This window comes from Micromonospora sp. DT229 (assembly GCF_049844505.1).
In the GTDB taxonomy this organism is placed as follows: Bacteria; Actinomycetota; Actinomycetes; order Mycobacteriales; family Micromonosporaceae; genus Micromonospora.
Genome location: NZ_JBNCLD010000003.1, coordinates 256,645 through 313,474 on the forward strand (window position 1 = coordinate 256,645; position 56,830 = coordinate 313,474).

General features: G+C 71.7%; 51 protein-coding genes and 1 riboswitch (2 of these 52 running past the window's edge). Of the genes, 36 read left to right on the forward strand and 15 right to left on the reverse strand.

Going from position 1 to position 56,830, the window contains the following annotated elements; translation table 11 throughout:
- The 3 genes from ACLQ2T_RS06695 to ACLQ2T_RS06705 all read left to right on the forward strand — a co-directional run.
- On the forward strand, positions 1-83 hold the 3' end of the coding sequence (locus ACLQ2T_RS06695; protein ID WP_425765093.1) for an aldehyde dehydrogenase family protein. It extends 1,273 nt beyond the left edge of the window; only the last 83 of its 1,356 coding nucleotides appear in the window; its start codon lies off the left edge, out of view; the stop codon is at positions 81-83.
- Between the two features lie 2 nt (positions 84-85).
- On the forward strand, positions 86-853 hold the full coding sequence (locus ACLQ2T_RS06700) for a 3-oxoacyl-ACP reductase (RefSeq protein ID WP_425765094.1): 768 nt from the start codon (positions 86-88) through the stop codon (positions 851-853).
- Between the two features lie 159 nt (positions 854-1,012).
- A complete protein-coding gene (locus ACLQ2T_RS06705; RefSeq protein WP_425765095.1) occupies positions 1,013-4,660 on the forward strand; it encodes a SpoIIE family protein phosphatase in 3,648 nt (1,215 codons plus the stop codon).
- 10 nt (positions 4,661-4,670) lie between these two features.
- Here ACLQ2T_RS06705 and ACLQ2T_RS06710 read toward each other — a convergent pair whose 3' ends face one another.
- Complete coding sequence (locus tag ACLQ2T_RS06710; protein ID WP_425765096.1) at positions 4,671-4,985, reverse strand: STAS domain-containing protein; 315 nt, start codon at positions 4,983-4,985, stop codon at positions 4,671-4,673.
- A gap of 95 nt (positions 4,986-5,080) precedes the next feature.
- On the opposite strand from ACLQ2T_RS06710, the gene map reads away from it, so the two are divergent.
- Both map and ACLQ2T_RS06720 read left to right on the forward strand, forming a co-directional pair.
- On the forward strand, positions 5,081-5,938 hold the full coding sequence (map, locus tag ACLQ2T_RS06715; protein ID WP_425765097.1) for a type I methionyl aminopeptidase: 858 nt from the start codon (positions 5,081-5,083) through the stop codon (positions 5,936-5,938).
- On the forward strand, positions 5,935-6,651 hold the full coding sequence (locus tag ACLQ2T_RS06720) for a VIT1/CCC1 transporter family protein (RefSeq protein WP_425765098.1): 717 nt from the start codon (positions 5,935-5,937) through the stop codon (positions 6,649-6,651). Before map ends, ACLQ2T_RS06720 begins: the two co-directional genes overlap by 4 nt.
- Before the next feature lie 221 nt (positions 6,652-6,872).
- Here the strand turns inward: ACLQ2T_RS06720 and ACLQ2T_RS06725 are convergent, their stop codons facing one another.
- The 6 genes from ACLQ2T_RS06725 to ACLQ2T_RS06750 form a co-directional block, all read right to left on the reverse strand.
- Positions 6,873-7,346: a nitroreductase family deazaflavin-dependent oxidoreductase gene (locus ACLQ2T_RS06725; RefSeq protein WP_425765099.1), complete on the reverse strand. Its 474-nt coding sequence runs from the start codon at positions 7,344-7,346 to the stop codon at positions 6,873-6,875.
- Positions 7,347-7,365: 19 nt separating this feature from the next.
- Entirely contained in the window at positions 7,366-10,104 is a 2,739-nt protein-coding gene (locus ACLQ2T_RS06730) for an FtsX-like permease family protein (RefSeq protein ID WP_425765100.1), read from the reverse strand.
- On the reverse strand, positions 10,101-10,853 hold the full coding sequence (locus tag ACLQ2T_RS06735) for an ABC transporter ATP-binding protein (protein WP_425765234.1): 753 nt from the start codon (positions 10,851-10,853) through the stop codon (positions 10,101-10,103). The genes ACLQ2T_RS06730 and ACLQ2T_RS06735 overlap by 4 nt, the downstream gene beginning before the upstream one ends.
- Before the next feature lie 50 nt (positions 10,854-10,903).
- A complete protein-coding gene (locus ACLQ2T_RS06740; RefSeq protein WP_425765101.1) occupies positions 10,904-11,485 on the reverse strand; it encodes a PadR family transcriptional regulator in 582 nt (193 codons plus the stop codon).
- A gap of 96 nt (positions 11,486-11,581) precedes the next feature.
- Complete coding sequence (locus tag ACLQ2T_RS06745; protein WP_425765102.1) at positions 11,582-12,022, reverse strand: ferritin-like domain-containing protein; 441 nt, start codon at positions 12,020-12,022, stop codon at positions 11,582-11,584.
- Complete coding sequence (locus tag ACLQ2T_RS06750) at positions 12,019-12,477, reverse strand: hypothetical protein (protein WP_425765235.1); 459 nt, start codon at positions 12,475-12,477, stop codon at positions 12,019-12,021. The genes ACLQ2T_RS06745 and ACLQ2T_RS06750 overlap by 4 nt, the downstream gene beginning before the upstream one ends.
- Before the next feature lie 221 nt (positions 12,478-12,698).
- Here ACLQ2T_RS06750 and rimP point away from each other — a divergent pair, with 221 nt between their 5' ends.
- From rimP to ACLQ2T_RS06800, 10 genes are all read left to right on the forward strand, one after another.
- On the forward strand, positions 12,699-13,334 hold the full coding sequence (gene rimP / locus ACLQ2T_RS06755) for a ribosome maturation factor RimP (protein ID WP_425765103.1): 636 nt from the start codon (positions 12,699-12,701) through the stop codon (positions 13,332-13,334).
- A complete protein-coding gene (nusA, locus tag ACLQ2T_RS06760) occupies positions 13,331-14,374 on the forward strand; it encodes a transcription termination factor NusA (protein ID WP_425765104.1) in 1,044 nt (347 codons plus the stop codon). The genes rimP and nusA overlap by 4 nt, the downstream gene beginning before the upstream one ends.
- 49 nt (positions 14,375-14,423) lie before the next feature.
- On the forward strand, positions 14,424-14,699 hold the full coding sequence (locus ACLQ2T_RS06765; RefSeq protein WP_425765236.1) for a YlxR family protein: 276 nt from the start codon (positions 14,424-14,426) through the stop codon (positions 14,697-14,699).
- 115 nt (positions 14,700-14,814) lie between these two features.
- Positions 14,815-17,811 carry a translation initiation factor IF-2 gene (gene infB / locus ACLQ2T_RS06770; RefSeq protein ID WP_425765105.1) on the forward strand — a complete coding sequence of 999 codons (2,997 nt, stop codon included), beginning with the start codon at positions 14,815-14,817 and terminating at the stop codon, positions 17,809-17,811.
- Between the two features lie 91 nt (positions 17,812-17,902).
- A complete protein-coding gene (locus tag ACLQ2T_RS06775; RefSeq protein ID WP_425765106.1) occupies positions 17,903-18,196 on the forward strand; it encodes a DUF503 domain-containing protein in 294 nt (97 codons plus the stop codon).
- A gap of 144 nt (positions 18,197-18,340) precedes the next feature.
- Complete coding sequence (rbfA, locus tag ACLQ2T_RS06780) at positions 18,341-18,847, forward strand: 30S ribosome-binding factor RbfA (RefSeq protein ID WP_425765107.1); 507 nt, start codon at positions 18,341-18,343, stop codon at positions 18,845-18,847.
- A 101-nt stretch (positions 18,848-18,948) separates the two neighbouring features.
- Positions 18,949-20,007 (forward strand): DHH family phosphoesterase, encoded by a 1,059-nt coding sequence (locus ACLQ2T_RS06785; RefSeq protein WP_425765237.1) that lies wholly within the window; start codon positions 18,949-18,951, stop codon positions 20,005-20,007.
- 65 nt (positions 20,008-20,072) lie between these two features.
- On the forward strand, positions 20,073-20,480 hold the full coding sequence (locus ACLQ2T_RS06790) for a hypothetical protein (protein ID WP_425765238.1): 408 nt from the start codon (positions 20,073-20,075) through the stop codon (positions 20,478-20,480).
- Positions 20,480-20,689 (forward strand): DUF6186 family protein, encoded by a 210-nt coding sequence (locus ACLQ2T_RS06795; RefSeq protein ID WP_181445169.1) that lies wholly within the window; start codon positions 20,480-20,482, stop codon positions 20,687-20,689. Before ACLQ2T_RS06790 ends, ACLQ2T_RS06795 begins: the two co-directional genes overlap by 1 nt.
- 522 nt (positions 20,690-21,211) lie before the next feature.
- Positions 21,212-22,561: an MATE family efflux transporter gene (locus ACLQ2T_RS06800; RefSeq protein WP_425765108.1), complete on the forward strand. Its 1,350-nt coding sequence runs from the start codon at positions 21,212-21,214 to the stop codon at positions 22,559-22,561.
- A gap of 66 nt (positions 22,562-22,627) precedes the next feature.
- Here ACLQ2T_RS06800 and ACLQ2T_RS06805 read toward each other — a convergent pair whose 3' ends face one another.
- On the reverse strand, positions 22,628-22,942 hold the full coding sequence (locus tag ACLQ2T_RS06805) for a hypothetical protein (protein WP_425765109.1): 315 nt from the start codon (positions 22,940-22,942) through the stop codon (positions 22,628-22,630).
- Positions 22,943-23,089: 147 nt separating this feature from the next.
- On the opposite strand from ACLQ2T_RS06805, the gene truB reads away from it, so the two are divergent.
- The 6 genes from truB (at position 23,090) to dapB (ending at position 30,472) form a co-directional block, all read left to right on the forward strand.
- The gene (truB, locus tag ACLQ2T_RS06810) at positions 23,090-23,974 is read left to right on the forward strand and encodes a tRNA pseudouridine(55) synthase TruB (RefSeq protein ID WP_425765110.1); all 885 of its coding nucleotides are present in this window, start codon (positions 23,090-23,092) and stop codon (positions 23,972-23,974) included.
- A 56-nt stretch (positions 23,975-24,030) separates the two neighbouring features.
- The gene (locus ACLQ2T_RS06815; RefSeq protein WP_425765111.1) at positions 24,031-24,960 is read left to right on the forward strand and encodes a bifunctional riboflavin kinase/FAD synthetase; all 930 of its coding nucleotides are present in this window, start codon (positions 24,031-24,033) and stop codon (positions 24,958-24,960) included.
- 187 nt (positions 24,961-25,147) lie between these two features.
- Complete coding sequence (gene rpsO, locus ACLQ2T_RS06820) at positions 25,148-25,417, forward strand: 30S ribosomal protein S15 (protein ID WP_117226670.1); 270 nt, start codon at positions 25,148-25,150, stop codon at positions 25,415-25,417.
- A gap of 225 nt (positions 25,418-25,642) precedes the next feature.
- Positions 25,643-28,030, forward strand: coding sequence for a polyribonucleotide nucleotidyltransferase (locus ACLQ2T_RS06825; protein WP_425765112.1), 2,388 nt, complete (start codon positions 25,643-25,645; stop codon positions 28,028-28,030).
- A 99-nt stretch (positions 28,031-28,129) separates the two neighbouring features.
- Entirely contained in the window at positions 28,130-29,542 is a 1,413-nt protein-coding gene (locus ACLQ2T_RS06830; protein WP_425765113.1) for a M16 family metallopeptidase, read from the forward strand.
- 162 nt (positions 29,543-29,704) lie between these two features.
- Positions 29,705-30,472, forward strand: coding sequence for a 4-hydroxy-tetrahydrodipicolinate reductase (dapB, locus tag ACLQ2T_RS06835; protein WP_425765114.1), 768 nt, complete (start codon positions 29,705-29,707; stop codon positions 30,470-30,472).
- A gap of 180 nt (positions 30,473-30,652) precedes the next feature.
- On the opposite strand, the gene ACLQ2T_RS06840 is transcribed toward dapB, so the two are convergent.
- Complete coding sequence (locus tag ACLQ2T_RS06840) at positions 30,653-31,243, reverse strand: GNAT family N-acetyltransferase (RefSeq protein WP_425765115.1); 591 nt, start codon at positions 31,241-31,243, stop codon at positions 30,653-30,655.
- A 35-nt stretch (positions 31,244-31,278) separates the two neighbouring features.
- Here ACLQ2T_RS06840 and ACLQ2T_RS06845 point away from each other — a divergent pair, with 35 nt between their 5' ends.
- Positions 31,279-32,565 carry a glycosyltransferase family 87 protein gene (locus tag ACLQ2T_RS06845; protein WP_425765239.1) on the forward strand — a complete coding sequence of 429 codons (1,287 nt, stop codon included), beginning with the start codon at positions 31,279-31,281 and terminating at the stop codon, positions 32,563-32,565.
- On the opposite strand, the gene ACLQ2T_RS06850 is transcribed toward ACLQ2T_RS06845, so the two are convergent.
- Positions 32,464-33,015, reverse strand: coding sequence for a GNAT family N-acetyltransferase (locus tag ACLQ2T_RS06850; RefSeq protein ID WP_425765116.1), 552 nt, complete (start codon positions 33,013-33,015; stop codon positions 32,464-32,466). The genes ACLQ2T_RS06845 and ACLQ2T_RS06850 overlap by 102 nt on opposite strands.
- A 79-nt stretch (positions 33,016-33,094) precedes the next feature.
- Here ACLQ2T_RS06850 and ACLQ2T_RS06855 point away from each other — a divergent pair, with 79 nt between their 5' ends.
- The 6 genes from ACLQ2T_RS06855 (at position 33,095) to ACLQ2T_RS06880 (ending at position 39,994) form a co-directional block, all read left to right on the forward strand.
- Positions 33,095-34,324: a winged helix-turn-helix domain-containing protein gene (locus ACLQ2T_RS06855; RefSeq protein WP_425765117.1), complete on the forward strand. Its 1,230-nt coding sequence runs from the start codon at positions 33,095-33,097 to the stop codon at positions 34,322-34,324.
- A gap of 161 nt (positions 34,325-34,485) precedes the next feature.
- On the forward strand, positions 34,486-35,001 hold the full coding sequence (locus ACLQ2T_RS06860) for a DUF2752 domain-containing protein (RefSeq protein WP_425765240.1): 516 nt from the start codon (positions 34,486-34,488) through the stop codon (positions 34,999-35,001).
- A 244-nt stretch (positions 35,002-35,245) separates the two neighbouring features.
- Positions 35,246-35,989 (forward strand): FAD-dependent thymidylate synthase, encoded by a 744-nt coding sequence (gene thyX, locus ACLQ2T_RS06865; RefSeq protein ID WP_425765241.1) that lies wholly within the window; start codon positions 35,246-35,248, stop codon positions 35,987-35,989.
- Positions 35,990-36,068: 79 nt separating this feature from the next.
- On the forward strand, positions 36,069-36,995 hold the full coding sequence (gene dapA, locus ACLQ2T_RS06870; RefSeq protein WP_425765118.1) for a 4-hydroxy-tetrahydrodipicolinate synthase: 927 nt from the start codon (positions 36,069-36,071) through the stop codon (positions 36,993-36,995).
- Positions 36,996-37,047: 52 nt separating this feature from the next.
- Complete coding sequence (locus tag ACLQ2T_RS06875) at positions 37,048-38,739, forward strand: ribonuclease J (protein WP_013732195.1); 1,692 nt, start codon at positions 37,048-37,050, stop codon at positions 38,737-38,739.
- Positions 38,740-38,809: 70 nt separating this feature from the next.
- Entirely contained in the window at positions 38,810-39,994 is a 1,185-nt protein-coding gene (locus ACLQ2T_RS06880) for a S1 family peptidase (RefSeq protein ID WP_425765119.1), read from the forward strand.
- A gap of 60 nt (positions 39,995-40,054) precedes the next feature.
- Here the strand turns inward: ACLQ2T_RS06880 and ACLQ2T_RS06885 are convergent, their stop codons facing one another.
- Together ACLQ2T_RS06885 and ACLQ2T_RS06890 are read right to left on the reverse strand one after the other, a co-directional pair.
- Entirely contained in the window at positions 40,055-41,650 is a 1,596-nt protein-coding gene (locus ACLQ2T_RS06885; protein WP_425765120.1) for a YbjN domain-containing protein, read from the reverse strand.
- Positions 41,651-41,685: 35 nt separating this feature from the next.
- Positions 41,686-42,165 (reverse strand): YbjN domain-containing protein, encoded by a 480-nt coding sequence (locus tag ACLQ2T_RS06890; RefSeq protein WP_425765121.1) that lies wholly within the window; start codon positions 42,163-42,165, stop codon positions 41,686-41,688.
- A gap of 110 nt (positions 42,166-42,275) precedes the next feature.
- Between ACLQ2T_RS06890 and ACLQ2T_RS06895 the strand changes: the two genes are divergently transcribed.
- Entirely contained in the window at positions 42,276-46,190 is a 3,915-nt protein-coding gene (locus ACLQ2T_RS06895) for a DNA translocase FtsK 4TM domain-containing protein (protein WP_425765122.1), read from the forward strand.
- Positions 46,191-46,303: 113 nt separating this feature from the next.
- Here ACLQ2T_RS06895 and ACLQ2T_RS06900 read toward each other — a convergent pair whose 3' ends face one another.
- Positions 46,304-46,531, reverse strand: a complete 228-nt coding sequence (locus ACLQ2T_RS06900; protein ID WP_425765123.1) for a hypothetical protein — start codon at positions 46,529-46,531, stop codon at positions 46,304-46,306.
- Between the two features lie 85 nt (positions 46,532-46,616).
- The gene (locus ACLQ2T_RS06905; protein WP_425765124.1) at positions 46,617-46,931 is read right to left on the reverse strand and encodes a DMT family transporter; all 315 of its coding nucleotides are present in this window, start codon (positions 46,929-46,931) and stop codon (positions 46,617-46,619) included.
- Between the two features lie 57 nt (positions 46,932-46,988).
- A riboswitch (guanidine-III (ykkC-III) riboswitch) is annotated at positions 46,989-47,053 on the reverse strand.
- Positions 47,054-47,148: 95 nt separating this feature from the next.
- Here ACLQ2T_RS06905 and ACLQ2T_RS06910 point away from each other — a divergent pair.
- The 7 genes from ACLQ2T_RS06910 (at position 47,149) to pspM (ending at position 53,331) form a co-directional block, all read left to right on the forward strand.
- Positions 47,149-48,078 (forward strand): ornithine cyclodeaminase family protein, encoded by a 930-nt coding sequence (locus ACLQ2T_RS06910; protein WP_425765125.1) that lies wholly within the window; start codon positions 47,149-47,151, stop codon positions 48,076-48,078.
- Positions 48,079-48,144: 66 nt separating this feature from the next.
- Complete coding sequence (rimO, locus tag ACLQ2T_RS06915) at positions 48,145-49,623, forward strand: 30S ribosomal protein S12 methylthiotransferase RimO (RefSeq protein WP_425765126.1); 1,479 nt, start codon at positions 48,145-48,147, stop codon at positions 49,621-49,623.
- A gap of 53 nt (positions 49,624-49,676) precedes the next feature.
- Positions 49,677-50,270, forward strand: a complete 594-nt coding sequence (gene pgsA / locus ACLQ2T_RS06920) for a CDP-diacylglycerol--glycerol-3-phosphate 3-phosphatidyltransferase (protein WP_425765127.1) — start codon at positions 49,677-49,679, stop codon at positions 50,268-50,270.
- A gap of 66 nt (positions 50,271-50,336) precedes the next feature.
- Positions 50,337-50,900, forward strand: coding sequence for a CinA family protein (locus tag ACLQ2T_RS06925; RefSeq protein WP_425765128.1), 564 nt, complete (start codon positions 50,337-50,339; stop codon positions 50,898-50,900).
- A 125-nt stretch (positions 50,901-51,025) separates the two neighbouring features.
- On the forward strand, positions 51,026-51,466 hold the full coding sequence (locus ACLQ2T_RS06930; RefSeq protein ID WP_425765129.1) for a helix-turn-helix domain-containing protein: 441 nt from the start codon (positions 51,026-51,028) through the stop codon (positions 51,464-51,466).
- Between the two features lie 196 nt (positions 51,467-51,662).
- Positions 51,663-52,526, forward strand: a complete 864-nt coding sequence (locus tag ACLQ2T_RS06935) for a PspA/IM30 family protein (protein WP_425765130.1) — start codon at positions 51,663-51,665, stop codon at positions 52,524-52,526.
- Between the two features lie 22 nt (positions 52,527-52,548).
- Positions 52,549-53,331 carry a phage shock envelope stress response protein PspM gene (gene pspM, locus ACLQ2T_RS06940; protein ID WP_425765131.1) on the forward strand — a complete coding sequence of 261 codons (783 nt, stop codon included), beginning with the start codon at positions 52,549-52,551 and terminating at the stop codon, positions 53,329-53,331.
- Between the two features lie 73 nt (positions 53,332-53,404).
- Here pspM and ACLQ2T_RS06945 read toward each other — a convergent pair whose 3' ends face one another.
- Positions 53,405-56,830, reverse strand: partial view of a hypothetical protein gene (locus ACLQ2T_RS06945; protein ID WP_425765132.1) — the 3' portion only. The gene runs 216 nt beyond the window's last position; 3,426 of the gene's 3,642 nt are visible here — the last part of the coding sequence; the start codon falls outside the window, past its right edge — the gene reads right to left on this strand; it ends in the stop codon at positions 53,405-53,407.

Genomic DNA, 56,830 nt, shown 5'->3' on the forward strand with positions numbered 1-56,830 from the left:
CCGGGCTGGGGCGGGAGTTGGGACCCGACGCCCTGCACGCCTTCACCGAGGTCAAGAACGTGTTCATCAGTACGGAGGAGTGAGTATGCCGGGACGGTTGCAGGATCGGGTCGCCGTGGTCACCGGAGCGGCCAGCGGGATCGGGCTGGCCACGGTACGCCGGTTCGCCGCCGAGGGGGCGAAGGTGGTCTGTGTCGACATCGACACCGAGGCCGGTCGCCGGGCCGCCGAGGAGGTCGACGGCAGCTTCGTGGCGGCCGACGTGGCCGACGAGTCGGCGGTGCAGGCCCTCTTCGACGGAGTGGTCGATCGGTACGGTCGGGTGGACATCGCCTTCAACAACGCCGGCATCTCCCCGCCGGAGGACGACTCGATCCTGGAGACCGGCCTGGATGCCTGGGAACGGGTGCTGCGGGTCAACACCACAAGCGTCTATCTCTGCTGCAAGTACGTGATCCCGCACATGCGTCGGCAGGGGCGGGGATCGATCATCAACACCGCCTCCTTCGTGGCGTTGATGGGTGCCGCGACGTCGCAGATCGCCTACACCGCCAGCAAGGGCGGGGTGCTGGCCCTCACTCGGGAGTTGGGTGTGCAGTTCGCCCGCGAGGGCATCCGGGTCAACGCCCTGTGCCCCGGGCCGGTGGCCACCCCGCTGCTGCGGGAGCTGTTCGCGGCCGACCCGGAACGCGCCGCCCGTCGGCTGGTGCACGTGCCGATGGGGCGTTTCGGTGAGCCCAGCGAGATCGCCGCCGCGGTGGCGTTCCTGGCCAGCGACGACGCCTCGTTCATGACCGCCGCCCAGTTCGTGGTCGACGGCGGGATCACCGGAGCGTACGTCACCCCACTGTGATCTCCCCGGTGCCGACGGTGATCGGTCCCGGTGGTGTCGGAGGTGCGACGACGCTCCGCAGCGTCCAATGGCTCTGATGCGTTACGTTGCTGGTCCTTCGGGGTAGAAGCGGAACGCGGCAGGATGATCGGAGCGCATGTGGACGGCCGGGGAGGCTGCATGAACTCGGCCCAGGGGGGTGTGGGCGGGAGTCATCCGTCCGGGACGGACGGCGGGACCCCGCCCCTGCTCGCGGCGGCCTTCGCCGGTGGCGGCGAGATGGGCAGGCTGCTCCGTGACCATGACTGGTCGGCCAGCCCGCTGGGCAGCCCGCACCAGTGGCCGGACACGCTGCACAACGCCTTGAGCACCATGCTCGCCTCCAAGGCCCAGATCGTCGTGTTCTGGGGCGAGGAGCTGCGCGCCTTCTACAACGACGCCTACCGGCCGACCATCGGGGACAAGCATCCCGCCGTGCTCGGGCAACCGGCCCGGGAGCACTGGGCGGAGACCTGGGAGGTGCTGGGGCCGCTGCTGACCGGAGTGCTGCGCGACGGTGAGGCGTACCAGGCACACGACCACCACTTCCTGCTCAACCGGCACGGCTTCGTCGAGGACGTCTACTTCGACGTCTCCTGCGACCCGATCCGGGGTGCGGACGGGGCGATCCACGGCGTGCTGTGCATCTGTAGCGAGACCACCGGCCGGGTGCTCGGTGAGCGTCGGCTGCGGACCCTGGCCGAACTCGGGTCGGAGTTGGCCGACCCGGGCAGCATCGAGGATCTCGGTCGCGCCGTCACCGCCGTACTCGACCGGCATCGGGCCGACGTACCCTTCGGGCTGCTCTATCTCGACACCGGCGACGGGCACCTGCAACAGGCCGGGGTCACCGGGGTGGACGACGCCCCCCTGGACCCACCCGGTCGGCTGGTCGAGGTGGCGAGGACCGGTGTCGCCGCCACCGTGCCCACGGTCGACCTGCTCGGCCGGGTGCCCGCCGGTGCTGCCGACGAGGCGGTGGTGCTGCCCATCAGTGCCACCAACGAGCCCGCCGGGGTGCTGGTGCTCGGGATGGCCCGCAGGCTGCCGTTCACCGACGACTACCGGGACTTCTTCGAGTTGGTGGCCGCCCAGATCTCGCGGACGGCCGGCAAACAGCGGGCGTACGAGCAGGAGCGGGCCCGCGCCGCCGAACTGGCCGCCCTGGATCTGGCCAAGACCAACTTCTTCGCCAATGTCAGCCACGAGTTCCGTACCCCGCTGACCCTGGTGCTGGGTCCGCTGGAGGAGATGCTCGCCGACCCCGCGTTGCCGCAGGCGTACACCCAGCGGCTCACCATGATGCACCGCAACGGACTGCGCCTGCTGAAGCTGGTCAACACCGTCCTGGACTTCTCCCGGCTGGAGTCCGGCCGGCTGGCCGCCCACTACGAGCCGACCGATCTGGCCGACTACACCAGCCGGTTGGTCAGCACCTTCCGGTCGGCCACCGAGCGCACCGGGATTCGCCTGGTGGTGGACTGCCCGCCGTTGGCCGAGCCGGTCTACGTCGACCAGGACACGTGGGAGAAGATCGTCCTCAACCTGGTCTCCAACGCGGTGAAGTTCACCTTCGAGGGTGAGATCCAGATCCGGGTCCGGGCGGTGGACGGGGTAGCCCGCCTGGAGGTCAGCGACACCGGTGTGGGTATCCACCCGGATGAACTGCCGCACGTCTTCGAACGCTTCCACCGGGTGCCGGGAGTACGCTCCCGCAGCCACGAGGGCACCGGGATCGGGCTGGCCCTGGTTCGCGAGTTGGCCGAGATGCACGGCGGGCAGGTCAGCGCGAGCAGCCAGGTAGACAAGGGCAGCACCTTCGCGGTCACCATTCCGTTCGGTACGGCCCACCTGCCCGCCGACCGGGTGGCCGAGACCGAGGACCCCGAGCGGGAGCCGCGCCAGGCCCCGCTCTTCGCGGCCGAGTCGGCGCGGTGGACCAGCGACATGACTGCCACCCTCCCGGTGCCGGCCACCGCCGACCCGCAGGGCCGCATCCTGGTCGTCGACGACAACCCCGACCTGCGCGAACATGTGGCCCGGCTGCTCGCGCAGACCTGGGAGGTGACGACGGCCGCCGACGGTGTCGAGGCCCTGCGGCTGGCCACCCAGGTCACCTTCGACCTGGTGCTCACCGACGTGATGATGCCCCGGTTGGACGGATTCGGCCTGGTCGCCGCCCTGCGCGCGGACCCCCGCACCCGGTACGTCCCGATCGTGCTGCTCTCCGCCCGGGCCGGTTCGGCGGAGGAGGTGGCCGGGCTGTCGGTTGGCGCGGACGACTACCTGACCAAGCCCTTCTCCGGGCAGGAGTTGATCGCCCGGGTCCGCGCCAATGTGGAACTCGGCCAGTTGCGTGGTCAGATCATCCGACGGTTGCGGGCCCTCGCCGACGCCGCGGTAGCGGTGAACACCGCCCGCTCCACGGCCGACGTGCTCCAGGTCGCGGCCCGGCACGCCCTGAGCCTCGCCGAGGCCGTCCGGGTGGTGGTCGACGCCGGCGGGGCACGGTACGAGGCCGACGGCGGTGGAGCCGCCCCGACCGAACCCTCCTTCGTGCTGCCGTTGACCGGGGTCGCCAACCGGCAACTGGGTGAGCTGCGGGTGTGGCGGCCCTCCGTGGACGGCGTCGGCACGGACGAGGCCGCCTTGACCCAACTGGCCCGGCTGGTCGGGGTCCGACTGGAGAACGCCCAGCTCTACGAGGCCGAGCACCGCATCGCCACCACCCTGCAACACAGCCTGCTGCCCCGTACCCTGCCGCATCTGCCCGGCACCGTGGTGGCCAGCCGATACCTGCCCGGCAGCGCCGATGTCGAGGTCGGCGGCGACTGGTACGACGTGGTCGCCCGGGACGAGGACGAACTCGTCCTGGTGATCGGTGACGTGGTCGGCAAGGGGGTGCCGGCCGCGGCGGCCATGGGCCAGCTGCGTAACGCGCTGCGGGCGTACGTCCTGGAGGGTTTCGACCCGGGGGAGTCGCTGACCCGGCTGAACCGGCTGGTGGACTCCACGGAGTCACGCACCTTCGCCACGGTCTTCTGTCTCTGGTTCAGTCCGCGCACCGGTCAGGTGCGCTACGCCAACGCCGGGCATCCCTCTCCGCTGGTCATCCGGGGCGGTGAGGTGGAGTTCCTGCACGACCGGGCGCTCGGGCCCCCGATCGGGGCGATCCCCGGTGCGGGGTACGAGACGGTCTCCGGTGAACTGCGGGCCGGTGAGCGGCTGCTGCTCTACACCGACGGGCTGATCGAGGACCGGCACGTCGCCATCGACCTGGCCCTGGCCCAGTTGCGGGCGGACGCCGCCCGACCGGGCGAACACGTCGCGGACCTGGTCGACGCGGTGGTCAAGCGGGTCGCCGACCGGCCGCGCCGGGACGACGTGGCCGTGCTCGCCCTGGAGGCGACCGAACTGAACCGGTTCGCCCTGCGGTTGCCGGCCGACCCGACCCGACTGAGTGTGCTGCGTAAGCGGCTGGAGGACTTCCTCGTCGGGCACAAGGTGAGCGAGACCGACATGTTCGACCTGACCGTCGCGGTCTCCGAGGCGGCGGCGAACGCGATCGAGCATCCGGTCGACCCGGTGGAGCCGGTGATCGAGATCACCGTGTCGGTGGAGAACCGTGAGGTAGTGGCGACCGTGCGGGACACCGGTCAGTGGCGGGAGTCCACCGGTGCGGGTTTCCGGGGCCGGGGACTGTCCCTGATCCGGGCCCTCGGTGAGCTGTCGGTCGAGCACACCCCGAACGGAACCCAGGTCACCCTGCGCCGACGGTTGACCGACTGAGCGGTGGGGCTCAGCCTGGGGTGAGCCAGGGCTGGCCGCTCAGACCGGCGATCTCCAGTACCCGGGTCACCTGCCGGGACGGCAACACCCTCAGGGCCTGCGGGTAGTGGCCGGCGAGCCGGACCACCGCATGGATGGCCGCCGAGTCGAAGAAGGTGACCGCCCGCAGGTCCAGGGTCATCCGCGTGGCCGGCTCCCGCAGCGCGGTCTGGAGCATGGTGTCGGCGGTCGCCATGTCCACCTCGCCGGTGACCACCACCATGAGGTGATCACCGTCGGTCTCCGCGACGGCGGAGAAGACGGGAGGTGCGCTCCCTTGATCCACGCTGACACCTTGACACAGCCGAACTGGTGTGGCAACAACTCGTGGCCCCGGACGGTGGTGGGGGTCACCGAGCGCTCGGCGATAGGCTTGCGGGTATGACCGTCCGTGCGCCGCTGACCCCAGGCAGGCTCTCCCCGTGGCGGCCGGTACCCGCCGATATCGCCCGGCCCGAGTACGTCGGTAAGAAGGCACCCCGGCCGTGGCAGGGCTCCCACGTGCAGACGCCGGAGACCATCGAGAAGATGCGGATCGCCGGGCGGATCGCCGCCCAGGCGGTGCAGCTCGCCGGGGAGCACTGCAAGCCCGGGGTCACCACCGACGAGATCGACCGGGTGGTGCACGAGTTCCTCGTCGACAACGGCGCCTACCCCTCGACCCTGGGCTACAGGGGCTTCCCGAAGTCCTGCTGCACCAGCCTCAACGAGGTGATCTGCCACGGCATCCCCGACTCCACAGTGCTGGCCGACGGCGACATCATCAATGTCGACGTCACCGCGTACATCGGCGGGGTGCACGGCGACACGGACGCCACCTTCTGCGTCGGTGAGGTCAGCGAGGAGGCTCGACTGCTGGTCGAGCGGACCCACGAGGCGATGATGCGGGGCATCCGGGCGGTCGCCCCGGGCCGCCAGATCAATGTCATCGGCCGGGTCATCGAGTCGTACGCGAAGCGGTTCGGTTACGGGGTGGTCCGCGACTTCACCGGTCACGGCATCGGTGAGGCCTTCCACAGCGGGCTGTACGTCCCGCACTACGACAGCCCCCGGCCCACGGACGTGATGGAGCCGGGCATGACCTTCACCATCGAGCCGATGATCACTCTCGGCACCCACCAGTACGACCTCTGGGAGGACGGGTGGACGGTGGTCACCAAGGATCGCAAGTGGACCGCCCAGTTCGAGCACACCATCCTGGTGACCGAGGATGGTCACGAGATCCTCACCCTGCCGTGACCGAGACCCCGGCGGCGCTGAGGGAGTCGCATCACGCGGACGTCTCCGGCGGCTGGCTACGGCCGGCCGTGTTCGGGGCGATGGACGGACTGGTCACCAACATCGCCCTGATCGCGGGGGTCGGCGGCGGCGGGGTGTCGCCGCGCAACATCGTGCTGACCGGCACCGCCGGTCTGGTGGCCGGCGCGATCTCGATGGCCCTCGGTGAGTACACCAGCGTCCGGTCCGCCAACGAGCAGATCGCCGCCGAGGTGGCCAAGGAACGTCGCGAGCTGGAACGCCATCCCGAGGCCGAGGCCAAGGAACTGGCCGACATCTGGGTGGGCCGAGGTCTGCCGCCCGAGTTGGCCCAGCAGATGGCCGAGGCGATCCGCCGGAACCCGGAGATCGCCCTGCGGGTGCACGTACAGGAGGAACTGGGCGTCAATCCGGACGAACAGCCCAACCCCTGGACGGCGGCCTTCTCCTCGTTCCTCTGCTTCTCGGTCGGCGCGCTGGTGCCGCTGCTGCCGTACCTGCTCGGCGCGACCAGCCTGGCCCTGGCCCTGGTGGTCGGCGGGTTGGGTCTGTTCATCGCCGGTGCGGTCGTCGCCCGGTTCACCGCCCGCCGCTGGTGGACCGGCGGCCTGCGCCAACTGCTCCTGGGCGCCGCCGCAGCAGCCGCCACCTACGCCATCGGCGCCCTGATCGGCGTCCAAGGCGGCCTAGGTTAACCCCACCCTCTCCACCCTCTCCACCCGCCCCGCCGCGCCCCGCCCCGCCGCGCCCCGCGCCCCGCCCCGCCCCGCCCCGCCCCGCCCCGCCGCGCCCCGCGCCTGCCCCGCCGATCTTGCACTTTGTGTCGGGGAATAAGCCGCGAAAGCCGCATCTGAGCGACCAAAAGTGCAAGATCGACGCGGCGAGGGTGCGGCAGGGTGGCGGCGGGGTGGGGTGGTTAGGGGGTGGTGGTGGGGGTTAGGCGGAAGATGCGGATTTGGCGGTCGCCGGCTCGTTCCACGTAGGCCTGGTAGGCGGGCCACTCGTCGAGGAGCAGTTGCCACAGCCGGTCGCGTTCGGCACCGGTGGCCAACTCGGCGCGTACGGGAATCCGGCGTCCCGCCACGTCGACCTCGGCCTCGGGGTGGGCCAGCAGGTTGAGCGACCAGGCCGGTTGTTGCTTCTGCCCCCAGTTGGAACCGATCACCACGTACCCCGTGCCGTCGGGTATGTACAGCAGGGGGTTGCTGCGGGGCTTGCCGGAGCGGCGGCCGGTCGTCGTGATCACCAGGGACGGTACGAGCCCGAGCGCCACCACCCGGCCCCGGGTGAGTCGCCCGACGATTCGGTCGGCGGGGACCAGCAGGCGCATGGCGGCACCGAACCAGCGATACCGCCCGAGTCGGCGGGCCAGGGAACCCAGTGTGGACATCCGCACAGTGTGCAGTACTTCAGTCCAGCCGTCGTTCCACCGGTAGCCGGGAACGGGTGAACAGTGCCGCCCCGAGCATCGCCACCAGCGGCACCACTACCAGTACGCCCAGCGTGAGCCACGGTACGACGAACGGATAGGGCGGCTCGATCGGCCAGGCCTGCGCGTACTGCCGGTTGGTGAAGAACAGGATGATCAACGCCGCGCCGAGGCCGGCGATGATGCCCAGCAGGGAACCCAGCACGGCGATCACGCCGGCCTGACACAGCGAGAGCAGTCGGCGTACGCCTGGACTGGCGCCGACCGCGGCGAGGGTGGACAGGTCGGCGCGGCCCTCGGCCGCAGCCAGGCCGGTGGCTATTCCGGCGGCACCCACCGTCACCACCGCGGAGACCCCGGCCAGCAGGAGCAGCATCCTCACGGTGCCGCCGTGCCTGCTGTCGTCACGGGTCTCCACGCTGAAGGACCCGAGTGGACGCATCGCGGCGGTGAACTCCTCGTGGCGGTCCGGATCGGGCGTCCCGTCCATCGCCCAGCCGACGTGGCGGGTGACCACCCCCAGCCGATCGGTCACAGCCTGGGAGAGCAGGATCCAGTCGCTGCCGAGGTCGTTGTCCACGGCGTGGCCGGGAACCGTCACCGACCGGGTGTGGCCGCCCAGCGGGCCATCGGAGCTCTCCTGGTATCGCAGCTCCAGGTGGCCGTTCAGCAGGTACCGGGGGTCGGTCACCACCACCCCGCCGGCCCGCAGCACCGCGGTGGCCGCGGCCGTCTCCTCCGGTCCGGCGCCGGTGAGGATCGGCAACGCCGAGCCGTCGTCCACGGCGACCTGGAAGTACGGGCCGTAGTAGGCGTCCGGGAGGCCCTGGCAGCGGTCGTCGGCCCGGGCCCGACGCCGGTCGGCTTCGCTCAGCGTCTGCTCCGCCTGCCAGGGGCAGGCACGTTCGGCCGGCAGCACCGGGCTGAACTGACACTCCTCGTGCTCGGGCAGGCAGCCGGCCGAGACCAGCGGGGCGATCGTCCGGGCGCCGAGGTGCTCCCGGGCCGGTCCGGTGATCTCGGCGAGGGTGGGCGGGGAGGGGGCCTCGGGCCATTGGTCGGCCCAGACCAGGACGCTGCCCTCCGGCACCATCGGCCGGAACCGCTCCTCGTCGCGGGCCTGCTCACTGGCGAGGAAGAGACCCAGGGCGACGCTGCCGGCGACCGCGGCCATCACCGCGGAGATGGCCGGGGCGGCAGAGGAACGGTTGCGGCTGGCGTCGCGTAGCGCGATCCGGGGGGCCAGCGGCAGGAACCGGCCGGCCCGGGCCACCATTCCGACCAGGGTGGGGGTGGCGAAGACCAGCCCGAGTTCACCGAGCAGCAGCCCGGCCAGAATGGTCGCCTGTGAGGTCACCACCGCACCGAGGGCGGCCACGCCCACCCCGCCGACGGACAGCAGCACCCCGATGACCAGCCAACGGCGTGGACGCACCGGCGGGGTTCTCCGGCCGGCCAGCCCGGCCACCACGTCCTCCCGGGCGGCCGTCCAGGCCGGGGCCAGTGCCGCCAGCACCCCGGCGAGCACCGCCACCAGCCCGATCACGACCAGGGCGGCGGGCCAGACCCGATACCCCCCGAAACGGTGCTGGACGATGAACTCCTCGACCAACGGGCGGGTGGCGAAGGCCACGGCCACCCCGAGGGCGATGCCGATCGCGGCGCCGATGCAGCCAAGGATCACCCCGTCGGCGAGTACCACCCGGCGGAGCTGGGCGGCATCACCCCCGGCCACCGAGACCAGCGCCAGGTCCCGCCGCCGTCGGCGTACCCCGACGGCGAAGGCCGGGCCGACCAGCAGCACCACCTCCAGCAGGCCCAGCCCGGCGACCAGCAGGCCGCTACCGATCTCCTCGCCCGACGTGGCCAGGTCGAACCGTCCGTCGGCGACGACGGTGGGCGGCGGCTCGGCGATGCGGGCGGTGACCACGACCCCCTGCTCATTGAGCTGGCGGAACAACTCGGTGGTCATCGGGGTGGGCAGGTCCACCAGGAAGTCCGGGTCGGTGCCCCCCGTGGTCGTCGGTGACCCGGTGGGATGCAGGGCGACCCCGGGGCTCAACCGTCCGGGAAACTCGACCACTCCGACGACGGTCCAGCTGCGGCTGTTGTTGCCGGCGGCTACCTGGTCACCGAGGTCGAGGTCGAGTTGACGCCGGGTGGCCGGGTTCACCGCGACCTCGTCGGCACCGGCCGGAACCCGACCGGCGTGCACCCGGGCCAGTCCGTGCCCCAGCGGGTCGGTCAGGTCGACCACGGTGGCGTTCAGATGATCGCGGACCCGGTCACCGTCGCGGACCGGGAAGGGCACCCAGTGGGTAACCGGCAGGACCCGGCTGCCGGCGGGCAACAGCGCGGCCACCTGCTCCGCGCTGACCTTTGCCAGGGCCTCGCTCTCCTCGACGTCTTCGCCGACCGGCCACCAGTCGTCGCCGTCGGCGCTCTGTCTGATCGGGGCGTTCCTGACCACCCGCAGTTGGGCGTCCGCGTCGGCCAGGGTGCGGTCCAGCTTCTCGGCGGGAGTCAGCCGCGACATGTCCACGCTGACCGCTACGAAGGTGAGCGCCAGCACCGGCAAGATGATCATGCTGAGCACCAGGGCCGTCCGGCCCCGGGCCCGTCTCGTCTCTCGGCGGGCGATGCGCAGGGCGCTCCGCCACGACCCGATGAACTCCGCCGTCCGCGCCTTGCCGAGCCTCGGGTCGACCTGGTCGCTCACCGGCCGCTGCCGGAGAGCAGAGCCTCGATGCCGACCAGCGGGGCGGTCGAGTCGACCGCTACACCGTCGCGCAGGAACACCACCCGGTCCGCCCAGCCGGCGTGTCGGGCCTCATGGGTGACCAGCACCCCGGCGGCGCCCGCGTCGACCCGGCGGCGCAGCAGCCGCAGCACGGCCTCCCCGGTCTGCGAGTCCAACGCCCCGGTCGGCTCGTCGGCGAGGACCAGGCGGCGCTCACCGACCAGCGCGCGGGCGATGGCCACCCGCTGCTGCTGGCCGCCGGAGAGCTGATCCGGAAAGCGGTCGCCCAACTCCGTCATGCCCACCTCGGTCAGGGCTTCCAGTGCCAACCGACGGGCCCGACGTACGCCCGTACCATCCAGTTCGAGGGGGAGTGCGACATTCTCCACCGCGGTCAGGCTGCCGATCAGGTTGAGGTTCTGGAAGATGTAGCCGATGCGGCGGCGTCGGAGTCGAGCCAGGCCGCTGCGATCCAGCGCGTGCAGCGGCTGGCCCTCGACCCGTACCTCACCGGAGGTCGGGCTGTCCAGCCCGCCGGCCAGGGTGAGCAGGGTGGACTTGCCCGAGCCGGAGGGGCCCATCACGGCGACCAGTTCGCCGGGGCGGACGACCAGACTGACTCCCCGCAGCGCGTACACCGCGGCCGGACCGGTGCCGTGGGTGCGGTGCACCTCCCGCAGCTCCAGCACGGCCTCGGTGGCGTCATCCCCGCCGGACCCGCCGTCCACCGGTGGGACGCTTTGGTCGGAAAGGGTCCGTCTCGGGTCCTTCGCCGTACTCACCGTCGGGCCTCCTCACCCGTGTGGCCCACCGCCTCCGAGTGGGACGCTGGGCCGGAGACCGGGGGGCGGTGCCGGGCCAGGCTGGTCTCGCAGTGGTCGAGCCAGCGCACCTCGGCTTCGGCCTGGAACATCATCGCGTCCAGCACCAGTCGCCAGGGCAGATCCTCCGGCCGGTCGCTGGCGTACTTCAACCGGGTCAACTCCTGGAGGGTACGCATGGTGGCGGTGCGTTGGTTCTGCACCACCGCGCGGACGTCGACCCCCGGTGTGGTCAACGCCAGCGCCAGCTTGATCGCCAACTCGTCACGGGGGCGGTCGGTGCGGCTGATCGGGGTGGCGAACCACAGCGCCAGGTCCGCCCGCCCGGCGTCGGTGATCTCGTACGGGCGCTGTCCGGTCTCGCTTTCGGGCAGGGGTCGGACGAGTCCGTCGCGCTCCAGCCTGGACAGGGTCGTGTAGACCTGACCGATGTTCAACGGCCAGGTCGACCCGGTCGACTCCTCGAACGCCGCCCGGAGTTGGTAGCCGTACATCTGGCCGCGTTCGAGCAGGGCGAGCAGGCCGTGGCGGATGGACATGTAGCGGAGTATGCATACCAGGTATGCCGGACCGCAACCGCAAAGCTGTCCCGACCACTACGGATGCTCATATTTTTCGCCCCGACGCGGGTGTTTTCAGCCGGGACGGCCGGGAAAGGCCACCGTCACCGGGGTGATCCCGGCCGCGCGCCGCCAGCGGGTCGCCCGCACCGAGTAGTCGATCAGAGCGGTCAGGGCCCGGTCCCGTTGCTCTCCCGTGCTGGCCGGCAGGACCGCTCGCCAGAAGGCCGCAGTGCGCTCCTCCACCTCGATCGCCAGCCGCAGGGCACTGGCTCGATCGGTCACCGGGAAGGGCAGGGCGTAACCGGGGCGGTCCGGCGGGACAGCCCCGCCACCGGTGGTCAACTGCATGATCAGGGCGTCGCGTCGGCCGCGGTGCGCGGCCTCCGCCTCGACGGCGGCCTTCCGTTCGGCGTCGGCCAGCCGTACCCCGATCGGGCCGTACGCCCAGATCGCGGCGTATTCGGCGGCCAGCGCGGCGACCAGGGGGTCCTCGGTGCCGGTGGGCGCGGTCACTTGAGCGCCTCCAGGTGGGTGGCCCGCGCGGCGGCGATCGAGCCGAGCAGGGCGGCCCGCTCGGCGGGGGCGGCGGCGCAGGCCGCGGTCGCCGAGTCCCGGCCGGCCCGTTCGGCCTTGCGCAGCGCGGACAGGGCGGCTGCCCGCTCCGCCGGAGGCTCGGGTGACGGCGGTGCGGCCGATCCGGACGGCGCGGCCGACGAAAGGGCCGTACCGGTCAGTCGGGCCAGTTCGTCGGCGTGGGCCTCATGGGTCTCGGCCAGCGGGACCAGCCGGGCGGCCAGGTCGGGATGGGCCTCGGCGGTGGTGCGGAGCCCGGCCGCGAGGCGCAACGACTCCTCGATCAGGGGGGCCAGTGGATCCGGCCGTGGCGGGTCCTCGCGGTCGAGGAGGCCGCATCCGGTCAGCGGGGCGGCGGCTGCGCCGAGCACCAGCAAGGCCCCCACCCGCAGCACGGTGCGCCGGGGAGGCGGGGAGGTTCCCTCCCGCCGAGTCGTTCTGCCCATCACCACCGGACAAGTCAACACCATCGGCACGTCCGGTGTACGGCGGTGGGCGTCGGTGCGCCGCTCGGGTCCTCCTCGGGTGGGCGCGTTACGCTCTGCGCAGCCACCGGCGCGTCCGCACCGGTGGCGTGCCGGCATGGCAGCCGGCGAGCAGTGAAAGGGTCGGACAGATGACGCAGCGTGGCCGTGCCACCAGAACGACGGGACGACCCCGTGGCGGCCCGGCTCCGCGAGGCGGCCAGGGCCCTCGGGGTGACCTCGCCGCCCGTCGGGAGCGGCTGCGTGCGGTTATCGCACCGGTGGTCGATGGCGCCGGCTACGACCTGGAGGACCTGTCCGTGTCCCGGGCGGGTCGACGACACGTGGTCCGGGTGATCGTCGACGCGGACGGCGGGATCAACCTGGACACGGTGGCGGAGATCTCCCGAGCGGTCTCGGCGGCGCTGGACGCGGCCGAGGAGACCGGCGGCGACATCGTCGCCGGGGAATACCAGCTCGAGGTCAGCTCACCGGGTGTGGACCGCCCGTTGACCCTGCCCCGGCACTGGCGGCGCAACATCGGCCGGCTGGTCCGGGTGACCGTCCGGAGGGCGGGGGAGTCCGGCGACCGGCAGGTCACCGGCCGGGTGGTCGCCGCGGACGAGGAGTCCGTGGAGTTTGAGGTCGACGGCGAGCGTGCCTCGTGGCCGTACGCCGATCTCGGCCCGGGACGGGTGCAGATCGAGTTCAGCCGCCTCGACGAACTGCCCGATTCAGAAGACGTCGACGACGATGACGATGACGATGTGGAGGACGAGGAGAGGTGAATATCGACCTCGCGGCGCTGCGCGCACTCGAGCGCGAGCGGGAGATCCCGTTCGACACGATTCTCGCCGCGATCGAGACCGCGCTGCTGACCGCGTACCGGCACACCGAGGGTGCCCAGTCGCACGCCCGGGTGGAGATCGACCGCAAGAGCGGCGCGGCCCTGGTCTACGCCCAGGAGATGGACCCGGAGGGTGGCGTCGCCCGGGAGTGGGACGACACCCCGCACGACTTCGGTCGGATCGCCGCCATGACCGCCAAGCAGGTGATCCTCCAGCGGTTGCGGGAGGCCACCGACGAGGTGCACTTCGGTGAGTACGTCGGCCGTGACGGCGACCTGGTGACCGGGGTGGTCCAGGCGCACGAGGCGCGATCCGAGAAGGGCATCGTCACCGTCGACCTGGGCAAGCTGGAAGGTGTCCTGCCGCAGTCGGAGCAGGTGCCCGGGGAGCGGTACACCCACGGTGAGCGGATCCGGTGCGTGGTGGTGCACGTGTCCAAGGGGATGCGCGGCCCGCAGATCACCCTGTCGCGTACCCATCCGAACCTGGTGAAGAAGCTGTTCGCGCTGGAGGTGCCGGAGATCGCCGACGGCACCGTGGAGATCAGTGCGATCGCCCGTGAGGCAGGTCACCGTACGAAGATCGCGGTGCGCTCCGCCGTGTCCGGGGTCAACGCCAAGGGCGCCTGCATCGGCCCGATGGGCCAGCGGGTCCGGGCGGTGATGAGCGAGTTGTACGGCGAGAAAATCGACATCATCGACTGGTCGGAGGATCCGGCCACCTTCGTCGGCAACGCACTCTCCCCGGCCAAGGCCCTGCGGGTGGAGGTGGTCGACCTGGCGAACCGGGCGGCCCGGGTGACCGTTCCGGATTTCCAGCTGTCGCTCGCCATCGGGCGGGAAGGGCAGAACGCGCGACTTGCTGCCCGGTTGACCGGATGGCGGATCGATATTCGGTCCGACGCAGAGCAGAGCGGCCCCGCCGGGCGCCCCGGAGCCGATCAGGTCCGGGAACCGGGCGGCGCGGTCTCGGGCAGCTAGGGGTAGACTTCCACCAGTGGCACGACGCGCGCGGCCGGAGCGCACCTGTGTGGGCTGCCGACGGCGTGCGCCGGCCAATGAGTTACTGCGGATCGTCGCGATCGATGACGAGGCTGGCTACAGCCTCCGGCCCGATCCGACCCGCAGACTGCCGGGTCGGGGAGCGAACATGCACCCGGATCCGGCCTGCTTCGCGCAGGCAGTGCGGCGCCGCGCCTTCGGGCGTGCGCTGCGCCTCGCCGGGGCTCCCGATGACGGAGCCCTCGCGGAGTACCTGACGCGTCAACCACTACGTCCGGTCACCCGACCGGGCGAGGGTCGCTAGCAAGGTAGGACGACCAGCATGAGCACACGATGAAGTCCCAGAAATGACCAGGCTTCAAGTGCACGAGTGAGGTCGCTGCGGGTGCTGCCCGCACGACCTCGGAGTGAGGAGTGCAGTGGCAGGTAAGGCCCGCGTACACGAGCTTGCAAAAGAGCTCGGGGTCGAAAGCAAGACCGTTCTCGCCAAGCTGAAGGAAATGGGCGAGTTCGTGAAGTCCGCATCGAGCACCGTCGAGGCGCCGGTCGCCCGGCGGCTGCGCAGCGCCTTCGTCGCCTCCGGCGGCGCAGGTGCTCCGACGGCTGCGCCGTCGGCCGCGCCAGCTCCGGCGGCACCGACCCCGTCCTCGCCGACCCCCGGCGAGCCCCGGATCACCGCCAAGCCGACGCCGCCGCGGCGTCCGGCGGCGCCCGGGCCCAAGCCGAAGGCCCCGGTGCCCGGTCCGCCGCCCGCGGCGGCCCCGGTCGCCAAGCCGGCGAGTGCTCACGACATCGAGGTGGCCGCCGCGGAGGCGCGCGCGGCCGCGCTGAAGGCGGAGCAGGAGGCTGCGGTCAAGGCCGCCCAGGCCGCCCGCCAGCAGCAGCGCGACAACGTCCGCCGGGAGCCCCCGGCGGAAGGGGGCGCCCGTCCGGGTCCCCGTCCCGGCCCCAGCAACATGCCGCCGCGTCCGGGTTCCCCGGCCGCCGGTCGCACTGGCGGTCCGACCCCCGGCCCGGGTGGCCGGCAGGGCCGTCCGCCGGCGCGGGGTGCGGGTAACAACCCCTTCGGCATTCAGGGCAGCCAGCAGCAGCGTCCGCCGGCCGCCGGTGCCGGTGGACCTCGGCCCAGCCCGGCCTCGATGCCGCCTCGGCCCAGCCCGGCCTCCATGCCGCCTCGGCCCAGCCCGGCCTCGATGCCGAGCCAGCGGCCCGGCCGTCCGGGTGGTCCCGGTGCCGGTCGTCCCGGTGGTGGCGGCGGTGCCGGTCGTCCCGGTGGTGGCGGCGGTGCCGGTGGCGGCTACCGCGGTGGCCCCGGTGGTGGCGGCGGTGCCGGTGGCGGCTACCGCGGTGGCCCCGGTGGTGGCGGCGGTGGCGGTGGCTACCGTGGCGGCCCCGGTGGTGGTGCCGGTGCTGGTGGCGGCTTCCGCCCGGGTGCGCCGGCCGGTGGCGGTGGGCGTCCGGGTGGCGGCGGCCGTGGCCGTGGCGGCGGTGCCGCCGGTGCCTTCGGGCGTCCGGGTGGCAAGCCGACCCGTGGTCGCAAGTCCAAGAAGCAGCGCAGACAGGAGTTCGACAACCTGTCGGCTCCGACCATGAGCTCGGGTGCTCCCCGGGGTCAGGGGCAGACGGTCCGGCTTTCCCGGGGCGCCTCGCTGTCGGACTTCGCCGACAAGATCAACGCCAACCCGGGTTCGCTGGTCCAGGAGATGTTCAACCTGGGCGAGATGGTCACTGCGACCCAGTCCTGCTCTGACGACACCCTGCTGCTGCTGGGTGAGCACCTCGGCTTCAACGTGCAGATCGTCAGCCCGGAGGACGAGGATCGCGAGCTGCTCGCGCAGTTCAACATCGACCTCGACGCCGCGGTCGCGGAGGACCGCCTGGTCAGCCGTGCGCCGGTGGTGACCGTCATGGGTCACGTCGACCACGGTAAGACCAAGCTGCTCGACGCGATCCGTAAGGCGAACGTGGTGGCCGGCGAGGCCGGTGGCATCACCCAGCACATCGGCGCCTACCAGGTCCACGTCCCGCACGAGGGCGAGGACCGGGCGGTCACCTTCATCGACACCCCGGGTCACGAGGCGTTCACCGCCATGCGTGCCCGTGGTGCCCAGGTCACCGACATCGTGATCCTGGTGGTGGCGGCCGACGACGGCGTGATGCCGCAGACCATCGAGGCGCTCAACCACGCCAAGGCGGCGGACGTGCCGATCGTGGTCGCGGTCAACAAGGTCGACAAGCCGGAGGCCAACCCGGACAAGGTCCGCCAGCAGCTGACCGAGTACGGCCTGGTCGCCGAGGAGTACGGCGGCGACACCATGTTCGTCAACGTGGCCGCGAAGCCCGGCATCGGCATCGAGGAACTCCTCGAAGCGGTGCTGCTCACCGCCGACGCGTCGCTGGAGCTGACCGCTCCGATCGACGGGCCGGCGCAGGGTGTGGCCATCGAGGCGCACCTGGACAAGGGCCGTGGTGCGGTGGCGACCGTGCTGGTGCAGAAGGGCACCCTGCGTGCCGGCGACTCGATCGTCGCCGGTGGGGCGCACGGCCGGGTCCGGGCGATGCTCGACGAGAACGGCAACCAGCTCACCGAGGCCGGTCCGGCGCGTCCGGTCATGGTTCTCGGCCTGACCGCGGTGCCGGGTGCGGGCGACACCTTCCTGGCTGCGGCGGACGACCGCACGGTGCGGCAGATCGCCGAGCAGCGCCAGGCACGGCGACGGGCGGCGGCCTTCGCCAACTCCCGTGGCCGGGCCACTCTTGAGACGCTCATGGAGCAGCTCAAGGAGGGCGAGAAGACGTCGCTCAACCTCATCCTCAAGGGTGACGTCTCCGGTTCGGTGGAGGCCCTGGAGGACGCGCTGTTCAACCTCGACATTCCCGAGGAGGTCCAGCTCAAGGTCCTCGACCGGGGTGTCGGCGCGATCACCGAGAGCAACGTCATGCTCGCCAGTGCCTCGTCCGAGCCGGTCACGATCATCGGCTTCAACGTGCGGGCCTCGAACAAGGTTCGCGAGATGGCCGACCGCGAGGGCGTGGAGATCCGGTACTACACCGTCATCTACCAGGCCATCGAGGAGATCGAGGCGGCGCTCAAGGGCCTGCTCAAGCCGGAGTACGAGGAGGTCGAGCTGGGCACCGCGGAGATCCGCGACGTCTTCCGCTCGTCCAAGATCGGCAACATCTCCGGTTGCATCGTCCGGTCGGGTCTCATCCGGCGCAACGCGAAGGCGCGCCTGCTGCGCGACGGCGCGGTCGTGGCGGACAACCTCACGATCAGCTCGCTCAAGCGCTTCAAGGACGACGCGACCGAGGTCCGCGAGGGCTTCGAATGCGGTCTGACCCTGGGTGGTTACAACAACGTCCAGGTCGGCGACGTGATCGAGACCTTCGAGATGCGGGAGAAGGTTCGCGCCTGATCCTGCGGTGACGCACTGATCAAGGGGTTTACGCCGTCCGGCGTAAACCCCTTGATCGCGTGGGGTGGGATGCGGGTAGTGTCCGCAGACGATGTATACCGCGACCGCAGTATTCGACCTGCTGCTGCCGGGGGACTCCCGGTCGCTGAAGGCCAAGAGATCCTACGTACGGCCGATCGTGGCGGCACTGCGCCGCTTCGAGGTCTCGGCCGCCGAGGTGGGCGCGCTCGACCTGCACGGGCGAGCGGAGATAGGGGTGGCCGTGGTGGCCGCCGAGGCGGCCCACGCCCGTGAGGTGCTCGACTCCTGCGAGCGGCTGGTGGCCGGTCGGCCGGAGATCGAACTGCTGTCGGTGCGTCGCCGACTACACGGCGGGGACGACTGACCGTTCGCGGTCCGGGCCGTCGGCCGCCCGCGCGGGCGCCGGTGCCCCGCAGGTAGGGTTCGAGGTGTTAAGGGCCGGCTCGGGCCCGGTGACGTCAGGCGTCAACCGGCCCGGTCGGTAGCGGCACGCCGTGGAGGTGGCGAGATGACGGATCCGGCCAAGGTACGCCGGCACGCGGAGCGGGTGCGTGAACTGGTCGCGTCGGTGGTGCGGAGCCAGATCAAGGACCCCCGGCTCGGGATGATCACCATCACCGACGCCCGGATCACGGCCGATCTCCGCGACGCCACGGTCTTCTACACCGTGCTCGGCGACGCGGCCGCCCAGGCCGGCACCGCCGCCGCCCTGGACAGTGCCAAGGGCATGCTGCGCAGCACGGTCGGCAAGGCCCTGGGCCTGCGCCACTCGCCGACTCTGACCTTCGTCCTGGACAACGTGCAGGATCAGGTCAAACACATCGACGACCTGCTGGCGGCGGCCCGTAACGCCGACGCCGAGGTGCAGCGCCTGGCGGCGCAGGCCGAGTACGCCGGTGACGCCCAGCCGTACCGCCTGGACGAGGACGACGACGAGGACGAGGACGACGACGAGGACTCCGGCGAGCCCGAGGCCGGTGACGTCGACGAGGCCCGGGGCGGGGAGCGGCGGTGACCGCCCCGACCGGCGGCGGCACGACCGAGACGGCCGTGCCGCCGGGACCGGCCGGCGTCGGTGGTTCGGCCCCGTACCGACCGGCTTCCGCCGGTGCGGTGCTGGAGGCTTCGGCGGCCGGTGCGGCCTCGACCGGGCCGGTGGAGGCCGACTGGGCGGCGGCGGTGGCGGCCGTGCGGCAGTTGCCCCCCGATGGTCGGGTGCTGCTGATCTGCCACGTCAACCCGGACGGCGACGCGCTGGGCAGCATGCTCGGCTTCGGGCTCGGGCTGCGCCAGCTCGGGATGGGTCGGCTCCAGGCGACCTTTCCCGGCCCTCTGGAGATACCGGAGCCGTTACGTGGGCTGCCCGGTCAGGAGCTGCTGGTGCCGGCTACGGAGGCCGACCCGGAGCCGGATCTGGTCATCTGCTTCGACGCGGCCAGCGAGTCCCGGCTGGGTGAGCTGGCCGGCCGGCTGACCGGCCCGGGCACCGCCCTGGTGCTCGACCATCACGCCTCGAACCCGGGCTTCGGTGACGTCAACCTGATCGACCCGGGCGCCGCGGCGACCTCCGTGGTCGCGGAGGAGTTGTTGGCTCGGCTCGGGATCTCCCTGGACCCCGGCATCGCCGAGTGTCTGTACGTGGCGTTGAGCACGGACACCGGCTCCTTCCGGTTCGAGGCGACGACCGTGGCGGTGCACGAGATGGCGGCCCGCCTGCTGGCCACCGGCATTCGTCCCGGTGAGATCTCCCGGCGGATCTTCGACAACCGCCCCTTCGGCGCGGTGCGTCTCTTCGGTGAGGTGCTGGGCCGGGCCCGGTTGGAGCCTGCTGCCGCCGGTGGCAACGGCCTGGTCTGGACCTACGCCACCCTGGACGATCTGGCGCGGCACGACCAGCGACCGTACGTGTTGGAGGCCCTGATCGACCCGGTCCGGTGCACTGCGGAGGCCGACGTCAGCTGTGTGGTCAAGCAGACCGGGGCGGCCGAGTGGGCGGTTTCCCTGCGCAGCAAGGGCGCGATCGACGTCAGTCGGGTGGCCCTCGCGCTGGGCGGCGGCGGGCATCGCCTCGCCGCCGGCTTCACCGGACGGGGAACGGTCGACGAGGTGATTGCGCGCATCCGGACGGAATTGGACGTACCAGACGGGAAGGGTCGTATCGATCGGCAGCGGTGACATCCGGGCCGATACCAGGGGGTGTTGACCTTTCCGTACCTGGACAGGATCGGGAGAATCGGATGATGGAGCAGCCCCGCGACCTCACCCTCGAGGCCCCTCGAACCTGGGAGCGCCCGGTCGTCAGTGTGCCGGTGCTCGTCGCTCTCTCCCTGGTCGGTGGTCGGTTTCCGTCCTTCTCGACGGAGGCCAACCTCTACGTGTTCGGGGCCGGTGGGGTGCTGATCTGGCTCGGGATGTCGAATCGGGTGCCGCGCCGACCGGCTCCGCGGCGGCTGAGTTCGGGTGCCCTCTGGTGGACCCTGCCGGTGCTGGTGTTCGGCGTCTTCGAGGGTGCGACCTTCTTCTCGGCGGCCGGTGACGACTTCCCCACCTTTTCGCGGCTGGCGGACCCGCTGCTGGAGGACCGGCTGGTGCGGTCCGCCGGTTGGCTGGTGTGGCTGTCGGCCTTCTGGGGATTGGTGCGGCGATGATGCGGGCCTTGGCGATCGGTGGATTCCTGGTCGGGCTGGCGTTGTTCGGCCTGGTGGAGTGGCTGGCCCGCCGGGAGGGATCGCGGATTCCGACTCTCGGTGAGGTGTGCGCGTACGTGATGCGGTACGAGGTGGGTCCGGTCCCGGTCGGGCGGATCGGGTTGTTCGGCTTCTGGTGGTGGGTGGGCTGGCATTTCCTGGCGCGGTGATCGGGTTCGATTGGTCCAGATGTCGGGAACCCTGGGCGACATGTGGACCTGAACGATAGCTTGGGTATCGGCCGACGCCGTTGTGGCGCAGGTCAGGATGGCGGAGCCATACCCTGCACCGCTTTCCTCCAGGGTCGACCGACCCGGGCCGTAAAGGTCGTCCACCCGCCGCTCCGGCGACCCCGGAGCCTGGGCCGGGCGCCGTCAGCGACATCGCCCGTGACGCGCCGCCGTGCTCGGCGACGCGCGCCCCTGGAAGGGATTCACCATGGCCGCCAAGCCCAAGCCCGAAACCACCGACGAGGCCCGCGAGCAGGCCCGCCGCGCCCTGCAGACCTCCATGGACACCCGTCAGTGATCGTACGCGACCGGCGGTGACGCCGAGACCGTCTGGTAAGTGCGGCGTCACCGTCCGGTAGTTCCACCGCTCCACCACCGCCCGCCATGGTGTGACGCGACCACCATTGGTAAGCAGCACACTCCTCTTGTCTCCTTACACCTCGCGTGCCAGTATCGGCGGCGATGAGCCAGTCCACCCCGACCCTCGACCGGGTCGCCTCGCCCCGTCGGATCGCCGCGCTCGCCCTGCCGGCTCTCGTGGTCCTGGCCGCCGAGCCGCTCTACGTTCTGGTGGACACCGCCGTCGTCGGGCATCTGGGCCAGGTTCCGTTGGCGGCGGTCGCCGTCGGCGGCACCGTGATGACCCTCACCGCCTGGGTGGGCACGGTCGTCGCGTACGGCACCACCGGGCGCGCCGCCCGCCGCTTCGGTTCCGGGGACCGGGCCGCCGCGGTCGCCGAGGGGGTGCAGGCCTCCTGGCTGGCCCTGGCCCTGGGGGTGCTGGTCGCCATCGGGATGCAGGTCGGTGGCCCGGCGCTGACCGGTGCCCTGGCCGGCGGGGGAGAGGTCGGCAGGGCCGCCGGTGAGTGGCTGCGCATCGCCTCCCTCGGTGCCCCCGGGCTGCTGCTGGCCGCCGCCGGCAACGGCTGGCTGCGCGGTGTGCAGGACACCCGTCGGCCGTTGTGGTTCGTGGTCGGGCCGAACCTGCTCTCGGCGGTGCTCTGCCCGGTGCTGGTCTACCCCGTGGGGATGGGCCTCAACGGCTCCGCCGTGGCGAACGTGATCGCGCAGACCCTCTCCGGGGTCCTGTTCGCCGGGGCCCTGGTGGCCGAGCGGGTGGCCCTGCGCCCGCACCTGCGGGTCATCGGCCAGCAACTCGTCCTCAGCCGGGACCTGTTGATCCGTGGCGTGGCCTTCCAGGCCAGCTTCCTGTCCGCGACGGCAGTCGCCGCCCGGTTCGGCGCCGCCGCGGTCGGTGCCCACCAGATCGCGGTACAACTCTGGTTCTTCGCCGCCCTGGTGCTCGACGCGCTGGCCATCGCCGCGCAGGCCCTGGTCGGTGCCGCCCTGGGGGCCGGCGACGATCAGGCGGCCCGCGCCCTGGCCAAGCGGATCGGTCGGTTCGGCGCGGTGTGCGGGGCGGCGTTCGCCGTGCTGGCCGCCGCCGGGGCGGGCGTGGTGCCGACCTGGTTCAGCGCCGAGCCGGCGGTACACGAGCAGGCCCTGGTGGCCTGGCCCTGGTTCGTCGTCATGCTGCCCCTGGCCGGGGTGGTGTTCGCCCTGGACGGGGTCCTGATCGGTGCCGGTGACATCCGCTATCTGCGCAATCTGACAGTGGTCGGCGCCCTCGGCGGATTCCTCCCCGCGATCTGGCTCTCCCACGCCTTCACCCTCGGCCTCGGTGGCATCTGGGCGGGTCTGCTGCTGTTCACCGTGATCCGGCTGATCGGCCTGCTGCTGCGCCTGCGCAGCGGGGCCTGGGCGGTGACCGGGGCGGTCCGCACCGACCCCCGGGTGACACCCGCCGCCTGATCCCCGGGTCGGCTGGTCTGATCCCCGAAGGTCGGTCGGTCAGATGGGGCCGGGTCGGATCAGGGATCAGATCTGGGCGTAGAGGGCGTAGAGCAGCGACACCAGGGCCATCACCACGATCCAGGAGACGACCATGGCGACCAGCTTGAAGGTGGTCGGATAGCGCTGGTAGAGGCGGTCCCGGTCCTGCCAGGCCCACCAGCGGCGGCGCAGTCGGCCAGCGCCGGGCAGGGCGGCGAACGCCTGGGCGACCCGGACCCCCAGGGTGCGCCTCGGGGGTGGCGGATCGAGCATCCAGGCGGGCAGGGTGCTCGCCGGTCGGGGGGTACGCAGGCGGATCGCCTCATCGGGCCGCTCGGCGGATGTGCCGTCACTGGTCATCTCGGTCTCCCCGTGGTCGGCGGCACCGGATCGGCCGACGCCGCTGTGAGTTCATCGTCACAGTCGGGTTCCACGCCGTAAATCCGGTTTCGGTGGCCGGTCGTCCGCTGCCGAGCCCGCCGCGTCGATCTGGCAGGCTTGCACGTCGTGAGCACAGACGGTCTGATCGTGGTGGACAAGCCGGGCGGTATGACGTCGCACGACGTGGTGGCGCGCATCCGCCGATTCGCGCGCACCCGTCGGGTGGGCCACGGCGGCACCCTGGATCCGATGGCCACCGGGGTGTTGGTGATCGGGGTGGGCCGGGCCACCCGCCTGCTGACCTACGTGATCGGCGCCGACAAGACCTACGCCGCCACCATCCGGTTGGGCCAGTCCACCGTCACCGACGACGCGGAGGGCGACGTGATCGCCACCGCTTCCGCCGGTGGGCTGACCGACGAGGCGATCCACGTCGCCCTGGCCGCCTTGACCGGCGAGATCGACCAGGTGCCGAGCGCGGTCAGCGCCATCAAGATCAACGGGCAGCGGGCGTACAAGCGGGTCCGGGACGGTGAGAGCGTCGACCTGCCGGCCCGGCGGGTCACCGTGTCCCGGCTGGATGTGCTGGCGATCCGCCGGGACCAGCCCGAGGTGGTGGACGTCGACGTGGAGGTGGCCTGCTCGACCGGCACCTACATCCGGGCGATCGCCCGGGACGCCGGCCTGGCGCTGGGGGTCGGTGGGCACCTCACCGCCCTGCGGCGTACCGCCGTGGGGGGTTTCACCCTGGCCGAGGCCGCCACCCTGGAGGAGCTGGAACGACGCGCCCCCGAGGTGGTCGATCTGCCGCTGGCGGCGGCCGCCGCTCGGTTCTTCACCTCCCGGGCGGCCAGTCCGGAGGAGGCGAAGGTGCTCTCCCACGGCGGCCCGCTCGACCCGATCGGCCAGGTCGGGCCGTACGCGGTCTTCGATCCGGCCGGCCAGTTGATCGCTATCGTCAGCGAGCGGGCCGGCCGGGCCCGCGCGGAGATCGTGCTCGCCCCGGCGTGACGGCGGCCGGCACCCGAGTGGAAGACCTTGCAGTACCGGCGACAGGAAGGACGAGCATGCAGCGGTGGCGGGGGTACGACGCGGCACCGGGGGGTTGGGGACGTTCGGTGGTCACCATCGGCGTCTTCGACGGCGTGCACAAGGGCCACCAGGCCACCATCAGGCACGCGGTGGCGCGCGCCCGGGAGTGGGGTGTGCAGTCGGTCGTGGTCACCTTCGATCCGCATCCGGCCGAGGTGGTGCGGCCGGGTTCCCATCCGGCGGTGCTCACCGAGCCGGCGCGCAAGGCGGAGTTGATCGAGGCCCTCGGTGTCGACGTGCTCTGTGTGGTGCCGTTCACCTCCGAGTTCTCCCGGCTGCCGGCGGAGGCGTTCGTCCATGACGTGCTGGTCGAGCATCTGCACGCCGCCCTGGTGGTGGTGGGGGACAACTTCCGGTTCGGGCACCGGGCGGCCGGGGACGTGGCGCTGTTGGAGCGGCTGGGGCGTACCTTCGGCTTCGCCGTCGAGGGCGCTCCCCTGGTGGCCGAGGCCGGCACGGTCTTCTCCTCGACGTACATCCGTTCCTGCGTGGATGCCGGTGACGTGACGGCGGCGGCCGGCGCGTTGGGGCGTCCGCACCGGCTGGAGGGTGTGGTGGTCCGGGGCGACCAGCGTGGCCGGGAGTTGGGCTTCCCGACCGCCAACCTGCTCTGCCACCGCTACGCCGCGATCCCCGCCGACGGCATCTACGCCGCCCGGCTGATCCGTCGGGGTCAGCGGGAGCCGCTGGGCGCGGCCGTCTCGGTCGGCACGAACCCGACCTTCGCCGGTCGGGAACGGCGGGTCGAGGCGTACGCGCTGGATTTCGACGGCGACCTGTACGGTGAGCGACTGGCCCTGGATTTCGTGGCCCACCTGCGGGGGCAGGTCCGCTTCGACGGCATCGAGCCACTGGTCGCCCAGATCGCCCAGGACGTCGAACGGACCCGCCGGGCGCTGGCCTGAACGGCCTCAATCGGGCGATGGCCACGAGGTGCTGGTAGGCTGACGAAGACGTCGGCTGACCGACGTGGGTCCTCGCATGTCTGCTCGACGCCGCGGATGCGAGGACGTCCGGTAGCGATGCCCAGCCTGCAGAGATTCAGCCTGGCTCGCACGGACACCATCGACAACCCACTGAAACAGGGAGAACATGGCGCTCGACCAGCAGGCAAAGGCCAAGATCCGCGAGGAGTACGCGACCGCCGAGGGCGACACCGGTTCGCCGGAGGTACAGGTCGCGGTCCTCACCAAGCGGATCGCTGAGCTCACCGAGCACCTGAAGGTGCACAAGCACGACCACCACAGCCGCCGTGGGCTGCTGCTGCTGGTCGGCCGCCGCCGTCGGCTGCTCAACTACGTGCAGAAGAAGGACATCAACCGCTACCGGTCGCTCATCGAGCGACTCGGCCTGCGCCGGTGACGTGAGACGGGGGAGTGGCCACCGGGCCGCTCCCCCGTCGGCGTAACCACCTCGAGACACGGGCTGCGAGCACCCAGACAGGGGAGCCGTCGGCGTACCGGTCTCCGGTAGTGGCCTCCGGGTGTCTCCGGCATTTCGCCGGTGGTCCCGGGCGCTTCGATCGAAGACCGGCCGTCGGTACAGCTCCCGCTCGTGGCCCCCGATGCGAAGGAGCATTGCCGCACTATGACCGAGACCAAACTCGGCACCGAATCCCGTACCGCCGTGATCGACAACGGGTCCTTCGGCACCCGTGAGATCACCTTCTCCACCGGCCGGCTGGCCCGTCAGGCCGCCGGTTCCGTCGTCGCCCAGCTCGGCGAGACGGTCGTGCTGTCCGCCACCACCGCCGGCAAGCAGCCGAAGGAGCAGTTCGACTTCTTCCCGCTGACGGTCGACGTCGAGGAGCGGATGTACGCCGCGGGTCGCATCCCCGGCTCGTTCTTCCGGCGGGAGGGCCGTCCCAGCGAGGACGCCATCCTCACCTGCCGCCTGATCGACCGGCCGCTGCGCCCGTCCTTCGTCAAGGGCCTGCGCAACGAGGTCCAGGTCGTCGAGACCATCCTGGCGCTCGACCCGCAGCACCCGTACGACGTGGTGGCGATCAACGCCGCCTCGATGTCGACCAAGCTGTCCGGCCTGCCGTTCTCCGGCCCGATCGGGGCGACCCGGATGGCGCACGTCGACGGCCAGTGGGTCGCCTTCCCGACCCACGAGGAGCTGAGCCGGGCCACCTTCGACATGGTGGTGGCCGGTCGGGCCCTGGCCGACGGCGACGTCGCGATCATGATGGTCGAGGCCGAGGCCACCGAGCACGCCGTCAAGCTGGTCGCCGACGGTGCCCCGGCCCCGACCGAGGAGATCGTGGCCAGCGGCCTGGAGGCCGCCAAGCCGGCCATCCGTGAGCTGTGCCGGGCGCAGAGCGAGCTGGCCGAGGTCGCCGCCAAGCCGGTCGCCGAGTTCCCGGTCTTCCTGGACTACTCCGACGACGCGTACGACGCCGTCGCCGAGTTCGCTCGCGGCGATGTCGCCGAGGCCCTCCAGATCGCCGGCAAGGCGGACCGCGAGGAAGCCCTGGACGCGGTGAAGTCCCGCCTGGTGGGGGAGCTCGGCCCGCGTTTCGAGGGCCGGGAGAAGGAGCTGTCTGCTGCCTTCCGCTCGCTGACCAAGTCCGAGGTGCGCAACCGGGTGCTGCGCGAGCAGGTCCGCATCGACGGGCGTGGCCCGCGCGACATCCGGCCGCTGAGCGCCGAGGTCGGCGTGCTGCCCCGGGTGCACGGCTCGGCGCTGTTCGAGCGTGGCGAGACCCAGATCCTGGGCGTCACCACCCTCAACATGCTGCGCATGGAGCAGGCGCTGGACACCCTCTCCCCGGAGAAGTCCAAGCGCTACATGCACAACTACAACTTCCCGCCGTACTCCACCGGTGAGACCGGTCGGGTCGGCTCGCCGAAGCGCCGCGAGATCGGCCATGGCGCGCTCGCGGAGCGGGCACTGATCCCGGTGCTGCCCTCGCGGGAGGAGTTCCCGTACGCCATCCGCCAGGTCTCCGAGGCGCTCAGCTCCAACGGTTCCACCTCGATGGGTTCGGTCTGCGCCTCGACCCTGGGCCTGCTGTCGGCAGGTGTGCCGCTGAAGGCACCGGTGGCCGGCATCGCCATGGGCCTCATCTCCGACGAGGTCGACGGCAAGACCCAGTACGTCACGCTCACCGACATCCTCGGTGCCGAGGACGCCTTCGGCGACATGGACTTCAAGGTCGCCGGCACCCGGGACTTCGTGACCGCGTTGCAGCTCGACACCAAGCTCGACGGCATCCCGTCCGACGTGCTGGCCGCCGCGCTCCAGCAGGCCCACGAGGCCCGGCAGACCATCCTCGACGTGATGCAGCGGGCCATCGAGGCTCCGGCCGAGATGTCCGACTACGCGCCGCGGGTCACCACGGTGAAGATCCCGGTCGACAAGATCGGCATGGTGATCGGCCCGAAGGGCCAGACCATCAACGCCATCCAGGACGAGACCGGCGCCGAGATCTCCATCGAGGACGACGGCACCATCTACGTCGGTGCCACCAACGGCCCCTCGGCGCAGGCGGCGGTCGAGCGGATCAACGCGATCGCCAACCCGACCATGCCGAAGGCCGGTGACCGGTTCCTCGGGACCGTGGTCAAGACCGCGCCCTTCGGTGCGTTCATCTCGCTGCTGCCGGGTCGTGACGGCCTGCTGCACATCTCCAAGGTGGGCGACGGCAAGCGGGTCGAGAAGGTCGAGGACTTCCTCAACGTCGGCGACCGGGTCGAGGTCGAGATCGCCGACATCGACCAGCGCGGCAAGATCTACCTGGACAAGGTCCGTTCCGAGGGCGCCGAGGCACCGGCTCCCGCCGAGGCGGGCGGCGAGCGGCCGGCAAGCCGTGGTGACCGGGGTGACCGTGCCCCGCGCGACCGGGGTGACCGCGAGCGCGGCGGTGACCGGGGCAGCCGTGGCCCGGAGCGGGGCGAGGGCGGCGAGGGTGGCGAAGGCGGCGAAGGCGGCGGTGACTCCCGGCCGCGTCGGCGTACCCGGCACAGCTGATCTCCGACCAACCGTACTGATTCGCTGACCGGCCGGGCGACCATGTCGCCCGGCCGGTTCGTCACCGTCAACCCCTCGTCGTACCGGAAGCAGGTTGCCGTGAGTCGCACCCGGCGAACGTCTCTGTCCGTGACTCGCCAGCCGGCGACGCCACCCGGCGCCGGCCGGCAGGCCGTCGGCACCGTGCGGCCCTCCGGCGGCACCACCCGGGCCGTCACCCGCACCCTCAGTGACGACCCCCTGGGGGGTACGGTGCGCCGCACCGTGCTGCCCAGCGGGCTGCGGGTACTGACCGAGGCCATCCCGGCGATGCGCAGCGTCTCCTTCGGCATCTGGGTGGCGGTCGGTTCCCGGGACGAGACCGGGTCCACGACCGGCGCCGCGCACTTCCTGGAGCACCTGCTGTTCAAGGGCACCCACAAGCGGGGCGCGATGGAGATCTCCTCGTCGATCGAGGCGGTGGGCGGCGAGACCAACGCCTTCACCACGAAGGAGTACACCTGCTACTACGCCCGGGTGCTCGACGCGGATCTGCCGCTGGCCATCGACGTGATGTGTGACCTGGTAGCCGACTCGGTGCTGGAACCGGCCGATGTGGAGACCGAGCGGGGCGTGATCCTGGAGGAGATCGCCATGCACGACGACGAGCCCGGCGACGAGGTGCACGACCTGTTCGCTCGGGCCGTCTACGGCGACCATCCGCTGGGCCGGCTGATCTCCGGTACCTCGGACACGGTCACCCCGATGACCCGCCGCCAGATCCAGACCTTCTACCGGCGCCGGTACGTCGCCCCGCAGATCGTCATCGCCGCCGCCGGCAACCTCGACCACGCCGCCGTGGTCCGGCTGGTCCGGCAGGCGCTGCGCGGCACCCCCCTGGACACCGACCCGGCGCCGCCCGCGCCGCACCGACCGGCCAGCCCGGCGGTACGCACCCGGTCCGCCCGTACCGTGGTGGAGGTGAAGGAGACCGAGCAGGCGCACATCGTGCTCGGCTGCCCGGCCATCGACCGGCTCGACGATCGGCGTTTTGCGCTCGGTGTGCTGAACAACGTGCTCGGCGGTGGCATGTCCAGCCGACTGTTCCAGGAGATCCGGGAGCAGCGAGGATTGGCCTACTCGGTCTACTCCTACGCCAGCCAGTACGCCGACAGTGGCGTGTTCGGCGTCTACGCCGGGTGTGCCCCCGGCCGGGTGGACGAGGTGCTGGCGCTGACCCGGGCCGAGTTGGCGCGTACCGCCGCCCACGGCATCACCGAGGCGGAACTGGCCCGGGGCAAGGGGATGAGCAAGGGGGCCTTCGTACTCGGCCTGGAGGACACCGGCTCGCGGATGAGTCGGCTGGCCAAGGGCGAACTGCTCTACGGCAACCTGATGCCGGTGAACGAACTGCTCGACCGGGTCGACGCGGTCACCCTGGAGGACGTGAACACCCTGGCCGCCGACCTGCTCGCCCGACCGATGTCCCTGGCGGTGGTCGGCCCCTTCGCCGACCGCGACTTCTCCGCCTGACTGCCCGGCTGGCTGATGCCTGGCTGGTGATCGACTCCGTTTCGGCGTAGTGGCGGTGACCCGGTCGACTGGATACCGCCGTTACGCCGTAACGGAGTTGATCACGCCGGATCTCCTGCCTCTGCGGCTGCCCGGACAGCCGATTGGGATAGGTTGTGCCGCGTGACTGACGAGCGGGAAAAGGGCGGGCCGATCCGGGTCGGCGTACTGGGTGCGCGGGGTCGGATGGGCGCCGAGGTGTGCAAGGCTGTCGAGGCCGCTACCGACACGACGCTGGTGGCGGCGGTCGACCAGGGCGACGAACTGTCCACCGTGGCGCAGGCCGGGGCGCAGGTGGTCGTCGACTTCACCACCCCCGGCGCGGTCATGGACAACCTGCGCTGGTGCATCGAGCAGGGCATCCACGCGGTGGTCGGCACCACCGGCTTCACCGAGCAGCGCCTCGACCAGGTGCGCGACTGGTTGGCCGGCAAGCCAGGCGTGGGTGTGGTGATCGCCCCGAACTTCGGCATCGGCGCCGTACTGATGATGCAGTTCGCGGCCCGCGCCGCCCGGCACTTCGAGTCCGTGGAGATCATCGAGCAGCACCACCCGCGCAAGCTCGACGCCCCCAGCGGCACGGCCACCCACACCGCTCGTCTGATCGCCGCAGCCCGCGCCGAGGCCGGGCTGGGCCCGGTGCCGGACGCCACCGCCGACGAGGTGGCCGGTGCCCGGGGCGCCGACATCGAGGGGGTACGGGTGCACGCGGTGCGCGCCACCGGGCTGGTCGCCCACCAGGAGGTGCTCTTCGGCACCACCGGTGAGACGTTGACCATCCGGCACGACTCGTACGACCGGGTCTCCTTCATGCCCGGGGTGCTGGTCGCGGTCCGCGCGGTCGGCGACCGCCCCGGCCTGACCCTCGGCCTGGACCCCCTGCTCGACTAACCGTTTCCCCGGGGCTGACCCGGCCCGGCCTGCTCCGGGCTGACCCGGCCCGGCCTGCTTCGGGCTGACCCGGCCCGGCCTGCTTCGGGCTGACCCGGCCCGGCCTGCTTCGGGGGCTGGCCCGGCTCGGGCCGCCCGGCCTGCTGGCGGGGTCGGTCAGCAGCCCGCGCGGTGGGCCGGTCAGCCGGCCTCGGTGGGTGCGGTCGGCTCGGTGGGGAGCGCCACGTGCAGGCGGAGTTGGGGGACCAGCATGTCGTCCACGTCCAGCGCGCGGCCCGCGCCGTCCGGTTCCCACCCGGCGGTGGTGAGGAACTTGCGGGAGGCCTGATCGCCCTCGAAGACCCAGGCCAGCGCCGTGGTGAAGCCGGACTCCCGCCACAGGTCGACACTGGCGGCCAGCAGCCGGCTGCCGTGCCCCCGGCGGCCCCACCGGGGCTCCACCAGCAGGTCGGTCACCGCGACCACCTCCGGGCCGAGCGCCTCGGCGGGCTCGTTCGGGGCCAACGCCTCGGCGTCCACCGGACCGGAGGCGGCGAAGCCCACCAGATACGATTGCTCGGCCTGCTCGACGGCGACCAGGACCCGGTGGTGTTCGCTGGGCGGGCGGCGTACCGCAGCCTCCCAGCGCTGGGCGAGCAACCCCTCGTCGAGGTCGGCCAGCACGTGCCGGGGCAGCAGTCGCCGATAGGCGACCCGCCAGGTGGCGAGCTGGATGCGTGCGATCTCGCCGGCGTCCTCGGGACGCGCCGGGCGGACAAACCCGAGAGCCATGGGACGACAGCCTACGCAGGGTGAGGGAGGCGACGGTGGCGCAGGGTGCCAGGCGGACGGTCGGACAGATCGTCTTCGTGGTCGTACTCGCCGTCGCGGTGGCCGCCTTCCTGTCCGTGGCGGCGGCCCGGCACGGCTTCTTCGACCTTCAGGTCTACCGGGGAGCACTCATCTGGTGGGCCCGCGAGGGCGGGGAACTCTACGACCACCTGCGCCCCGGCACCCAGTACGGTTTCACCTACCCGCCGTTCGCGGCGCTGCTGATGCTGCCGATGGCGTACCTGCCCTGGCACGCGGCGATCGTGGTGAGCGTGGCCGCCGGGGTGGCGACCAGCGCGGTGTTGATCTGGTGGCTGCTGGACCCGGTGTCCCGGCGGGCCGGGTGGACCCGCTGGTTCGCCTTCGCGGTGGCGTTCTGCCTGGCCGCCGCCTTCGAACCGATGCGCGAGACCATCAACTTCGGCCAGGTCAACACCCTGCTGTTGTTCCTGGTGGCGGTGGACCTGATGCGGCTGCTGCCGGGCGGCAGCCGGTGGGCCGGCATCGGCATCGGCCTGGCCACCGCGATCAAGCTCACCCCGGGCATCTTCATCGTGTACCTGCTGGTGACCGGCCGCATCCGGGCCGCGGTCACCGCCGTGGCCGCCGCGACCGGGGCCACCGTGCTGGCCGCGGCACTGTTCCCGGACGCCTCCCGCGAATTCTGGACCACCGCGCTGTGGAACACCGGCCGGGTCGGTGAGCTGGCGTTCGTCTCCAACCAGTCGCTGCGCGGTGTGGTGGCCCGACTGGACCCGACCAACCCCAGCACCCTGGCCTGGCTGGGCCTGGTGGCAGTCACCGTGGCGCTGTGGGTGTGGCGGTCCCGCGCCGCCGTACGCGCCGGAAACGAGACTGCCGGGCTGGCCCTGACCGGCGCGGTGATGTGCCTGGTCAGCCCGGTCACCTGGGTACACCACCTGGTCTGGCTGCTGCCGGGACTGCTGCTGCTGGTCGAAGGGACCGTCGCCGCGCCGTCGGGCAGCCGCCGACGCCGCGGCCTGCTGGCCGCCGTGATCATCGGGTACGGCTTCCTGATCAGCCGGATCGTCTGGGCCTGGGAGAAGGACTTCACCGGGCTGGACGGGTTCGTGTTCAGCAACACCTATGTCTGGATCAGCCTGGCGTTGCTGGCTTTCCTGCCGGTACGCCGGCCCGGCTGGGCCGACGAGCCACCGGCCTCAGCCGTCGAGTCGTCCGGCGTACCGCAGCTCGACCAGGTGCAGCGGCGCACGCCCGCCGGACAGTGGCACCGGGTAGGTCGACCGCTCACCGTCCGGTGACAGCCCGGCTCGCTGGTAGAACCGGCGGGCCCGGTGGTTGTCCGCCAGCACCCAGATCCGGTACTCGGCCAGGCCCCGCTCGCGCAGTCCGGCCTGAGCCGCCGCCAGCAGGGCGGGTGCGGTGCCGTCACCCCAGTGTTCCGGCACCACGTACAAAGCCACCACCTCGCCGTAGGTCGGGTCGAGGTCGCCTCGGTCCTGGTTGTTGCGGTACGGGCCGAAGGTGGTGAACCCGGCCAGCACCCCGTCGATCTCGGCGAGCAGGGTGGTGAAGGGGTGCTCCGGATCGGCGGTACCCAGATCCCGGCGTCGCTGTGCCCAGGCCACCGGGTTGAGCCGAGCCAGCACCTCGTCCGGCATGATCCCGGCGTACCCGGCCCGCCACCCGCTGATGTGCACCTGGGCGATCGCCTCGGCGTCGGCGGCCTGTTCACGACGGATGGTCGGCATGACTGCCGTTCTACGTGGCCGACGACGACAGGTCCAGCGTGGCGCACCTGTGTCGTACCGCTGACGTAGCCTGCCCGCGATGGCCATCAAGGAATCGCTCTCCCTCGCCCAGGCTCGGCGGATCGCGCTGGCCGCCCAGGGGTTCACCGACCCTGCGCCCACCGGGGCGCCCACCCGTCGTCACCTGCGTAGGGTGCTCGACCGGGTCGGCCTGATCCAGATGGATTCGGTGAACGTGCTGCAACGGGCGCACTACCTGCCGCTCTACAGCCGGATCGGGCCCTACCCGAGCTCGCTGCTCGAATCGGCCGCCTACCGCGGCCCTCGCGAGCTGTTCGAGTACTGGGGGCACGAGGCGTCGCTGGTGCCGGTCGGCCTGCATCCCGCGCTGCGCTGGCGGATGGCCCGGGCCAAGGCCGACGCCTGGAGTGGCATGCGCCACATCGCTGCGGAGCAGCCTGATCTGGTGGCCTGGGTCCGCGACGAGGTGGCCGCCCGGGGGCCGCTGACCGCAGCCGAGATCGAGCATGACGCGCCCCGAGCGACCGGCAACTGGGGGTGGAACTGGTCGGCGGTCAAGCAGGCCCTGGAGTTCCTCTTCTGGGCCGGTGAGGTCTGCGCCGCCGAGCGCACCACCTCCTTCGCCCGCCGCTACGACCTGCCCGAACGGGTGCTGCCGGCCGAGGTGCTGGCCGCCCCGACGCCCACGGACGCCGAGGCGTACCGCACCCTGGTCGGCATCGCCGTCCGGTCGCTGGGGGTGGCTGCGGAGCCGGAGCTGCGCGACTACTTCCGGCTGCCGGTGGCCGGAGCCCGACAGGCCATCGCCGAGCTGGTCGAGGCGGGGGAGCTGACACCGGTCACGGTGCAGGGCTGGCGGCAGCCGGCCTGGCTGCACCACCAGGCCCGGCTACCCCGGTGGGTACGCGGCAACACGCTGGTCAGCCCGTTCGACCCGCTGGTCTGGGAACGGGGACGCACCGAGCGGCTGTTCGACTTCAGCTACCGCATCGAGATCTACGTGCCCGCGGCCAAGCGGATGTACGGCTACTACGTGCTGCCCTTCCGGCAGGGGGAACGCTTCACCGCCCGGGTAGACCTCAAGGCCGACCGTAAGGCCGGAGTGCTGCTGGTGCCGGCGGCCTGGGCGGAGCCGGGGGCCGATCCCGGGGAGACCGCGGTGGCGCTGGCCGCCGAGCTGTACCGCCTGGCCGGCTGGCTGGGACTGGACGCGGTGGCCCCACCGGCCGCCGGAGACCTCGCCGCCCCGCTGGCCGCGGCCCTGGTGGGCCTGGCCGGTGTACGGTGAGCCTCGTGACGAGCGTTGACCGATCGCCCGCCCAGCCGCACCCGCCGAGCGGGGAACCGACCTCCGCAAGCACGCCGACCGAGCCCGGTCCGACCGAGGCCGGGCCGGGCGTTGCCGGGCCGGGCGTTGCCGGGCCGGGCGTTGCCGGGCCGGTCGCCGGGATGCCGGCGGGTGAGGTGGGTCCGGGCGGGTGGCCGGCGGGTCACCCGGGCGGCTATCCGGTGGTCGAGTCGGATCGACTGACCCGGTTCGTGGCGCGGCTGTACGAGCGCACACCCCGTTGGGTGGTGCCCTTGGCCGCGCTCGGCTGCGTCGGCGCCGGCATCGGTTACACCCTGCTCAGCGACCCCACCCGGTCGGCGCCGGACGCCCTGCCGAGCTGCCTGCTCAAGATGACCACCGGGCTGGACTGTCCGGGCTGCGGCGGCACCCGTGCCCTCTGGTACGTGTTGCACGCCGACCTGCCCGCCGCCGCCCGGCATCACTTCCTCTTCGTCTTCGCGTTGCCGTTCCTGGCGTACTTCTTCATCGCCTGGGCGGGCCGGCAGGCGTTCGGCTGGCGGCTGCCGGAGCTACGGGTGGGCCCGAAACTGGTGGGTGGCTTCCTGGCCGCCTGGATGGCCTTCTCGGTGGCCCGCAACCTCCCCTGGCCCCCCTTCACCGCCCTCTACGTCTAACCCCACCCCACCCACCCCGCCCTCACGCCCCTCCCCGCCCTCACGCCCCTCGCCGCGCCGATCTTGCACTTTCTGTCGGGACAAAAGCGGCCAAGGGGTGCATTTCGGCGACCAAAAGTGCAAGATCGGCGGGGCTGGGGCGCGCGCGTGCGGGGTGGGGGGTGGGGTGGGGGAGGGAGGGCGGGCGGTGGGGGTGCAGGGGTGGGGAGGGTGGGGTGGGGGTTAGAGTCGCGACATGCCGGAGATGGTGCAGCCCCAGGTCAGGTTGATTGCGTGGACTCATTTCGAGCCGCCGCAGGATGTGCCGTGGTCGACGGACGCCGACGGGGGGCAGGCGCTCGCGGAGTTCGCCGGGCGGGCCTGTTACCAGAGCTGGAAGAAGCCGAATCCGGTCACCGCCACCAACGCCGGCTACCTGGCGCACATCCTGGAGGTCGGGCACCTCTCCGTGCTGGAGCACGGCTCGGTCAGCTTCTACTTCACCGGGGTGTCCCGCTCGTTCACCCATGAGCTGATCCGGCACCGGCACTTCTCGTACTCGCAACTGTCGCAGCGGTACGTCCCGGAGCGGGACGCGGCGATGGTCGAGCCCCGGGTGATCGCCGAGGACCCCGAGCTGCACAAGCGCTTCGTGGAGGCCGCGGAGGCCAGCGTACGGGCCTACAACGAGTTGCTGGAGGGGCTGGAGCGGCACTTCGTCGACGAGCCCAACCCGACGCTGCGGCGCAAGCAGGCCCGTCAGGCGGCCCGTGCGGTGCTGCCTAACGCCACCGAGACCCGCATCGTGGTGAGCGGCAACTACCGCGCCTGGCGGCACTTCATCGCGATGCGGGCCACCGAGCACGCCGATGTGGAGATCCGCGAACTGGCGGTGGAGTGCCTGCGGCAGTTGCAGGGGGTCGCCCCGAACGTCTTCGCCGATTTCGTCATCTCGACCCTGCCCGACGGCACCGAGGTCGCGGCGAGCCCGCTCGCCGAACAGTCCTGAGCGGGTGGGGCTGCCCTGCCCGGCGCGCATGCCACCCTTCCCCGGCAGCCCTCCCTCCGGTGTCCGATAGGTTGTCACCATGACGCACGACCAGTTTGACGCCCCGGCACGGGCGGTGTCCCGCCCCTTCGGTCGGCTGATCACAGCCATGGTGACCCCGTTCACCGCTGAGGGTGCGCTCGACCTGGACGGCGCCGCACGGCTGGCGAACCATCTCGTCGTGGAGCAGCGCAACGACGCGCTGGTGATCAACGGCACCACCGGTGAGTCGCCGACCACGACGGACGCCGAGAAGGAACAGCTGATCCGGACCGTGGTGGAAGCCGTCGGGGACCGGGCGCGGGTGGTGGCCGGAGTGGGCACCAACGACACCCGGCACACCATCGAGCTGGCCGCCTCGGCGGAGAAGGCCGGTGCCCACGGACTGCTGGTGGTCACCCCGTACTACAACAAGCCGCCCCAGGCCGGGCTGCTGCGACACTTCACCGCGGTGGCCGACGCCACCGGCCTGCCGGTGATGTTGTACGACATTCCGCACCGCTCCGGGGTGCCGATCGAGACCGAGACCCTGGTCCGGCTGGCCGAGCACGGACGCATCGTCGCGGTGAAGGACGCCAAGGGTGACCTGACCGCCACCAGTTGGGTGACCAGCCGTACGGATCTGGCGTACTACAGTGGCGAGGATTCTCTGACGTTGCCCGCGTTGGCCGTCGGCTCGGTCGGCGTGGTCGGCACCTCGACGCACTTCACCGGCGCGGAGACCAAGCAGATGATCGAGGCGTACGACGCGGGCGACACGTCCACCGCGTTGGCGCTGCACCACAGGTTGCTGCCGCTGTTCACCGGGATCTTCCGGACCCAGGGCACGATTCTGGTCAAGGCCGGTCTGAACGTCCAGGGCCTGCCGGCAGGCCCGGTCCGGTCGCCGTTGGTGACGGCGACCGAGGACCAGGTGGCCCAGTTGCGCGCCGACTGCGCGGCAGCGGGCCTACCACTTCCCGAATGATCAAACGAACGCACGGACGCCGGGTAACGGCGCCGCAGAATGAGGTGAGCGCGTGACCGAGGCGCACAACGAGGAGGCTCAACTTCCCCCGCCGCTGCCGGAGGGCGGATTGCGGATCATCCCGCTCGGTGGGCTTGGCGCCATCGGTCGGAATATGACCGTCTTCGAGTACGACGGGAAGTTGCTGGTCGTCGACTGCGGGGTGCTCTTTCCCGATGTGGAGCAGCCCGGTGTCGACCTGATCCTGCCGGACTTCGGACCCATCCTCGACCGGCTCGACGACATCCAGGCGATCGTGCTGACCCACGGGCACGAGGACCACATCGGCGCCGTGCCGTACCTGCTCGCCCACAAGGCCGACATCCCCCTGGTCGGCTCGCAGTTCACCCTGGCCCTGGTCGAGGCGAAGCTGGCCGAGCGACGGATCCAGCCGTACACCCTGACCGTGCGCGAGGGCGGCCGGGAACGGCTCGGCCCGTTCGAGTGCGAGTTCTTCGCCGTCAACCACTCCATCCCGGACGCCCTGGCGGTGGCCATCCGCACCCCGGCCGGGCTGGTGCTGCACACCGGCGACTTCAAGATGGACCAGCTTCCGCTGGACGGCCGGATCACCGACCTGGCCGGTTTCGCGCGGCTCGGCGCCGAGGGCGTGGACCTGCTGCTGTCGGACTCCACGAATGCGGAGATCCCCGGCTTCGTCACCCCGGAACGGGAGATCGGCCCGGTCCTGGACTCGATCTTCGCCAAGGCCCGGGGTCGGATCATCGTGGCCTCGTTCGCCTCGCATGTGCACCGGGTGCAGCAGGTCTTCGACTCGGCGCTCGAGCATGGCCGCAAGGTAGCCCTGATCGGTCGGTCGATGGTGCGCAACATGGGCATCGCCCGCGACCTGGGCCTGCTGAACATCCCAGCCGGCCTGGTGGTCGGCCTGGACGAGGCGACCTCCATGCCGCCGGAGCAGATCGTGCTGATGTCCACCGGCTCGCAGGGGGAGCCGATGAGCGCCCTGGGTCGGATGGCCAGCGGTGATCACCGGCACATCACCATCGCCCCCGGGGACACCGTGGTGCTGGCCTCCTCGCTGGTGCCCGGCAACGAGACCTCGGTCTACCGGGTGATCAACCGGCTGGCCCGGGCCGGGGCCGTGGTGGTGCACAAGGACGTGGCCAAGGTGCACGTCTCCGGGCACGCCCCGGCCGGTGAGCTGCTCTACCTGCTCAATGTCGTACGCCCGAGCAATCTGATGCCGGTGCACGGCGAGTGGCGGCACCTGCGGGCGCACGCCCGGCTGGGCATCGAGTCCGGGGTGGCCCCGGACCGGGTGGTGCTCTGCGAGGACGGCGACGTGGTCGACCTGGTGGAGGGCCGGGCCAGCCTGGTCGGCCGGGTCAAGAGCCGGTACGTCTACGTCGACGGCCTGGCCGTCGGCGACGTCAGCGAGTCCCTGCTCACCGAGCGGCGCATCCTGGGCGACGGCGGGTTCATCGCGACCACCGTCGTGGTCGACTCGGTCACCGGCAAGGTGGTCGCCGGTCCGACCGTCTCCGCCAAGGGCTTCTCGGAGGACGCCGCGGCGTTCAACGCGGTGATCCCGCTGGTGACCGAGGCCCTGAACCGGGCCGCGGCGGACGGGATCACCGATCCCCACCAGCTTCAGCAGATCGTCCGCCGGACGGTGGGCCGCTGGGTCAACGACGCCTATCGGCGCCGGCCGATGATCGTGCCCACCGTCGTCGAGGTCTGAACCGTTCGGACCTCGGGGCCGTACTCCGACCCGGCAGGCGTGCCCGCGCCTGCCGGGAGGAGCGTGGCGGATGGACCGCAGGAAATGGACAGCCCTCGGTGTCGTGGTGGCTGCGGTGGGCGCGGCGGCGGCGGTGACACTGCCGTCCTTCGCCGGTGAGGGTGGCGCGCCACCCAGCGCCTCGACCGCACCGGCCGTGCCGGGTGCCGACCCGGAACTGGTCGAGGCGATGGGTCGTGACCTGGGATTGAACCAGTCCCAGGTGGCTGCTCGGCTGAAGACGGAACGCTGGGCCGGCGGGGTGGTCGAGCAGCTTCGGGCCGAACTCGGCACCGACTACGGGGGCAGTTGGCTCAGCGCCGATGGCAGCCAGTTGAACGTGGCGGTGGCCGACCCGGCCGAAGCGGCACGGGTCCGGGCCACCGGGGCGGTGCCGAAGGTGGTCGAGCGTGGGGTCGGGCAGCTCGACGCGCTGAAGACCAGGATGGACCGCAACGCCGCCCATGCCCGGCAGGTCTCCGGCTGGTACGTCGATGTGGCCTCGAACAGTCTGGTGGTGCTCGCCCAGCCGGGTGCCGAGGCGGCCGGCTGGCGTTTCGTCGCCCGCGCCGGGGTGGCCCGCCAGGCGGTCCGGATGGCCACCGAGGAGCAACCGCGACTCTTCGCCGATGTCCGTGGCGGCGAGCCGTTCTTCGTCGGCGCGGGACGCTGCTCGGTCGGTTTCGCGGTGGTCGGCGGCTACGTCACCGCCGGACACTGTGGCCAGGTAGGGGCCCGCACCTCCGGGCCGGACGGGGAGTTGCAGGGCGTCTTCCGGTCCTCCTCCTTCCCCGGGGACGACTGGGCCTTCGTGCAGGTGAACAGCAGTACCAGGGTGCTGCCGGAGGTCACCGACTTCCGGGGTGGCATCGCCCGGGTCGCCGGTTCCCGGGAGGTGGCCGTCGGTTCCTCGATCTGCCGCTCCGGCTCCACCACCGGGGTGCGCTGCGGCACCGTGCAGGCCCGCAACGCCACCGTCCGCTACCCGCAAGGGCTGGTCAGTGGTCTGGTCCGGACCAATGTCTGCGCCGAACCGGGCGACTCCGGTGGCTCGTGGATCTCGGGCAACCAGGCCCAGGGGGTCACCTCCGGCGGTTCGGGTGACTGCGTACGCGGCGGCACCACCTTCTACCAGCCGGTCAACGAGATCCTGCAACGCAACAACCTGACCCTGCTCACCACGCAGAACTTCCGCACCCTGGGCGGCGGGCGCTGATCGGCCGGGCCCGGCCGGCTGCGCGCCGGTCGGGCCCGCCGGACAGGCGTCGGCGCCGGGTCAGGGCAGGGCGGCTACCGCCTCGGCGTACGCGACCCCGGTCCGTACCGCCGCCTCCACCAGGACGGTGACCTGGGCCGGGGCCACCCCGTACGCCAGGTCGGTGGCCACCTCACCGGCCAGCACCAGCTCACCGCCACCGGGATCGTGCACGAACGCCTTGGGTAGCAGCCGGTCACGGTTCCACCCGTTGCAGAAGGCGTACGCCTCGGCGCGGCGGGCCGCCGGCAGCCGACGGTCGGCGACCACCCGGGCGTGCAGCACCTCGCCCCGTTCCCCGGCCCGCCGGAACTGGATCACCGCCTCGCCCCAGCGCCCCAGCACCGTGCCGGCGCTGTCCAGGGAGTACCGGTCGCCCCGCCGGTCCAGCGCGGCCGTGATCATTGCCACGGAGAGGGCGGCCAACTCCTCCTCGCCCGCCGGGTCGGGTGCCTCGGAGAAATACCTCTCGTCGGCCTCGGCCGGCTCCTCGGCGGGCAGCGGCACCGGCGTGGCCAACGGTCGTTCGGCCAGCCAGGCGGCCATCCGACCGGACTGGTGGCCGGTGCCGTTGCGGGCGTCGAAGCTGCCGGCCAGTTCGGTGGCGACCGCGAGCAGCTCGGTGCCGAGGGCCGCCACCGGGACGGTCGCGGCGTGCCGCCCGTGATACGCCGGTCGGGGTACGGTCCGATCGCCGTGCTCCTCGGCGGCCAGGGTGCAGACCAGTGCCCCCGCCGCGGCGAACTCCATCACGGCCAGGTCCTCGTGCGGTTGGTCGAGCCGGGGCAACTGCTCGACCAGGATCGCCAGACCCCGGTCCAGGTGACCGCCGAGGGCGCAGTACCGCAGGTGGGTGGCGAGGTGGTCGAACCCCTCCGGCGCCACCCGGTGCCGCCGGTAGGCCCGTACGTGCGCCTGCGCCGCCTGCTGCGCCGCTCCCGCCCGCAACCAGGGCAGCAGGGCACCCGTCAGGGCGGCCTCGGGCTGGGCGGTGCACCGCAGCGGACCGTCGAGCAGGGGTGCTACCAGGGCGATCGCCTCATCCCAGTCGCCCCATCCGGCGAGTAGTTCGGCCTGGCGGACCGGCAGGCAGTCGGGGCATCCGGCGGCCGGGTCCGGATCGGCGGCCTGCCAACGCCGCAGCCAGTGTCGGGCGGTGGGCTCGTCGCCGAGATGGTCGGCGATGCGGCAGCGTAGCTGGGCTACCAGAGCCGAACCGGTGTCGTCATGGGTCGGGTCGTCGAGGTCGGCCAGCACGGAGCGGGCCTGGTCGATGCCGATGCGGGGGGTGCCGAGCAACGCCTCCACGGCGTACCGCTGGTAGCGGCGCAGGGTCTCGGTGTCCGGCCCCACGGGGGGTGGGTCGTCCTCGGGTCGGTGCGGGCGGCGGGCCGCGTCCAGGCAGCGCCGGACGGGTTCGAAGAGTCGCCACCGTTGGCCGCCGAGCACCTGGGCCTCGACCAGTTCGGACCAGGCCGCCAGCGCCGTGCCGGGATCGCCGGTGGCCTCGGCGAGGGCGGCCACCCGTTCCAGTTCGGCCGTACGCGCTTCACCGTCCGGCATGTCCCGCGCCTCGGCCAGCAGCTCGGCCGGTCGGCGGTCGACCGGTGCCGACATCCGGGGCCGGTGGCGGCGGCCGGTGGCCCACCCGCTCACCGGTGTGCCGTCCCGGACAGCCGGCCCACCTCGGCGGCCAACCGGCAACCGGTGACGATGCCCCGGTCCAGCAGCCGGTCCAGCTGATGGGGTGTCACCCCCCGTTCCAGGTCGGTGATCACCTCGCCGCAGACCCGGGCCTGCCCGGCGTCGTCGACATGGACGAACGCCTTGGGCCAGAACCGGTCCCGGTTCCACCCGTTGCAGAAGTCGTGCAGCCGGGGCACGGCCTGCATCGGGAAGGGGCGAATGGCGACCGTGCGGACCTGGAGCAGCTCTCCGGCGTCACCGGCGCGCAGGAACCAGATGTGCGCCTCGGCCCATCGTCCTACCAGGTCGCCCCCGGATTCGGTGGTGACCGGGTGGCCCCGGTGGGCGAGCACCGTGGCGATCAGGTCGTGGGCCAGGGGCCGCAGGGTGTCCGGATGCCCGGCCAGCGGGTCGTCCAGACCGTCGTCGTACTCCGGCGACGCCATAGACATCCCTTCGCAGGCGAATATCACGACAGGTGACGGGACCGCGTTGCGACACGCGGAGCCGACCTGGAAGACCGGCGTATCGCGGGACCCGCCGTTACGGTGATGCTATGGCGGGCCGTACCTCTCAGGCGAGCCGGCGACGCGGCGCGTCGCCGCGTGCTGGCGCGAACAGTCGTGCCCGTCAACCGGCGAAGAAGGCCGCACCGGCCCGCCGCCGTACCGCCTCGCGGGGTCCGGGCCCGGCCGCCTACATCGGTCGGGCGGTCGGTGCGGTGTGGATGGGGCTGGCCCACGGCGTCGGCTGGGCGGTACGCGCCGCCTCGGGCCGTGACCTGGAGCCGGAGCACCGCCGCGACGGTGCCGGGCTGCTGATGATCGGGCTGGCCCTGCTCAGCGCGGGAGCCCTCTGGTTCTCCGCCGCCGGGCCGGTCGGTGCCCGCCTGGCCGACACCGTCCGGCTGTTCCTCGGCGCCATCTCCGTGGTGGTGCCGGTGCTGCTCGGCATCGGGGCCTGGCGGCTGATGCGCGAGCCCGGCGACCCCGAGCACCGGGGCCGGGGCTGGGTCGGCTGGGCTTCCATGCTGGTATCCACGGCCGCGATGCTGCACATCGGGCAGCAGCCGGGCGACCCGGGTGAGCGGGACTTCGCCGGCGGCCTGGTCGGCGCGGGGGTGGGCAGCCTGCTGGAACGGGCGGTCACCGCCTGGGTCGCGGTGCCCCTGCTGATCCTGCTGCTGGTGTTCGGCCTGCTGGTGGTCACGGCGACCCCGATCAACAAGATCCCCGAACGGCTCGGTCTGCTGGCCGGCAGTGTGGTCGGCCACAGTGGGCAGGAGACCGAGGAGACCCCGGCCCCGCCGACCCGACGTCGCCCCGCCAAACGCATCCCGCCGCCGGTCGACCCGGAGGACTTCGCCGACCTGGACGATGTGGATCTTCAGGAGACCATCGTCCTGCCCCGCAAGGCGCCCTCCCGGGTGCCGGCCAGCCGCAAGCCGGCCGAGCCGCCGGAACACTCCCCGGCGCCCACCCGCGCCGAGCAGTTGGCGCTGACCGGGCTGGCCGGCGACTACACCCTGCCGCCGGCGAACATGCTCGGCAGCGGGGCCGCGCCGAAGACCCGCAGCAAGGCCAACGACGAGGTGATCGCCGCCCTGACCGGCGTCTTCGAACAGTTCGACGTGGACGCCGCGGTGACCGGCTTCACCCGGGGCCCGACGGTCACCCGCTACGAGGTCGAGCTGGGCCACGGGGTCAAGGTCGAGCGGATCACCCAGCTGTCCCGCAACATCGCCTACGCGGTCAAGTCCCCGGACGTACGCATCCTCAGCCCGATCCCCGGCAAGAGCGCCGTCGGGGTGGAGATTCCGAACACCGACCCGGAGAACGTGGCCCTCGGCGACGTGCTGCGGTCCCGCGCCGCCACCAGCGACCACCACCCGATGGTGGTCGCCCTGGGTAAGGACATCGAGGGTGGCTACGTGGTGGCCAACCTGGCGAAGATGCCGCACATCCTGATCGCGGGGGCCACCGGCGCCGGTAAGGCTCTGGCCCTGGACACCCCGATAGCCACACCTGATGGCTGGTCCACGATGGGCGAGCTCGGTGTCGGCGATCAGGTGTTCGACGAGCACGGCCAGCCATGCACGGTCGTGGCCACCACGCCTGTCATGCACGGTCGACCTTGTTACGAAGTGGAGTTTTCTGACGGCACCGTGATCGTCGCTGACGCCAACCACGAATGGCGTACGACGACCCGGGCCGAGCGCACGCAACGTTTGCACAGGTGGAAGGACGGGTCCTACTGGTCACCAGCGGATCGCGAACTGATCGCTGGCCGGTTGACCGAGGTGTTGATGGAACCGGACCGCCCTGTGTCGAGCAGGGAGGTCTTGACGGAACTGGGCACACAGTTCCAGAACGTGCTGTACCGGATCCTCCGGAATGCCCCAAGGAAGTCGGTGCTGGTCAGGGTGCCGTACGAGCGTGCTGGCCGTGTGGTGACTCGTTGGGTCCCCACTTATTCCCGGCACTACGTGTACGAGGCGTTGTCCCAACGAGTACACGCTCCCGGTCGGTCGGTCGGTAGGAAATACCGTGCCCCGGGCAGCGTGACAACGGCTGAGATCGCCGCGTCTCTTCGGGTGGGACCGAATGGACAGTGGACCAACCATGCCGTGGATGTCGCCGCCCCGCTGAGCTGTCCCGAGCAGGAACTGCCGGTCGCTCCGTACACCTTGGGATGCTGGCTGGGCGACGGGACGACCGGTTCTGCCATGCTCACCACTGCCGACGACGAGATTCTTGATCAGATCCGGATCGACGGCTACGTGTTGACCAAACACCCGAGCAGTAAACTTCACTACACCATCTCGAACCGTCCCGACCGTGAACGACGTATCGCAGAAGCGCTGTTGCTGATTGAGCAGGGACTGGGTGGGCGAGCCGCCGCCAAGCATGTTGGCGTGTCGGTGGCAGCCATCTATCGCGCTCGGAAGCAATGCCGGCCAGCGGGCGTTTGTGCACCGGAGACATCGCCCGAACCCTATCGGCAGCCATACCGAACGATGCGAGCGCTCTTTCGGGAGATCGGGGACAAACATATCCCTTCGGTGTACCTGAGAGCCTCTGAGTCTCAACGCCGTGCCCTGTTGGCTGGTCTGCTGGACACTGACGGCACCGTCTCGAAGCAAGGCGGCGTGGAGTTGACGCTCACCAACGAGCGGCTTGCCCGTGACGCCCTCGAACTTATCCATGGCCTTGGCTACAAGGCGACGATGACAACGAGGGCTGTTGGAGGAAGGAAGCCGACGACCTCGACTGCTTATCGGATTCGCTTCACTCCAGTGGACAAGGTGTTCCGGCTTAGCCGAAAGCTGAGTCGGCAGGTGGTGGAAAACCGTGCCACGGTGTCCCGCCGGTACATCGTCGACGTGCGGCTGGTTCCGTCGGTGCCCGTCCGCTGTATTCAGGTGGACAGCCCGAGCCAAATGTATCTGGCCAGCCGGGCCAACATACCGACCCACAATTCGAGCATCCTCAACTCCCTGCTCATGTCCGTCCTGACCCGGGCCACCCCGGACGAGGTACGGCTGCTGCTGATCGACCCCAAGCGGGTCGAGATGACCGGCTACGAGGGCATCCCGCACCTGGTCACCCCGATCGTGACCAACGCGAAGAAGGCCGCCGACTCGTTGGAGTGGGTGGTCCGCGAGATGGACATGCGCTACGACGACCTGGCGGCCAACGGGGTCCGGCACATCGACGACTTCAACCGCAAGGTCCGCAACGGCGAGATCAAGGCGCCGCCGGGCAGCGAGCGGGAGATCCGGCCGTACCCGTACCTGCTGGTGATCGTCGACGAGTTGGCCGACCTGATGATGGTCGCGCCGCGCGACGTGGAGGACTCCATCGTCCGGATCACCCAGCTGGCCCGAGCCGCCGGCATCCACCTGGTGCTGGCCACCCAGCGGCCGAGTGTGGACGTGGTGACCGGCCTGATCAAGGCCAACGTGCCCTCCCGGCTGGCCTTCGCCACCTCCTCGTTGGCCGACTCGCGGGTCATCCTCGACCAGCCGGGTGCGGAGAAGCTGCTGGGTCGGGGCGACGGGCTGTTCCTGCCGATGGGCGCCTCCAAGCCGATCCGCATCCAGGGCGCCTGGGTGACCGAGCGCGAGATCAACGACGTCGTGAAGTTCTGCAAGGACCAGCGCGAACCGGAGTTCCGTCCGGACGTGCTGGCCCCCGCGCAGGACAGCAAGAAGAAGATCGACGAGGACATCGGCGACGACCTGGACCTGCTGGTGCAGGCGGTCGATTTGGTGGTCACCTCGCAGTTCGGCTCGACCTCGATGCTCCAGCGCAAGCTGCGGGTCGGTTTCGCCAAGGCCGGCCGCCTGATGGACCTGATGGAGACCCGGGGGGTGGTCGGTCCCTCGGAGGGCTCCAAGGCCCGCGAGGTGCTGGTCAAACCGGACGAGTTGGAAGAGGTCCTGGCGGGCCTGCGCGGCGACGAGGACTGACCGCCGACAGCGACCGACCGGCGGCGGCGATCGACCGGCGGCGGCGACTGGCCGATGGGGCATACGTCACGGGCCCGCCGCGTGTCGCGGCGGGCCCGTGACGGGTCGGTGGCTCAGAGGGCGCTGAGGATCAACATGCTGAGCAGCATGGCGACCACGTTGGCGGCGGCGGCGTACCAGCCCAGTGGCTTGTCGCCGAGCACCGCGCCGACGATGCCGAGGACCAGACCGATGACTCCGAAGAGAATCGGATTGAGCAGCAACGCGAGAACCGCGCACACGAAGCCCACGATGGTGCAGATGCGGGCGGCGCTGGTCGAGCGAACGGTGCTGGTGGCCATGTCTGCCTCCGGATGGTGAGTCTTCCTCTGCCGTCCGGTCTCTACCCACTGGTGTGGCTCGTCACGCCCACCCCCGGCACGAAGGTCAGTGGAAGACCTTCAGGCCGACCACCCCGGCGACCACCAGCAGCAGACACAGGATCCGGGGCAGGCTCGTCGACTCGCCCAGCGCGAGCATCCCCACCAGGGCGGTGCCGGTCGCCCCGATGCCCACCCAGACGGCGTACCCGGTGCCGACCGGGATCTCCCGCAGGGCGTACGCCAGGCCACCCATGCTCAGCACCAGGGTTACCGCGAAGATCGCGGAGGGGAGGGGACGGGTGAAGCCGGCGCTGCGGTCCAGGGCGATCGCCCACGCCGTTTCCAGCAGTCCGGAGAGCACCAGCACGATCCAGGCCATCGGGTCACCTCTTCACGGTCGCCCGAGCCACCTGGCGCGGGACGAGTCGGGTCCAGTACCGGGGCGTCTTGACCTGACCGGGTACGCCCACGACTCGTCCGGGGGGCCGCATGGGCCACCGGGACCGACCGTAGCACCGCCCCCGCCTCCGAGGCTCAGGTGAGACCGATCACCTCCGGTAGACCTCAACCTCGCTTGACGTTGCACGATGGAATGCATGACCCTGCTCATCTCCGATCCGGAGGTCGCCGCCGCCCTGGACGCCCCGACCACCGTGGAGGCGATGCGCCACGCTCTGCGGGCCGCGTACGAAGGGCGGCTGGTGGCGCCGCCCCGGGCCGCCGCGCCGCTGGGCGCCGGCCGGATGGTGCTCACCGCCGGGCACCTGACCGGGCAGTGGTACGGCTATCGGTCGTACGACACCTTCGGTCATCCGGGAGCCGAGCAGGTGGTGGTGCTGCACGACGGGCGGACCGGCGCGGTGCGGGCGGTGGCCGTGGGGGAGGAGTTGGGGTCCCGGCGTACCGGTGGGTTGGGCGGGGTGGCGGTGGACACACTGGCCCGACCGGACGCCACCACCCTGGGGGTGATCGGCTCCGGCGGGCAGGCCTGGACCCAGGTCTGGGCGGCCGCCGCCGTACGCCCGTTGCGGGAGGTGACCGTGTTCAGCCGGTCGGCCGCCCGCCGGACCGCCTTCGCCGACCGGGTGCGGGCCGAACTGGGCATCCCGGCCCGTGCGGTGGACACCGCCCGCGCGGCGGTACACGACCGCGACGTGGTGGTGCTCGCCACCACCAGCCCGACCCCGGTGCTGGACGCCGCCGACCTGACCCCGGGCACCCATGTCAACGCGGTCGGCTTCAAGCAGCGTGACCGTACGGAGTTCGGCCCGGATCTCCTCGACGCCGCCGCCGTGCTGGTCACCGACTCCCCGGCGCAGGCCGGGGCGTACGTCCCGCCGATGCTGGCCGCCGAAGCGCCGTACGCCTCGCGGTTGCGTGACCTGGGCGCGGTGCTGGCGGGCACGGCACCCGGCCGCACCGCCGCGGACCAGATCTCGGTCTTCTGCTCGGTCGGTCTGGCCGGCACCGAGGTGTTCCTGCTCGACCAGTTGGTCCGGACCCTCGCCCCGGTCGTCCCGAGCTGATCCGCCCGACCCGTTGGACACCGCGCCCGCCCCGCCGGGGAAGGCGTGGCGGCCCGGTACCCTCGGATGGTGTCTGCCACCTCTTCTGACGGTCGTCGTGTCGCCCTGCTGACCCTGGGCTGTGCCCGTAACGAGGTCGACTCGGAGGAGTTGGCCGCCCGACTGCACGCCGACGGCTGGCAGGTGACCACCGACGGCGAGGGCGCCGACGTGGTGGTGGTCAACACCTGCGGTTTCGTGGAGAAGGCCAAGCAGGACTCCATCCAGACCCTGCTGGCCGCCGCCGACACCGGCGCCAAGGTGGTGGCCGCGGGCTGCATGGCCGAACGGTACGGCCGGGAGTTGGCCGACAGCCTGCCCGAGGCCCAGGCGGTGCTCAGCTTCGACGACTACCCGCAGATCGCCGCCCGGCTGGACGCCGTGGTCGAGGGCCGCGAGTTCACCGCCCACACCCCCCGCGACCGGCGTGAGTTGCTGCCGTTGACCCCGGTGGCCCGGCGGGACAGCGCGGTGTCGCTGCCCGGACACGGCCGAGGCGCCGACGTCGACGAGCACACCCCGGCCCACCTGCGTCCGGTGCTGCGGCGTCGGCTCGACAGCGGGCCGGTGGCCTCCCTCAAACTGGCCAGCGGCTGCGACCGCCGGTGCGCCTTCTGCGCCATCCCGGCCTTCCGTGGTGCCTTCGTCTCCCGTACCCCGGACGAGTTGCTCGCCGAGGCCGAGTGGCTGGCCAAGAGCGGTGTCCGCGAACTGGTCCTGGTCAGCGAGAACTCCACCTCCTACGGCAAGGACCTGGGCGACCCCCGCGCTCTGGAGAAGCTGCTGCCGCAACTGGCCGCGATCGAGGGCATCGTCCGGGTCCGGGCCAGCTACCTCCAGCCGGCCGAGACCCGACCCGGCCTGATCGAGGCGATCGCCACCACCCCGGGTGTCGCGCCCTACTTCGACCTGTCGTTCCAGCACTCCAGCGAGCCCGTGCTGCGCCGGATGCGACGGTTCGGCTCCACCGACCGGTTCCTGGAACTGCTGGCCTCGGCGCGGGAGTTGGCCCCCCAGGCCGGGGCCCGGAGCAACTTCATCGTCGGGTTCCCGGGCGAGACCCGGGCCGACGTCGACGAACTGGTCCGCTTCCTGACCGAGGCCCGGCTGGACGCGATCGGCATGTTCGACTACAGCGACGAGGACGGCACCGAGGCCGCCGGGCTGCCCGGCAAGGTCTCCGCCGCCACCATCAAGCGCCGGTACGACAAGCTCAGCGCGCTGGCCGACGAACTGTGCTCGCAGCGCGCCGAGGACCGGCTCGGTACGACCGTCGAGGTGCTGGTCGACTCGATCGACGGCGATGTCGTCGAGGGACGGGCCGCGCACCAGGCACCGGAGGTGGACGGTTCGACCACCCTGGTCGCGCCCGACGACGGTGGCGTCGACCTGGCCGCGCTTCGCCCGGGTGACCTGGTCCGGGCCACGGTGACCGGCACGGAGGGAGTGGATCTGGTGGCGGTGCCGGATGAGATGATCTCGGCGGCGCCCGGCGCGACACGGTGACGGCGGGGCGAGACGAGAGGGAACGACAGCATGGGGTGCCCGAGCGTGGGCCGATGACCGGCGCTACCGAGTCGACACCGGCTCCGGTGGCGGCCCGGGTGCCGGTGGTGAACGCCGCCAACGCGCTGACCGCCCTGCGGCTGCTGCTCGTACCGGTCTTCGCGGTCTTCGTGGTCTTCTCGGGCATGACCCACCCCGGTTGGCAGATCACCGCCTGCCTGATCTTCGCGGTCGCCTCGGCCACGGATCTGGTCGACGGCTGGATCGCCCGCCGGTTCGGGTTGATCACCGCGGTCGGCAAGGTGGCCGACCCGATCGCCGACAAGGCCCTCACCGGCGCCGCCCTGCTGCTGCTGTCCTTCTACGACCGGCTGCCCTGGTGGGTGACCGGGCTCATCCTCGCTCGTGAGCTCGGCATCACCGTCCTGCGGTTCTGGGTGATCCGGCGTGGGGTGATCGCCGCCAGCCGCGGCGGCAAGGTCAAGACCGCCCTCCAGATCCTGGCCATCGTCTGGTACCTGTGGCCGATGCCGGCCGGACTGGCCGGTGTGGGTCCCTGGATCATGGGGGCTGCGGTGGTGGTGACCGTCGTCACCGGCTTCGACTACATCGCCCAGGCCCTGCGCCTTCGCCGCTCCCGCGGCTGACCCGGCCCGCTTCCGGCACGGGCGGAATCGCGCGGCGGCGAGTAGAACCCCGGCTGGTCGGGAAGGATGTCAGGCGTGGGTGTCAGAGAAGCCGAAGGATCGATGGGCCGCGCGGCGGCCGCCGTGGTGCACCGTCTCACCGAGCGACGGGAGACCCTGGCCACGGTCGAGTCGCTGACCGGGGGACTGCTGGCCGCCACGATCGTGGAGATCGCCGGGGCCAGTGTCGTCTACCGGGGCGGGCTGGTGGTGTACGCGACCGAGCTGAAGGAGTGGTTGGCCGGGGTACCGGGACAGCTGTTGGCCGAGCGTGGTCCGGTCGACGCCGAGGTGGCGGTGGCGCTGGCCGAGGGGGGACGACGCCGCTGCGGGGCCGACTGGGGGTTGGCCACCACCGGGGTGGCCGGCCCTGAGCCGCAGGACGGCAAGCCGGTCGGGCTGGTCTTCGTGGCGGTCGCCGGCCCGGACGGTACCCAGGTGCGTGAGCTGGACCTCGACGGCGGACGCGACCAGATCCGGGGTGCCACCGTGACCGAGGCGTTGCGCCTGCTCACCGAGCACGCCCAGCTTGCCGAGGGTGCGGAGGCGGCGGTCGGCGGCAGATTTCAGAATGGCCACGTGGTCCGGTAGCCGGGCGGGGAGGGATGTCGTGGCGGCCCGCAGCGGGTACGGTTGCGGGAAGGCTCCGTCGATCGGAGCCGGTGCCGCCGCCGGGCCGCACGGTCAGGCGTACTCTGTCCCCCAGGGGAGGTGCGATGGTCCTGCTACGCCGGGTGATCGGTGACGCACTACGGGCGCGCCGGCAGGGGCAGCACCGCACGCTGCGCGAGGTCTCGTCCGCTGCCAATGTCAGCCTGGGCTACCTGTCCGAGATCGAACGCGGCCAGAAGGAGCCCTCCAGCGAGCTGCTGGCCGCGATCTGCCACGCGCTGGGCGCCCGCCTCTCCGAGTTGCTGCGTGAGGTCAGTGACACGGTCGCGCTCGCCGAGCAGTTGCCGGAGGTGCTCGTACCCGTCTCGAACGAGACGGTCGAGTCGACCCCGGTTGGTGCGGCATCGGGCCGCGCCGTACGCCAGGTCAGCGCGGACGGGGTGGCCCTCTCGGTGCATCAGGAATCCCCACTCAAGGCGACCCTGCGCAGTACCCGGGTCCGGTCCGCCGACCGCACCGACCGGGACGTGGTCTGCGCCGCCTGAGCCCCGGGTGGGCTCGTCGGCGGATGGTCCCGGTGGCGACCGCCGCGTAGGGTTGATCGCGTACGTCCCCTCGTCGCCGGTACGGATGCCGCGCTGGCGCTCGACTGGGACGATGGACCCACCATCGCCGGTGGCCGAGCTGGGCCATCCGACATGGGGGCTGGCGCAGCAACGCTACTGAGGGGATACCGCGGAGATGGCTAACCCGTTCGTCAAGGGTTGGAAGTACCTGATGGCGCTCTTCGGCGCCCGAATCGACGAGCATGCCGATCCCAAGGTGCAGCTCCAGCAGGCCATCGACGAAGCGCACCGGCAGCACCAGGCCCTGGTTCAGCAGGCCGCCGCGGTGATCGGCAACCAGCGTCAGCTGGAGATGAAGCTGTCCCGGCAGATGTCCGACGTCGAGCGGTTGCAGTCCAACGCGCGTCAGGCCCTGGTCCTGGCCGACCAGGCCCGGGCCAAGGGGGACGAGGCCGAGGCCGGGCGCTACGAGCAGTCCGCGCAGACCCTGGCCACCCAGTTGGTCTCCGCCGAGCAGGCCGCCGAGGACCTGAAGACCCTGCACGACCAGGCGCTCGCCGCGGCCGGGCAGGCCCGCCGGGCGGTGGAGAACAATTCCATGATCCTCCAGCAGAAGCTGGCCGAGCGCGCCAAGCTGCTCAGCCAGCTGGAGCAGGCCAAGATGCAGGAGAGCGTGGCCGCCTCGTTGGAGTCGATGTCCGCCCTCACCGCCCCCGGCAGCACGCCCAGCCTGGACGAGGTCCGCGACCGCATCGAGCGGCGCTACGCCAACGCCATGGGCCGCGCGGAACTGGCCAGCAACTCGGCCGAGGGGCGGATGCTGGAGATCCAGAAGGCCACTTTGGATGTCGCCGGCACGTCCCGCCTGGACCAGATCCGGGCCAGCATGGCCGGTGAGCAGCTCGGTGCCGGCACCGGGCAGGGCGCGGTCGGTGCCCCGCAGCCGGCGACCGCCGACCCGGCCGTGGCCCGGCTGGACGAGATCAGGGCGACCATGAACCGGGACCGGGGCACCGGCGACGCCAGCGCCGCCGGCTGAGCGGGGGATCTAGGAGGCGACGGTGGCAGCAGACGAACGCACCCGGTACTTCCGGCGGCTGGGCAGGCTGCGACGCTCTGCCCGGCGGTGGAGCGTACTGGCGGGTGGGTTCGGGGGTGCGGCCGTCATCCTGACGCCGTACGCCGGGATCGGGTTGGCCGACGCGGCCTGGGCTGCCGCTGCGGGCGCCACCACGGCCTTGGCCGCCTGGCGCTGGGTGGATCTGCGGGCTCTGGCCGCCCAGCCTGCCCCGCCCGCCCTGGACCCGGCCCAGGCCGCCGCCCGCAGCCGGGCCCGCCTGGTCGCTGCGGTGGAACGACTGCCGGCCGGTGCCGGGGTGGTGGCCGAGGTACGCCGGGCCCGGGCCCGCACCGGGCTGCGGGGCACCAGCGCCGCCGGGCCCTGGGAACGGCTGGACCGGGCCGCCGCGACGATGGCCGGGATGACCGGTCGGCTGACCGGCCTGGCCGAGCCGGCCGTCGGCGAGGCGAGCGCGGCCGAGCAGTCCCTGCGGGAGTTGGCCAGCCGGGTGGCCAGTGTGGAGCGGGCCGTCCGCCTGGCCCCCGCCGAGGCCCGGACCCCCCTGGCGGAGGCGCACCAGGCGCTCACCGGCCAACTGGAGGCCGGTGTGGCGGCGTACGAGCGGCTGGTGGTGGCCGCCGCCGGCTACCTGGCCGAGGAGTACCGTCCCCAACTCGAACACCCGGCCGCCGCCCGCCTGACCGAGGCCACGGACCTCCTGCACGGCTTCGCCTCCGCCCTGTCCGAGCTACGCCCCCACCCCACCCCCGACCTGCCCCGCTGATCAAGAGGTTTTGGTCGTCAGAACGACGACTCCAGACCAAAACCTCTTGATCAATACAGCGGGGCGGGGCAGATCACTCCGGGGTGGTGATGGGGATGGGGGCGGTGAAGGGGGAGGCGCCGACCACGTTGAAGGAGCGGATCCGGTAGTGGTAGGTGACGCCCCGGGCCAGGCCGGTGTTGGTGAAGCCGCGACCGGTGACGGTGAAGGTGGCCAGGTCGCGGGTGAAGGCCACATCCAGGGCCCGCTGCACGGTGAAGCCGGCCCCCTGGCCGGCGGGGGTGCCGGCCGCCCAGCTCAACACCACCATGGCGGTGTCCGGGCCGGGTGTGCTGGTGGCCACGCTCACCGAGGTGGGTACCCCCGGTGTCGGTGGACTGGTCACCGTGACCACTGTCGACCAGGGCGAGGCGGCACCCAGGTAGGTGGTGCGTACCCGGTAGTAGTAGGTGGTGTCCGGGGCGACCGCGGGGTCCAGGTGGTGGTCGCCGACGCCGATGGCGGTGGTGCCCGGCCCGCTGGTGAAGGTCGGGTTGGTGGCCCGCTGGACGTCGACACCGGTGGCGAAGGACCGGTTGATCCAGCGCAGCGCCACCCGCAGCGGCGCGGCCGGTGGTATCGCCGCGGTCAGCTTCGTCGGTGCGGCCAGTTGCACCGAGGCCGGGACGCTGTTCGACCAGGCCGAGCAGCCCACGGTGTTCTCCGCCCGGATGCGGTAGTGGTAGGTGACCCCGGGGGTGACGGTGGCGTCGGTGTACCGGGTGGCGGTGGCCGCCACGGTCAACTCGGTCAACCCTTGGGTGAAGGTCGGGTCGGTGGCGCGTTGCAGCAGGTGACTGGTGGCCGGTGGGCGGCTGCCGTTGCCGGTCCAGGTCAGGCTGATCGCCGGTAGGACGGTGGCCGAACCGGGCGCGGCGGTGGCGGTCAGCCCGCTGGGTGCCCGGGGCGACACCCGCACCACCAGAGGGCGGCTCATGCCCTGGTCGCGGTACCCACCCGCGCCGCTGCACCAGCGGTACTCCCAGCCCAGGTTGACCAGCTGGTTGACCACTGAGGCCGGGCGCCCGTCGAGCGGACTGACCGGGGTGGACCCGACCGGTACGCCGACCGGCCGGGTCGGGTCGAGCAGCCGTATGCTGTCGCCGATCTTGAACGGCAGTGCCGGCGCCTCCGGGCGCAGCGCCAGGATCACGTCCTCGCCCGGGTCCACCCGGACGATCTGTTTCCAGCCCAGTTCACCCGGATCCGGTGGGCGGATCGCGCCGTCGCGGCCGACCCGGCCGACCACCTGCACGTCCAGCCCGTCGAAGCGCACCGGATGGCTCTGTCGACCGGTGCCGCACACCCGCCACAGTTGGGTGCCGTCGCCGGGCGCACCGACCGGCACCGCCGGGTCGCTGACGTGCAGCACCTCGGTGGCCGGGTCGGTCGGCCCGAGCGGCAGGAGGGTCTCGGCGCGGGGCCCGGCGTGCGGATGCGCCACCCCCAGTCGCCCGGTGAGCCGGCCGTGTCCGGCCTCGAAGACCTGCCGCACCGCCTTGACGGTCAGCGGCAGGGTGACCGGTGCGGCGGCACCGGCGGGCAGGAACTCGACCCCGGGGGCGTGCACCGGGATGCGGGTCGTCCCGGCCGTGACCGTACCGAAGCAGGGGTCGTACGCCGGGTCCGGCACGATCGGGGGGCGTTGACTGGCCGCGTACGCCGTCGGCAGCCGCTCGCGCAGCCGGTCCAGGTCGTACGGCTGCGCGGGGGTGCCGGTGACCCGTACCTGCACCAGGGTCCGGGTGTTCGGACCGTAGCCGGGCACGGTGGGTGGCGGGCCGCCCTCGGCGGTCCGGTCGGCCGCACCGGTGTGCTGGTCGTAGCGGGGGTCGAAGGCGGGAAACGGCGCGGGACAGTCGTTGTAGAGGATCAGGGTGCTACCCGGGGCTACCGTGGCGAAGTCCACCAGCACGTCGGCCCGCTCGCCGGGGGCCAGCAGCAGGGCGTGTCCGTCGACATTGAGTACCCCGGGATCGCGTCGGTCGTAGCGGAACCCGACCGGCCGGTTGGGGATCACCACGGGGGCCGGCAGCAGACCGCACTCGTTGCCGATCCGGATCAGTGAAGGGCCACTGGCCTGCGGGTCGGGCACTCCGCCGGGACGACCGTCGGTGGGCCATCCCGCCGGCCGCCCCGGTGCCCGTACCGCCTCGACCATCGGCACCTCACCGGCCTCGGCATCGGCCAGCCGACCCTCCGGGCTCCACATCGGCTCGTCCGAGCCGGCCCGGTAGAGCTGGAGGTTCAGCCAGCGGTCGGTGCAGGCGTTGAGGATCCGCCACCGGTACACCCGGGGCTCGACCTCCAGGTAGGGGTAGGCGGCACCGTTGACCAGCACGGTGTCGCCGTAGACGGCCGGTACCGCGCTGGGGTGGGGGACCCCGGGCACCTCCGGGGGTTCCTCCGGTTCGCCGTCCGGGTCGTGGCGCGGGTTGGGCACCGGCCCGGTCTCCGGTCCGGCCGCCGGAGCGGTACGGGACCAGGGGCCGTAGTCCCAGCGACCGGTGGGGTTGCCGCCGTCGGGCTGGTACGGGTTCTGTCGGGGCTGGTAGACGTGCGGGTGCCAGAGGTTGCCCCGGGCCCCCCAGCGGTGCCGGTCCCAGGTCGGGTCCTGTTCGGCGAGTTGGGCGTCGTCCGGTACGAAGGTCTTGTCCTCGAACACCAGGGGCAGTTGGTCGCCGGGCAGCACGCCCTCGGCCACCAGCCGGTCCTGTGCCTCGTCGGTGAGCAGGCAGAGCGCCGACTGCCCGGAATAGACCGTCAGCCGGGACATTCCGATGGTGTTGTCGTGGAACCAGAGCAGCCGTCCGCTCTGTTCGTTCGGGAAGTACAGAGTCGTGGCCCCCGGCCCGGGAGGCGGCATGTCCGGTACGTGGCTCAGGCCCACCCCGGTCGGATAGGGGGTGATCTCGCCGGCCGGGGTGATCCACTGGTGGGGGTTGCCGGCGCTGATCCAACCGGTGTGCGCCCCGGCCAGATGCAGCACTGCCCGGTTCTGTGGGTAGGGTGCCGGTCCGCCGAGGGGGCCCGGGCCGGTCGCGGGCAGGGTCGGATCCACCGGGAGGAAGAGTTCGCCGGCCGGGCCGGTGGGCAGTTGGTTGATGAATTTGATCCGTACCGGTCGGCCCCGGCGGGCCAGGATGACCGGGCCCAGATACCAGGCCCGGGGCGGCGGGGCGAGGGTGTTGTGTCCGTCGGCGTCGGTGCCCAGGTTCAGTTGCCGGTAGCCGCGCAGCCGGGTCGCCGGCAGGTCCCGGTGCAGCCGCTGGGTGTACTCCGTCAGCCCGATCTCGTAGTAGTCGCAACCGGGATGGCTGATGGTGTCCGGCAGCGCCACGGGAAGTCCGGCACCCAGGGGGGTACGCCCCTGCGGGCCCAGGCCGGGCAGCGGGTCGAGGAACTTGCGGATTCCCGTACCGGCCAGCACCGCGCCGGTGTCGTCGAGCACCGGCAGGGG

Coding starts and splice junctions, on each gene's coding strand:
- ACLQ2T_RS06850 (WP_425765116.1), bottom strand. CDS start 33,015: ATGCCGACCATCCGTCGTGAACAGGCCGCCGACGCCGAGGCGATCGCC.
- ACLQ2T_RS06795 (WP_181445169.1), top strand. CDS start 20,480: ATGCGGGCCTTGGCGATCGGTGGATTCCTGGTCGGGCTGGCGTTGTTC.
- ACLQ2T_RS06855 (WP_425765117.1), top strand. CDS start 33,095: ATGGCCATCAAGGAATCGCTCTCCCTCGCCCAGGCTCGGCGGATCGCG.
- ACLQ2T_RS06905 (WP_425765124.1), bottom strand. CDS start 46,931: ATGGCCTGGATCGTGCTGGTGCTCTCCGGACTGCTGGAAACGGCGTGG.
- ACLQ2T_RS06880 (WP_425765119.1), top strand. CDS start 38,810: ATGGACCGCAGGAAATGGACAGCCCTCGGTGTCGTGGTGGCTGCGGTG.
- pgsA (WP_425765127.1), top strand. CDS start 49,677: ATGACCGGCGCTACCGAGTCGACACCGGCTCCGGTGGCGGCCCGGGTG.
- ACLQ2T_RS06930 (WP_425765129.1), top strand. CDS start 51,026: ATGGTCCTGCTACGCCGGGTGATCGGTGACGCACTACGGGCGCGCCGG.
- map (WP_425765097.1), top strand. CDS start 5,081: ATGACCGTCCGTGCGCCGCTGACCCCAGGCAGGCTCTCCCCGTGGCGG.
- ACLQ2T_RS06815 (WP_425765111.1), top strand. CDS start 24,031: ATGCAGCGGTGGCGGGGGTACGACGCGGCACCGGGGGGTTGGGGACGT.
- ACLQ2T_RS06740 (WP_425765101.1), bottom strand. CDS start 11,485: ATGTCCATCCGCCACGGCCTGCTCGCCCTGCTCGAACGCGGCCAGATG.
- ACLQ2T_RS06700 (WP_425765094.1), top strand. CDS start 86: ATGCCGGGACGGTTGCAGGATCGGGTCGCCGTGGTCACCGGAGCGGCC.
- ACLQ2T_RS06935 (WP_425765130.1), top strand. CDS start 51,663: ATGGCTAACCCGTTCGTCAAGGGTTGGAAGTACCTGATGGCGCTCTTC.
- ACLQ2T_RS06725 (WP_425765099.1), bottom strand. CDS start 7,346: ATGTCCACACTGGGTTCCCTGGCCCGCCGACTCGGGCGGTATCGCTGG.
- rbfA (WP_425765107.1), top strand. CDS start 18,341: ATGACGGATCCGGCCAAGGTACGCCGGCACGCGGAGCGGGTGCGTGAA.
- rimO (WP_425765126.1), top strand. CDS start 48,145: ATGGTGTCTGCCACCTCTTCTGACGGTCGTCGTGTCGCCCTGCTGACC.
- ACLQ2T_RS06895 (WP_425765122.1), top strand. CDS start 42,276: ATGGCGGGCCGTACCTCTCAGGCGAGCCGGCGACGCGGCGCGTCGCCG.
- rimP (WP_425765103.1), top strand. CDS start 12,699: ATGACGCAGCGTGGCCGTGCCACCAGAACGACGGGACGACCCCGTGGC.
- ACLQ2T_RS06885 (WP_425765120.1), bottom strand. CDS start 41,650: ATGTCGGCACCGGTCGACCGCCGACCGGCCGAGCTGCTGGCCGAGGCG.
- ACLQ2T_RS06860 (WP_425765240.1), top strand. CDS start 34,486: ATGCCGGCGGGTGAGGTGGGTCCGGGCGGGTGGCCGGCGGGTCACCCG.
- ACLQ2T_RS06825 (WP_425765112.1), top strand. CDS start 25,643: ATGACCGAGACCAAACTCGGCACCGAATCCCGTACCGCCGTGATCGAC.
- ACLQ2T_RS06790 (WP_425765238.1), top strand. CDS start 20,073: ATGGAGCAGCCCCGCGACCTCACCCTCGAGGCCCCTCGAACCTGGGAG.
- ACLQ2T_RS06900 (WP_425765123.1), bottom strand. CDS start 46,531: ATGGCCACCAGCACCGTTCGCTCGACCAGCGCCGCCCGCATCTGCACC.
- ACLQ2T_RS06925 (WP_425765128.1), top strand. CDS start 50,337: ATGTCAGGCGTGGGTGTCAGAGAAGCCGAAGGATCGATGGGCCGCGCG.
- dapA (WP_425765118.1), top strand. CDS start 36,069: ATGACGCACGACCAGTTTGACGCCCCGGCACGGGCGGTGTCCCGCCCC.
- rpsO (WP_117226670.1), top strand. CDS start 25,148: ATGGCGCTCGACCAGCAGGCAAAGGCCAAGATCCGCGAGGAGTACGCG.
- ACLQ2T_RS06705 (WP_425765095.1), top strand. CDS start 1,013: ATGAACTCGGCCCAGGGGGGTGTGGGCGGGAGTCATCCGTCCGGGACG.
- ACLQ2T_RS06805 (WP_425765109.1), bottom strand. CDS start 22,942: ATGACCAGTGACGGCACATCCGCCGAGCGGCCCGATGAGGCGATCCGC.
- ACLQ2T_RS06910 (WP_425765125.1), top strand. CDS start 47,149: ATGACCCTGCTCATCTCCGATCCGGAGGTCGCCGCCGCCCTGGACGCC.
- thyX (WP_425765241.1), top strand. CDS start 35,246: ATGGTGCAGCCCCAGGTCAGGTTGATTGCGTGGACTCATTTCGAGCCG.
- ACLQ2T_RS06890 (WP_425765121.1), bottom strand. CDS start 42,165: ATGGCGTCGCCGGAGTACGACGACGGTCTGGACGACCCGCTGGCCGGG.
- ACLQ2T_RS06775 (WP_425765106.1), top strand. CDS start 17,903: ATGTATACCGCGACCGCAGTATTCGACCTGCTGCTGCCGGGGGACTCC.
- ACLQ2T_RS06840 (WP_425765115.1), bottom strand. CDS start 31,243: ATGGCTCTCGGGTTTGTCCGCCCGGCGCGTCCCGAGGACGCCGGCGAG.
- ACLQ2T_RS06800 (WP_425765108.1), top strand. CDS start 21,212: ATGAGCCAGTCCACCCCGACCCTCGACCGGGTCGCCTCGCCCCGTCGG.